Raw genomic sequence first — 57,671 nt, 5'->3', positions numbered from 1 at the left:
CGTGCGGCTAAAAAGCAACTAGAGGCGGCTTATTTAGAAAAGGATCAAGCATTAGCAAAATTAAAGCAAATCCATTTGGCAATTGAGCACAAACAAGAAGAGTTACTATCTATGAATGCCACGCTTGTAGAACTTTCCATTACGGATAAGCTAACAGGTTTGAAAAACAGAAGATTTTTTCAAGAAAAGCTTGAAGAACAGCTTGCTATGTTCAGGAAATCGGCGATCCCTTTCTCACTATTAATTTTGGATATCGATCATTTTAAAAGGGTCAATGATACATTTGGACATCAAGTAGGAGATGAGGTGCTTGCCCAATTGGCACAAATTTTAGATGCACAAGCTCGTCCAAGCGATGTAGTAGCGCGCTATGGTGGGGAAGAATTTGTCATCATTTTACCTGATACCAGTGTCGATGATTGTTGGACTATTGCTGAACAACTTCGTCAAACGGTTGAGCAGGCTCAATGGCAGACAGGAAGAATTACGATAAGTATCGGCATTGCCACAGCAACCGAGAACGATTCCGATGCGACGATTTTGAAAAAGGCGGATCAGGCTTTATATACTTCGAAAGAGAACGGAAGAAACAAAGTGAGTTTGTTTGAGTGACTGGCACGCAAACAATTCTGACAATTTACTGTGTTTTACTGGACTATGTAATTTGCGGTTTTCTACTGTATAATAATGAACAGTAAATAGGATAAAGGCGGTACAAACTACGATGAAAAGAATAGAATCTACGCAAAATGCGTTAGTGAAATATTGGAAAAAGCTAGCAACTACGCGAAAAGAGCGTGAACGTTCGGGTGAGTTTTTAGTGGAAGGCTTCCATTTAGTAGAAGAAGCGTTGAAAAACAAGAATCAAGTGTTACAGCTAATCGTGCGCGAGGGTGTTGATTTACCGTTGCTATGGCCAATCGACAATGTAGCAATGGTGGAAGTAACAGCAGCTGTAGCAAAAGAATTTGCGGAAACAGAGACCTCTCAAGGAGTTTTTGCAGTATGCAAACAGCTAGCGGTAGAAGAAGATGCAATGGCTTCTTGGCGCAAGGTACTTCTCATCGATGCTGTGCAAGACCCAGGTAATATTGGCACAATGATCCGAACAGCGGATGCGGCTGGTCTGGATGCAGTGATTTTAGGCAAAGGTTGTGCAGATTTATATAACCCAAAAACATTGCGTTCTGCCCAAGGGTCACATTTCCATATTCCCGTAATCCGCGGTGATTTGGAAGATTGGATTGATATGCTTCAGGACAATGGTGTACCTGTATTTGGGACAGCTCTTGATGAGGATGCAGTCGTGTATCATGAAATTCAGCATACTGGTGCATTTGCGATTATGATGGGTAATGAAGGCAGTGGCATTAATCCACAACTATTAGCGATGACAGATCAAAACATTATTATTCCCATTTTCGGACAAGCAGAATCGTTAAATGTCGCTGTTGCAACAGGTATTGTGTTATATGGCTTTGTTAAATAAAAATCGGTATATAATGGAAGGGAATAACGATAAACAAGTGTAAATCGTCGGTAAAGTAAACCTTCCAACAACGTCGATAGAACAATGCTAAAGTCAAGCTTGCACAGATGCCCCTTGATTTGAAGTGGTATCATATTGTATAATCACATTTAAAATGTAATTCTGTATAAGGAAATGCTTTGACCAGGAAGTAGTAAAGATTGTGAATGGACGACAGGGAGCGTAGGCCGGAGATTGAGAGCCAGCGCCGAACCAATGCAATTTTGAATTCATCCTGCGAGCAGCTACCGGGACCAGCAAGAAAAGATGCTGTAAAGGTAAGCCGGCTTCAATCGAGTCGTTATGGCAATGAAGTGATTGTGCGCACCAAAAGCGCGCAATAACTAGGGTGGTACCGCGAATATGTCCTCGTCCCTTTTTTGGGGGCGAGGTTTTTTTATGCCATTTGAGCAAGCGGGCATTTATATGATTAAGGAGGTTTTTTACATGGAAGAGCAATTAAAGCAGTTAGAACAAGAAGCGCTAGCAAAAATTGAAGCAGCAGCAAATTTAAAAGAATTAAATGATGTGCGTGTCGCTTATTTAGGGAAAAAGGGACCTATCACAGACTTGCTAAAAGGAATGGGGAAATTATCGGCTGAAGAACGTCCAAAAATGGGTGCTTTAGTAAATACAGTTCGTGAAAATGTTACAGCAGTGTTAGAAACAAAAGCGACTGTATTAGAAGAAGCGGCAATTGCCGAAAAATTAGCAAGTGAGTCGATTGATGTCACATTACCAGGGCGTGCTATTAAAGTAGGTAACCGTCATCCTTTAACACGCGTTATTGAAGAAATTGAAGATTTATTTGTCGGTATGGGTTATGAAATTGCAGAAGGCCCAGAAGTGGAAAAGGATTACTATAACTTTGAAGCGTTAAATTTACCAAAAGGTCACCCTGCACGTGATATGCAGGATTCATTCTATATTTCCGAGGAAATATTATTACGTACACATACGTCTCCAGTTCAGGCACGTACAATGGAAGCGAAAAAAGGCGAGTCAATTCGTATTATTTGTCCAGGGAAAGTATTCCGTCGTGATAATGATGATGCAACACACTCTCACCAATTTATGCAAATTGAAGGTTTAGTTATTGGTGAAAATATTCGTATGAGTGATCTGAAAGGGACATTAGATACACTAGCAAAAAAAATGTTCGGTGCTGACCGTGAAATTCGTTTGCGTCCAAGTTTCTTCCCATTCACAGAGCCGTCTGTTGAGATGGACATTTCTTGCTTCAAATGCGGTGGTGCAGGTTGTAACGTATGTAAAGGCACAGGCTGGATTGAGATTTTAGGTGCAGGTATGGTACATCCAAATGTACTTGAAATGGCTGGTTATGATCCGAAGAAAGTTTCTGGTTTCGCATTTGGTATTGGAGCAGAACGTATCGCTATGTTGAAATATGGCGTCGACGATATTCGTCATTTCTATACAAGTGACACACGTTTCTTATCACAATTCGAGCGAACAGAGGCGTAAGGGGGACTATAAATGTTAGTATCATTAGAATGGTTAAAAGATTATGTAAGTACAAAAGGCTTAGCGCCTGAAGAATTAGCAGAAAAAATTACTCGCTCAGGCATTGAAGTAGACGCAGTAATTGACCGTGCAAGCGGTATGGATAAAATTGTAGTCGGCTATGTTGTATCAAAAGAAAAGCACCCTGAAGCCGATAAATTAAATATTTGCCAAGTAGATGTTGGAGAAGAAGTGCCACAACAAATTATTTGTGGAGCGCCAAACGTGGATGCAGGTCAAAAAGTCATTGTTGCTCGCCCAGGTGCACATTTACCAGGTGGCATTAAAATTAAAAAAGCAAAACTACGTGGGCACGAATCGAACGGTATGATTTGTTCATTACAAGAGCTTGGTATTGAAGGGAAAGTAGTACCGAAAGCTTATGCAGAGGGCATTTATGTGTTACCAGCAGATGCAGAGGTGGGCGCTGATGCGCTAGCGCTTTTAGGTCTTCGTGATACAGTGCTTGAGCTTGGTTTAACACCAAACCGCTCAGATGCGCTTTCGATGTTAGGGGTAGCTTATGAGGTTGGTGCTATTCTATCAGAGGAAGTAAAGTACCCAGAAATCGCTTATAGCACATCTTCTGACAAAGCGGAGGATTTACTAAAGCTTCGTGTAGAAGACTTACAAGCGAACCCAATGTACGTAGCGAAAGTTGTAAAAAACGTTAAAATTGCAGAATCACCAATGTGGTTACAGCACCGTTTGATGGCAGCTGGCGTACGTCCTCACAATAATGTAGTCGATGTGACAAACTATATTTTAATGGAATATGGTCAACCACTTCATGCATTTGACTATGATAGCTTAGCAACAGGTGAAATTGTTGTGCGTAAAGCAACAGAAGGTGAAAAAATCACGACTTTAGATGACCAAGAGCGTACATTAAAGGCATCTGATTTAGTGATTACCAATGGCAAAGAGCCAGTGGCAATTGCAGGCGTAATGGGTGGAGCCAATTCGGAAGTAACAGCATCTACAACGACTGTTGTGATTGAATCTGCTTATTTCGATGGCTTAACAGTACGTCAAACTTCACGCAATTTAGGTCTTCGTTCAGATGCATCAGCTCGCTTTGAAAAAGGTGTTGACCCTAACCGTGTTGTGCCTGCAGCTGAACGTGCAGCAGCATTGCTTGCTGAATTAGCTGGCGGTGAAGTGTTAGAAGGCACTTGTATCGTAGATGAATTAGATAAAACACCAGTACGTGTTGTAGTCTCTCCGGATTTTATTAACGAACGTCTTGGCATGAAAATTTCATTAGAAGATATGCTTTCGATTTTAGAGCGTTTGAAATTCGGTGTAGAAGCAGCAAATGGCTTATTAATCATTGATGCACCAACACGTCGTCAAGATATTAAAATCGAGGAAGATATCGTTGAAGAGATTGCACGTTTATATGGCTACGATGAAATCCCTATGACTTTACCAGAAGGTGCCAACCAAGTTGGACAACTGACAGCGTATCAAGCAAATCGTCGCGTTGTACGTAACTTTATGGAAGGTGCGGGGCTTTATCAAGCAGTTACTTACTCATTAACGTCTGAGGCGTTATCACAACGCTTTGCACTAAAAGCGGAGCCCGTAACACGTTTATTAATGCCAATGAGTGAAGAACGTTCAACACTTCGTCAAAGCTTAATTCCACATTTAATCGAAGCGGCGGCATATAATGTAGCACGTAAAGCGGATAGCGTAGCATTATACGAGGTTGGTTCTGTCTTCCTTGGTCAAACAGCAGAGGGCTTACCGTTTGAGGAAGAGCATGTAGCAGCTGTGTTAACAGGTAAATGGTTAGATCATGCTTGGCAAGGTGAGAAAAAAGAAGTTGATTTCTTCGTCTTGAAAGGTATTATCGAGGGTGTTATTGGCAAGCTTGGTTTAACAGAGCGCATTACATTTGTGAAAGCAGAAGTAGCTGGCTTACATCCTGGTCGTACCGCTAGCATTTTATTAGATGGTGAACAAGTGGGTATTATCGGTGGTTTACATCCAGCGGAGCAAAAAGCATGGGGTGTAAAAGATACGTACGTGATGGAAATGAATCTAGTAGCATTACTACAAGCCAATGCAAGTGAAGCGCCACTTGGCTATAAACCGGTGCCTCGTTTCCCAGCGATGTCTCGTGATATCGCACTTGTTATGAATCGTGCAACAACAGCGGGTGAAGTAGTAACGGTTATTCGTTCGGCAGGAGTGAAACTGTTGAAGGATATTAAAGTGTTCGATGTTTATGAAGGTGAAAAAATGGAGGCAGGTAAAAAATCTGTTGCTTTCTCCCTCACATACTTCGATCCAGAACGCACGTTAACAGATGAAGAAGTTGTTGCTGCGCATAATAAAGTATTGAAAGCCATTGCTACAATTGAAGGAACAGAAGTACGTTAATTTATACTAATTAAAAGCTGTCTCGAATACGGAGACAGCCAGAATGTCGACAAAAGGCATCCAGAGGTTCGCTCTAGATACCTTTTGTCTTTTTTATATTATTGATGAGCATTACATGAAATAGCTTTGCAAATAGATTCACCTGATTGGAGCAAAGGGCTGGAGACTCCTGCGGGACAGCACAGCACATAAGACGCGGGCATTCCGCGCTTTTAGCGAGGGTTGCGGCTTACTGGCTGAGCGGAAAGCTTCCAGTCCGAAGCAGAAATCAACTTGCAGAAACCCCTATAAATCTATTTTAACTTCCGAGCTTTTTCGGTGTTCGCAAAATGCCATTTTGTAATGGAGCGTAAAAATTCCTCACCTTGTCCACGCCAAATACGTGCTGCTAAGGCATCAACCTTGCTAGATGCACCTTTTTGTAACGCCACGCCAGCAAGCTCACTGAGTCGATCCATTTCTTTTAAGAATGCTGCACGCGCCAAAATGGAAGCGGTGGCAACGGCAACATGTAATTGTTCTGCTTTTGTTGAAAATAGGACGCCATCTCGGACAATTTCACGCTCATTTTTTAAATAATTATAATACACCCCGCGTTCTGCAAACTGGTCAATTAAAATATGTGCAGGTTTTTCGGGCGCCATTTTTGCTAATGTATGTCCAAGTGCCTTATTATGCATCATCGCTTTCATTTTGCCTTGTGAATAGCCCTTTGCTTGTAAAGCATTATATTTTTCATTGCGCAATACGAGTACGCTATGAATACATGCCGCACGTAAATCAGGGGCAATTTTTCGCATATAGTCATCCGTCAGCATTTTAGAATCTTTCACGCCAAGTTCATTAATCAATTCTATTTTTGAAGAAGGAACGTAAACGGCTGCCACTGTTATCGGTCCGAAATAATCCCCAGTTCCTGTTTCGTCAGAGCCTAACACAGACATGGCGGCAAAACCTTCAGGAAGTGTATCTCCTTTTGCACCAACAGTTGAAGCCTTTTGCGTAGCTGATGCCCCAGAGGTTCCCCATCGTGCGGCTTCTCGCTCAGCACCGCCTCCTTGAAACATACATTTTCCTGATTTATACATCGTAATGGCTGTATCAGGCAGTTTTGCAGCGAACACAACACCAGGTGCTTTTCGCTCCACATAATAATTTGCGTAGTAGGACATTACCTCTTTTTGTGCAGTTGTTGAAATTAAAAGTACAATATTTGACATTAAACCGTTCCTTTCTATCCTCATTGTTCACAATTTTATACCTTTCATGGTATGATAATATATAGCTTTTTTGTATGGACGTTGCTCATAACGAATAACACCGTGAGCAAAAAGATTTTACTGGAGGGTGCGACTATGGAAAATCAAGAAAAGAATAAAATTTCTGTGGAAATATATGGTCATACATATAAAATGGTCGGCTCCGAATCCATTGGACATATGCGACTTGTCGCTTCTATTGTTGATGACCGTATGCGCGAAATGAATTTACATAATCCCTCACTTGATAGCACAAAGCTTGCCGTCCTTACAGCCGTAAATACGGTGCACGATTATTTACTCTTAAAAGAGCAAATAGAATTACTAGAAGAAGAATTGAAAAAATTAAAGGGTTGAAGTAAATGCTAGATTTAATTATATTAGTAGTTCTATTAGGTGGACTGCTAGTGGGGGCAAAACGTGGCTTCATTGTACAAATGATGCATATAGTTAGCTTTGTTGTTGCCCTAATTGTTGCGTATATTTATTATAAGCCATTAGCACAGAAATTTGTGTTTTGGGTGCCATATCCAGGTGTTACAGATTCGGGAAGCCTTGGAGTTGTCATTGACAGCTTAGATTTAGACCGAACATTTTATCGTGTCATTGCGTTTGCGGTTATTTTCTTTGCAGTAAAGATTGCCTTGCAAATTGTGGCATCCATCTTTGATTTCATTGCTTATTTACCAGTGTTAAGTACGGTCAACCGCTGGCTTGGTGCACTGCTTGGCATGATTGAGAATTATTTAATTTTATTTATTGTATTGTATGTTTTGGCATTAGTACCGATTGATTTTATTCAGAATTTAATGTCGAAGTCGTTCATATCAGGCCTTATTTTGGAACATACGCCGATCATTACAAAGATGTTCCAAAATTGGTGGTATATTTATCTCCATGCTTCCTAATAAAATTTGGCATCTACGCATGGAAAATTGAATGTAGTATTCACTCATTTGTCCGTAGAAATCTGCTAAATGGCGAAATTTCTGTTAAGGGCGTAGCTGTTTTGTGCACAAGCAGATTGTAAATTTTGTTGAATGTTGATTGCCTATCGCAATGTAAGCTAAAACAAAGTTGCGCAAAAGCCGTAATGAATAGGCAATAGTAAATGATGCACTTCTCTCGGACCAGAGGGAAGTGTTTTTACGATAGGGGGAATTCTAAATGAACAAAAAAACAATTATTCGTACGTTAGAAAAAATTGCATTATATATGGAGTTACAAGGTGAAAATCCGTTTAAAGTATCCGCATTCCGCAAAGCTGCAGCAGCATTAGAAGGTGATGAGCGCTCGCTTAGTGAGATGGAGGATGTAACAAAGCTTAAAGGAATCGGTAAAGGTACAGCCGCTGTTATTGAAGACTTAATCGAGACAGGTGAATCGAGTCTGCTTAAAGAATTACAAGATATTGTACCGAAAGGATTACTGCCATTACTGAAGTTACCAGGCTTAGGTGGCAAAAAGATTGCGAAGCTTCACCAAGAGCTAGGCATAGACTCTGCTGAAAGCTTACAAGCTGCATGTGAAGCGGGTAAAGTGCGCGAGCTAGCAGGCTTTGCCGCCAAAACAGAAGAAAAGATTTTAAAGGAACTAGCTAATTTTGCTAATCGTTCAGAACGTTTGCCAATTTGGCAGCTTGAGCCTGTCGTTTTACAAATTGAAGCACTTCTCGGTAGTATGGAGGAAGTGACGCGTTTTTCCGTAGCAGGCAGTTTCCGTCGTGCATCTGAAACAAGTAAAGATATTGATTTCATTGTTGTAACTGAAGCAATAGAGACAGTACGAGAAAAAATATTGAGTGCACTCGCTATTCAAGAGGTAGTGGCAGCAGGAGATACAAAAATTTCCGTTATTTTAGATTTAGATGATGCTGTAAGTGTTGATTTTCGATTAGTAAAGGATGTTGAGTATGCCACAGCCTTGCACCATTTTACAGGTTCAAAAGAACATAACGTTCGCATGCGCCAACTTGCCAAAACACGTGGGGAAAAAATTAGTGAGTATGGTGTAGAGCAAGCAGATGGTTCTGTGCTGACATTTGCAGACGAAGCGGCATTTTTTGCCCATTTTGATTTGCCATTTATCCCCCCTAGCTTACGAACAGGGTCAACAGAGTTTGACCGGCAAAGTGAAGTCAAGGATTTAGTTAAGCTAGAGGACATTGTCGCTGATTTGCATATGCATACAACATGGTCAGATGGCGCGTACTCTGTGGCTGAAATGGGTGAAGCGCTAATTTCCCGTGGTTATCAATATAGTGTTATTACCGATCACTCACAATATTTAAAAGTGGCGAATGGTTTGACACCTGCACGATTAGTGAAGCAACGAGCTGAAATTGACGCTTTTAACGAAGCGCATCCTGACTTTTATTTATATGCAGGCACAGAAATGGATATTTTACCAGATGGTTCGTTAGATTTTGATGATGAAGTACTGCGGAAATTGGATTTCGTGATTGCCTCCATTCATTCGAGTTTTACACAGTCACAGGATAAAATAATGGCGCGATTACATACCGCGATGCAAAATCCGTATGTACATATGATTGCTCATCCAACGGGGCGCATTATTGAAGACCGGGCTGGTTATAATCCAAATATCGCGCAGTTGATTGAATGGGCAAAGGAATATGGTAAAATTTTAGAGTTGAACGCCAATCCCTATCGTTTAGATTTATGCGTTGAGCATTTAGAAATGGCTGTTGCAGCAGGTGTACCAGTAGCGATTAATACCGATGCGCATGATATCGCGCATTTACGTTTTATGGATATTGGTGTGCGCTATGCAAATAGGGCATGGCTGAAAAAAGATATGATTGTCAATACATGGACGCGCGAACAGTTCGAGTCGTTCATTCGACGAAATAAATAGGTTGAGGAGGTGTTCTCAGTGATCGCAGACCGCGCATTGAAAACACTAGAATATGATAAGGTACGTCAACAAGTGGCTACATACTGTACTTCTTCAATCGGCAAATCAGCCATTGATGAACTTGTGCCACAAACAGACTTTGAAAAAGTCGTTCAGTTGTTAGAAGAAATGGATGAAGGGCTTTCCATTTTACGTGTAAAAGGCAATGTGCCAATGGGTGGTATTTTCGATGTACGACCAGCAGCAAGACGTGCCCAAATCGGAGGCATGCTTTCAGCGATGGAATTAATGGAAGTGTCTAGTACGATTCGAGCTAGCCGTATACTGCGTAATTTCTTAGAAGATTTAGAGTCAGATGAAATTATTGAAATCCCTCATTTTATCGCTAAAAAGGAAATGATGCCTGTATTAACAGGTTTACAGCATGAAATTAATAACTGTATTGATGATAATGGGGCTGTTTTAGATTCTGCAAGTCAAACGTTGCGCTCCATTCGCCAGTCTCTACGAGCAGAAGAGGCTAAAGTGCGTTCAAAGCTAGAGAGCTTAACACGAGGAAGTAATGCAGCCAAAATGCTTTCAGATGCAATTGTAACGATTCGTAACGACCGTTATGTGATTCCAGTTAAACAAGAATATCGCTATCACTATGGCGGCATTGTGCATGACCAATCATCGTCTGGTCAAACGTTATTTATCGAACCAGATTCAGTTGTACAAGCGAATAATGAAATACACCGTCTCAAAATGAAAGAGCAAGTTGAAATTGAGCGCATTTTGCTTGCTTTAAGTGCGATGGTTGAAGAAGTGGCACCTGATTTATTTAATTTAGTAAAACTATTAGGCGAGATTGACGTTATTTTGGCAAAGGGTAAATATGGTCAAGCCAATAAATGTACGATGCCTAAAATGAACAAGGATGGTTATATTCGACTTGTGCGCGCACGCCATCCGCTATTACCTATCGAAACGGCGGTTGCCAATGACATCGAATTTGGCAAAGATATTACGGCTATTGTAATTACAGGACCCAACACGGGTGGTAAAACCGTGACGTTAAAAACAGTGGGTCTTTGTACATTAATGGCACAAGCAGGCTTACCGGTGCCGGCATTAGACGGTTCAGAGCTAGCGGTATTTGAGCAACTTTTTGCTGATATTGGTGATGAGCAATCGATTGAACAATCGCTTTCAACATTTTCATCACATATGGTGAACATTGTCGACATTTTACAGCAATTTGATCACAAATCACTTGTGCTATTCGATGAATTAGGCGCCGGAACGGATCCACAAGAAGGGGCTGCCTTAGCGATTTCTATTTTAGATGAAGTACATGGTCGGGGCGCTCGTGTCATGGCTACGACGCACTATCCTGAATTAAAAGCATACGGCTATAATCGCCCTGGTGTTGCCAATGCAAGTGTGGAATTCGATATTGAAACGTTGAGTCCAACTTATCGCTTACTTATTGGTGTACCAGGTCGCTCCAATGCTTTTGAAATTTCTAGTCGTCTCGGTTTACCAGAGTCCATTATTGATCGTGCCAAAAACTTCACAGGAACGGATCGACATGAGGTGGAATCCATGATTGCGTCCTTAGAAGCAACACGACGCCAATCAGAGGACGATGCAGAGCGTTCCCATGATTTACTACTAGAGTCCGAAGCACTTCGTAAAGAGCTTCAGGACAAGCTTCAAGCTTACGAAGAACGCAAAGAAGCTCTTGACAAAAAAGCGAAGGAAAAAGCGCGCAAAATTGTCGAAGAAGCAAAACGAGAAGCAGAAACGATTATTTCAGAGCTTCGAGAAATGCGTAAAAACGCTGATCAAGTAGTGAAAGAGCATGAGCTGATTGAGGCGCGGAAACGATTGGAAGAAGCCACTCCGCTTGAGCATAACAAAGTATTGAAAAAAGCGGCTCAAGTCAAGGCGCGTGCACAAAACTTGGTTGTCGGTGATGAGGTAAAGGTGTTAAGCTATGGTCAACGAGGTACGTTGCTTGAAAAAGTATCTGATGTTGAATGGGTTGTACAAATGGGCATTTTAAAGATGAAAATTGCCGATACCGATCTTGAATACATTAAACCAGAGAAAGCGCCTATACAACGAGTTGCTGGTGTGAAAAATCGAGATAGCCATGTGAAATTAGAGTTAGATTTACGTGGGGAGCGCTATGAGGATGCATTAATACGCACTGAAAAATATATAGATGATGCGCTACTTGCAAACTATGGTCGAGTGTCGATTATCCACGGTGTTGGGACCGGAGCATTACGTCAGGGCATTCAAAGTTACCTGAAAAAACATAAGCGGGTGAAATCCTTCCGTTTTGGAGAAGCAGGCGAAGGTGGATTTGGCGTCACTGTTGTGGAATTGAAATAAGCTGTAAAGGGGACGGAGAAAATGCTAAATTCTAGCTTTTGGCGATATCCAATTATCGAAACGGCAGGATATTTTAGTGTTGTTGTGTTATGTTTAGTCGTCTCGATGGCATTGTTCGAAGTCGTTACGAAATATAAAAACTGGGAAGAAATAAAAAATGGTAATGTAGCTGTGGCGCTTGCAACGGGCGGTAAAATATTAGGGATTTGTAATATTTTTCGTTATTCGATTGCTCGCCATAGCACGCTTAGTGAAATGATTGGTTGGGGACTATTTGGCTTCACGTTACTAATTGTGGCATATTTCTTATTTGAATTTATGACCCCTCGTTTTAACGTAGATCAAGAAATTGCTAACGACAATCGCTCAGTTGGCTTTATTTCCTTTACGATTTCAGTCGGTTTATCGTTTGTTATTGGGGCAAGTATTGCATAGGAGTGTTATAGGATGGAAAAATTAGCGAAAGTTCTAATCGTAGTCTGTATCGCATTTTTGGCAGTCGGTGTCTACTATATGTTGACCGTATAATGATACGAGAGATTTAACTGTAGGTAAACTTGGATTTCTAAGTTTATCTACAGTTTTTTTGTTTAGAAATCTGTAGGGTCTCCATGAAAAGTAGGTCAAATGCCACGAAAAGGGCAGGAATCGTCACGAAATCAGTAGCCATTGCACGCTGATGAAAATTGCCTTTTAAAAAATTTTTCTAATATAGAAATATAATGGCCATCAGTTGCATAAAAAACAAAACAATGAATGAGTATTCATAATGATATCAACGGAAAGAACATTAAGGAGTAGTAATATAAATGTTGTTAAATGCATAATAATTAATCGAAAATGCATTTATTTTCTATTTTGCGTTTGAAAGTACATTCCTTTTTCATTATAATTAAAATAAGAATTTACAAAGTTTGGGACAAAGGGGAGAGGACGTATGACAGCAAAACCATGGCTAGCAAATTATCCTGAAGAAGTACCACCGTCTTTAACGTTTGAGGAAATTCCTGTGCAAGAGTTTTTAACGCGTGCCTATAAAAAGAAGCCATCGAAAGTGGCAATTCATTTCATGGGTAAGGATTTGACGTACACCGAGTTATATGAATCTGCACTTAAGTTTGCAAACTACTTACAAGCACTTGGCGTGGAAAAAGGAGATCGTGTAGCGATTATGCTACCAAACACGCCACAAAGTGTAATCGCTTACTACGGGGCAATGTATGCCGGCGCAGTCGTAGTACAGACAAATCCACTTTACACTGAACGAGAATTGCAGTACCAAATGGCGGACTCTGGTGCGAAGGTAATTTTAGTAATGGATATTTTGTATCCACGTGTTATGAAAATCATGAAAGAAACAGACCTTGAAAATGTCATTGTAACAGCTATTAAAGATTACTTACCATTTCCGAAAAATTTAGTATATCCTTTTATTCAAAAAAAGCAGTACGGTTTTAGTGTGAAAGTGGAGCATAGCGGACAAAATCATTTATTTACAGAAATAATGAAGTCCTCACCTGTAAAAATGATCAATCTGCCATTTGATTTCGAAGAAGATTTAGCATTGCTTCAATATACAGGAGGGACGACAGGGTACCCGAAAGGCGTTATGTTAACGCATAAAAACTTAATTGCCAATACGACAATGTGCGATGCCTGGATGTATAAATGCGTACATGGCGAAGAAACAATTATGGGTATTCTTCCATTTTTCCATGTCTATGGTATGACAACGGTAATGCTACTATCTGTGTTTACCCAAAATAGAATGGTATTGTTGCCGAAGTTTGATGCTGAAACAGCTTTAAAAACAATTGATAAGCAAAAGCCAACATTGTTCCCTGGTGCACCGACATTATATATTGGTTTACTAAATCATCCAGATATTGCGAAGTATGATTTATCGTCTATTAAAGCATGTTTAAGTGGTTCCGCTTCACTGCCTGTAGAAGTACAGGAACAATTTGAGGCCGTAACAGGTGGGAAGCTTGTGGAAGGCTATGGGTTAACTGAAACCTCTCCCGTAACGCACGCAACACCCATTTGGGGTAACCGGGTTATCGGTTCAGTAGGTTTACCGTGGCCGAATACCGACTCTGTCATTTTACGTACGGGGGATACAGAACAACTTGCTGTCGGTGAAGTAGGTGAAATTGCTGTCAAAGGTCCACAGGTTATGAAGGGCTATTGGAATCGTCCAGAAGATACGGCTGCAACTTTTGCAGATGGCTGGTTTTTAACAGGAGACCTTGGCTATATGGATGAGAAAGGTTACTTCTATGTGGTGGACAGGAAAAAGGATTTAATTATTGCGGGTGGCTTTAATATTTATCCTCGTGAAGTCGAAGAAGTTTTGTATGAACGGGAAGAAATTCAAGAATGCGTTGTCGCAGGTATTCCTGATCCGTATCGAGGAGAAACAGTAAAAGCATATATTGTATTAAAAGAAGGATATTCGATTACTGAAGACGAATTAAATAAATACTGTCGTCAGCACTTGGCTGCTTTTAAAGTGCCACGCATTTATGAATTCCGAGATGAACTACCAAAAACAGCTGTTGGAAAAATTTTGCGTCGTTCCTTAGTGGATGAAGAAAAAACAAAATTAGCGAATAAAGAAGCAAAATAACTACGTGTGAAAGTATTGACAAGCGCGAGTGTAAAATATAATATGAAAATATGAATGAATAACCATTCATATTTTCATATTTTTTTGTTTCTATTGACCACGCCGTATTTAGCTAGGATGGACCGCTCAAATTTTTGTATCGGGAACTTCAGCACTTATTAGTACTGATTGGCAAATAAGCAAAGTGCCACAGATGGAAATGGGCGTGCGTATGTTTTTTAGGTGGTGATATAAAGATGAAACGAGATAAGCCAAAATATAAGCAAATTATCGATGCAGCTGTCTTCGTTATTGCAGAAAATGGGTATCACCAAGCGCAAGTATCGAAGATCGCAAAACAAGCTGGGGTGGCTGACGGAACGATCTATTTATATTTTAAAAATAAAGAAGATATATTAATTTCTGTCTTTAATGAAAAAATGGCTGTTTTTGTAGAGTCATTACAAGATATAATAGAAAATGGAAGCACGTCGAAAGACAAACTTTCACGCATGATTGAAAATCATTTTAATGTTCTAGCTACAGATCGATCATTAGCGACTGTGACTCAATTAGAACTTCGTCAATCAAATAAAGATTTACGTCAAAAGATCAATGCAGTATTAAGAGATTACTTGCAATTGCTTGATCAGATTCTAATTGAAGGTATGGTTACTGGTGAGTTCAATCAAACGATGGATGTACGTTTGGCACGGCAAATGGTATTTGGCACAATTGACGAAACGATTACATCGTGGGTGATGAATGACTATCGATATGATTTGATAGAACAGGTTCCGAAAGTTCAGGCATTAATCCTGAACGGCATTAAAGCTTAAAAGGATGTGGAGAAATGGAATTTCTAAGTTGGAAAGTAGAAGATGGAGTAGCAATTATTACGATTGCACGTCCTCCAGCAAACGCATTATCTCGTGGAATCATTGCAGAAGTAGATGCTGTGCTAGATGCTGTAGAAAACGATGACGCTGTACGTGTCCTTGTGCTTCATGGTGAAGGCCGTTTCTTCTCAGCGGGTGCAGACATTAAGGAATTTACTGAAGTAGAGTCTGGAGATGAATTTACGAAGCTTGCAGGCAATGGGCAACAAGTATTTGAACGTGTTGAAACGTTCTCTAAACCTGTTATTGCAGCAATCCACGGTGCGGCACTTGGCGGTGGTCTAGAACTAGCAATGAGTTGCCATATGCGCTTTGTAACAGAATCTGCGAAATTAGGGTTGCCTGAATTACAACTAGGTCTTATTCCAGGCTTTGGTGGCACACAACGTTTACCGCGTTATGTGGGGGTAGCAAAAGCAGCGGAAATGATGTTTACAAGCGAACCTATTTCAGGGGCAGAAGCTGTGCAGTGGGGCTTAGCGAACCGTGCATTTACCGATGAATCATTACTTGAGGAAACACTAAAGGTTGCTAAAAAAATTGCTAAAAAGAGCCCAATCGCTTTGAAAGAAGCAATTCAAGCATTGCAATATGCGAAGCCGGCTTCATTCTATGAAGGTATGGAGGCAGAAGCTAAATCCTTTGGTACGGTTTTTGTATCAGCAGATGCTAAAGAAGGTATTCAAGCATTTATCGAAAAACGCGAGCCTGTGTTTACTGGCAAATAGTTTTCCATCAGTGTAGGTAACGACTGAAAGGGGAGTTTATCTACGTTGAAAATATATAATATTTACAAGTTTACTTGGAAATCAAAAAACGTTGCAGGGGGTATGAATATATGAATATTTTTGCATTAATTAAACGTACGTTTGATACAGAAGAAAAAATCGTTGTGTCAGGTGGTAAAATCCAAGAGGATGGCGCTGAATTCATTATTAATCCTTATGATGAATATGCAATTGAGGAAGCAATCCAAGTTCGTGACGCAGCTGGTGGTAAAGTAACAGTTGTGACAATTGGTGGCGAAGATGCGGAGAAACAATTACGTACAGCGTTAGCAATGGGTGCTGACGAAGCGGTTCTTATTAATACAGAAGATGATCTAGATGAATTAGATCAAAATGCAGCTGCTTACATTTTAGCTGAGTACTTAAAAGATAAAGAGGCGGACTTAATCTTAACAGGCAATGTGGCAATTGACGGCGGTTCTGGTCAAGTAGGTCCACGCGTTGCTGATTTATTGGGCATTAACTATGTAACAACAATTACAAATCTTGAAATCGATGGCACATCTGCAAAAATCGTGCGCGATATCGAAGGGGATTCAGAAGTAATTGAAACATCTTTACCACTTTTAGTAACTGCTCAACAAGGTTTAAATGAGCCGCGTTACCCATCATTACCAGGCATCATGAAAGCGAAGAAGAAACCGCTTGCAGAGCTTGAATTAGATGATTTAGATATCGATGAAGATGATGTTGAAGTAAAAGTAGAAACGGTGGATATTTACTTGCCAGCTCAAAAAGCAGCAGGTCGTATTTTAGAAGGCGAACTTTCTGCTCAAGCAAAAGAGCTAGTCAACTTACTTCATTCAGAAGCGAAAGTAGTTTAAGTCATTTGTTAACGCAAATCGAATCTTAAAGGGTAACGGAGGGAATATACTATGTCAAAAAAAGTATTAGTATTAGGTGAAGTTCGTGAAGGAAGCTTACGTAATGTATCTTTCGAGGCAATTGCAGCAGCAAAACAAATCGCTGATGGCGGCGAAGTTGTAGGGGTACTTTTAGGAGATGCGGTTGCAGGGTTAGCAAGTGCATTATTCGAGCATGGGGCAGATCGTGTTGTGACAGTGGAGCATCCGCATTTAAAACAATATACATCAGATGGCTATGGACAAGCTTTATTAGCTGTTATCGAGCAAGAAAATCCAACAGGCATCGTATTTGGTCATACAGCTAATGGTAAAGATTTATCGCCTAAAATTGCGAGTAAATTACAAGCAGGACTTGTTTCTGACGTCACTTCTATTGAAGGTGCCGGTGACGATGCAGTATTCATCCGTCCAATTTATTCGGGTAAGGCTTTTGAAAAGGTAAAAGTAAAAGATGGCGTAGTGTTAGTTTCAATCCGTCCAAATAATATTGCACCTTTAGAAAAAGCACCAGGTAAAACAGGTGATGTATCATCTATTACAGTTGATATTACAAATTTACGTTCAATCATTAAAGAGGTCGTACGTAAATCTTCAGAAGGCGTAGATCTTTCAGAAGCTAAAGTGGTAGTAGCAGGTGGTCGAGGTGTTAAATCAGAGGAAGGCTTCGAACCGCTAAAAGAATTAGCAGATTTACTTGGTGGTGCAGTTGGTGCATCTCGTGGAGCATGCGATGCTGAGTATTGTGATTATTCATTACAAATCGGTCAAACAGGTAAGGTTGTGACACCAGACCTTTACATCGCAGCAGGTATTTCTGGGGCTATCCAACATTTAGCGGGTATGTCAAACTCAAAAGTCATTGTAGCGATTAATAAAGATCCTGAGGCAAATATCTTTAAAGTAGCAGACTACGGTATCGTAGGCGATTTATTCGAAGTGATTCCATTGCTAATTGAAGAATTTAAAGCGTTAAAAGTGAACGCATAAGCTAGGGGTCTTCCCTAGCTTTTTTAATGCTTGAGAGAAGAAAAAATGGGGAATAGTAAAATAGGGGAACAGGATGCCGATTGTACGTAAAGCCTAAATTAGACATTGCAGGCAGATTGTTCGCTCAACATAAATTAACCATGCTATACTACAAACATAGTAAGTTTAAGGAGGATTTCAAATGGCAATTGTACATGCAACAGATGCGACGTTCCAAGATGATATTAAAGAAGGCTTAGTATTAGTCGACTTTTGGGCTGCTTGGTGTGGACCATGTAAAATGATTGGACCAGTTCTTGAAGAAATGGATGCTGCGGGTAGTGCTGCTAAAATCGTCAAAGTTGACGTAGATAACAACCAAGGTACTGCTGCACAATACCAAATCATGTCTATTCCTTCACTGCTTTTATTCAAAAATGGTGAATTAGTAGACAAAACTGTTGGTTTCCAACCAAAAGAAGCATTAGAAGCTTTCATCGCAAAACATGCTTAATTTGTAAAAAAGAGCTGAGCCATCTTTAGATGTGCTCAGCTTTTTTTCGTTATATAATAAAAGAGAAGCAACCGTTAAATGGTGATATTTGATATCCGTTTAGGCATCGCAAATGGCACTTTTATTTAGCATCAAAAAAAGGGGGGCAGGTAGGCGATGAATGATTTAATTAAACGAAAGCTTGATATTTTACCAGATCAGCCTGGCTGCTATTTGATGAAAGATCGACAAGGGACAATTATTTATGTAGGTAAGGCAAAGGTGCTAAAAAATCGAGTGCGCTCCTATTTTACAGGAACACACGAAGGCAAAACACAACGCCTTGTTGGCGAAATTGAAGATTTTGAGTATATTGTGACTTCATCTAATTTGGAGGCACTTATTTTAGAGTTGAACCTTATAAAGCTACACGATCCTAAATACAATATCATGCTTACGGATGATAAAACATATCCGTATTTAAAAATTACGAACGAGAAACATCCACGACTTATTACAACACGTAAAGTAAAAAAAGATAAGGCAAAATATTTTGGTCCTTATCCAAATGCGTATGCAGCAAGTGAGACGAAAAAGCTGCTGGATAGACTTTATCCGCTGCGAAAATGTGTGCAATTACCAACCAAGGTTTGCTTGTACTATCATATGGGACAGTGCTTAGCTCCATGTGTAAAGGATATTGATGCTCACATCTATCACGATATGATTGAAGATATGACGAAGTTCTTAAATGGCGGCGTTGAGGCAGTAAAAAAAGAACTTGAGGACAAGATGCTAGTCGCGGCAGAGCAACTAGAATTCGAGCGAGCAAAGGAGTTCCGCGATCAAATTGCACATATTGAGACGGTTATGCAAAAACAAAAAATCGTGTCTAGTGATACGACCAATCGCGATGTCTTTGGTTATGCGGTTGAAAAAGGTTGGATGTGTGTGCAAGTGTTTTTCGTTCGTCAAGGCAAGTTAATTGAACGGGATGTCTCCATTTTCCCAATTTATCAGGACGTGGAGGAAGAATTTTTAACGTTTGTCGGACGCTTTTATGAAAAGCTAGAGCATATTAAACCGAAAGAAATTTTCATTCCACAGGCTATTGATGCAGCAATTTTAACCGAATTATTAGAGGTTAAAGTACTGACACCGAAGCGAGGGCAAAAGAAAGAGCTAGTTGATTTGGCTATGAAAAATGCGGAAATTGCTGTGGCTGCTAAATTCCAATTGATTGAGCGACAAGAAGAACGTACAATTGGCGCATGCGAGGCACTAGGCGAAGCAATGGGCATTTCAGCACCATTGCGCATTGAAGCATTCGATAATAGCCATATGCATGGTACGGATGCGGTATCAGCAATGGTTGTTTTTATTGATGGTAAACCGGCAAAGAAAGAATATCGTAAATACAAAACACGAACAGCCGCAAAACATGACGATTACGGGGCAATGCAGGAAGTGATCCGCCGCCGTTACACGAGGGTATTAAAAGAAGGCTTACCATTGCCCGATTTAGTGCTAATAGATGGCGGTAAAGGACAGATGGAAGTGGCACGAGAAGTGTTGGAAGATGAACTTGGTCTTGTTATTCCAATCGCTAGTTTAGCAAAAGATGATAAGCATAATACATCTCAGCTCTTGTTCGGTGATCCGCCTGATGTTATCGCATTAAAACGAACGAGTGATGGCTTTTATTTACTTCAACGTATTCAGGATGAAGTGCACCGTTTTGCTATTACATTCCTACGGCAACAACATGAAAAAAATGCGATTCAATCTGTACTCGATGGCATTGAAGGTGTTGGACCGAAACGAAAGCAACAGCTATTGAAGCATTTTGGCTCAGTTAAAAAGATTCGTGAGGCGAGTGAGCTTGCCCTTCAAGAAGCAGGAATGCCTGCAAACTTAGCGAACATTATTTACACTTATTTTCAGCAGCAGACGTTGTCAAAGGATTAGACATATGCTAATGTTGGAATAGAACATAGCAATGGTAATACCATTATGTTCTAACAATCCTTGTATGAACGATTGTGCAATAAAGCATAATAACGAAGTATTTTCATAAAAGGTAAAATTACATTTCACTATTTTAAGTGATGATAGAGGTGCAAGGTTCAATAGTAGCACATCGAAGGATGGACAAATCCAGTGATGATGTGTGAAAGGGGAGCTTGCCGAAGTGAAGTATCGTTGTTCCGATACTTTGCTGGTTTTGCATTTAACAGATGTAGGACTGTCGAATCTTGACGTTTCGGAGAGCTATCACACATGCGCAAGCTATTTTATTGTACATGTTGCAGGCAGCTTTCACGTTATGTGATGGCTGCCTTTTTGCTGTTCTAGAAACGAATCTAAAAAAGGAGAATGATGAAAATGGCAAGTATTGTATTGAAATTTGGTGGACCTGCAATCGCCTCAACAGAGCGGATTCAGGAGGTCGCTAAAATTGCAATGGCAAAAAAAGAGCGTGGCTATGATGTAGTAGTAGTGACAGCAGCGATGGGCCGTACAGCTAAAGACTTAACGAAAATGGTACGTGCATTATCAGATGATGCCTCTAAGCGTGAGATGGATGTACTGTTATCGACGAGCTCGCAACTATCAAGTGCACTATTTGCGATTGCTTTGCAAGAGGCCGGTTATGATGCAGTGTCATTAACTGGCTGGCAAGCTGGTGTGCAGACAGATGCAAAACATTTTAATGCACGTATTGATCAAATCGATGTTCGTCGCATGCAAGAGCATATGACACAAGGACAAATTGTTGTTATTGCTGGGGAACAAGGGATGAATACTGCCAACAATATTACAACACTTGGAAAGGGTGGAGCAGAAACGACAGCAGTAGCCATTGCAGCAGCATTAGATGCAGAGCGTGTTGAGATTTATACAAATGTCGATGGTGTCTATACAGCTGATCCAAGTCATATTGAAAAAGCGAGAAAGTTACAGGCGATTTCCTATGATGAAATGTTGGAACTTTCGCATTTAGGATCACATATTCTACATCCACGTGCAGTGGAGTTAGCAAAAAAATTTCAAATCCCGGTGATTATTCGTTCAAGTGTAGTGGATACAGTAGGTACTTTATTGAAGGAGGAAGTTGAAATGGAGAAAAATTTAATTGTACGTGGTGTTGCTTTCGAAGCAGATATTATTCGTTTAACAATTGGCTATGATACATATTCAACTGCATCGTTAGCAGATATGTTTGCGATACTGGCAGAAAACCGCATTAATGTTGATATTATTGTTCAAGCTATTATTGAAGGTGTGAAACCATCTGTATCCTTTACCATTTTAAAAGAGGAATTTGCTGAAGCTTTACGAGTGTTAGAAAATAGTAAATTGTCACTTGGTTTTAGCTTTGCCGATTTTGAAATCGGCTTAGCGAAAGTGTCGATTATTGGATCTGGGATGGCATCGAATCCTGGAGTAGCTGCCAGAATGTTTGATCGCTTACGTCGAGAGGATATTCCAGTAAAAATGGTGAGTACGTCGGAAATTAAAGTCTCTGTTGTTGTGCCGCAAGACGAAATGATTCGAGCTGCTAATGCATTACATGAGGAGTTTAATTTAGAAGAAGAAATTCACAAACAGTAACTGCTATATAAAAATGATAAAAGGCATCAAGAGTAACATCTTGTTGCCTTTTGTCCCCACGTATAAGGTTTGTTCTAACAAAAGAATCCTTTAGACGTTTATTCATTTGTTATTGTATTCATAATACGTTCTTTAACATCCCATTTGACTGTAAACGTGACAAGCTGTTGTTTTTCACGCTTCTCATCATAACATTCAGTCAAGTAACCTTTTACTTGCTGAATTTGTTCAGCAATAAAGCCTGCTTCAAGTCTAAAGCTACGATTTTGAATTTGTAAAAGGGTTGGTTCATTCATTAAATGGAAAATGCGCCCATCTTTAGACTCCTTTGTCAATACTAGAGTACCCCAGCACGCATCTGCGAAAAATGCGATAAGTTCATCTTGACTTTTGCAAGGAAACTTCCGCGCAAGCTCCTTGCCAGCCCAATATAGTACGTCATCCTCATGTTTACCAAGTATTGAAGATAGGACATGATCACGAATTAACTCATATCCAAATGATGAGATAGTATTAGATGGATTATTTAACATAGAAATCCTTCTTTCTTAGAATTTTCTTATAATTTAGCACCGATAAAGTAATGATAGATTTTTCGAGAAGAAACGACACGTTATGTACTAGAATACTTCTTTAATAAGGTCTAGCAAAAACTCTATGTTACCTTGACGCTCGTAGCTCTTGAGAGTACAATAAACATGTCATAATATTGTACCATGATGAAATACACAGTCAATGGAGTATCATTTACAAAATGATGACTTCTTTTGTTGTGCTATTTTAAGTACTAAGGGGGGTAACAGTCTTGTCGAAAGATCGAGAGTTTTTATGGCGTCGCTTACATTCTCTACTTGGGATCATTCCAGTAGGTCTGTTTTTAACGATGCACCTATTCATTAACTTTACAGCAACAGGCGGAGCAGAAAGTTACAATGATGCTACCGCAGTAATGGAAAAAATTCCATTTCTTATCCTAGTTGAGTGGATTGTCATCTACATTCCATTAATGTTCCACGCATTTTATGGTGTGTTCATTGCATTCACAGCTACACCAAATACAGGGCGTTTCAGCACATACCGTAACTGGATGTTCTCATTACAACGCTTCACAGGTGTATTTTTAGTAATTTTCATTGCATGGCATATTTTCCAAACTCGTATTCAAAAAGCGCTTGGTACACACGTTGATTACGACATGATGGCAAATATCGTTGCAAATCCATTTATGCTTGGATTCTACATTGTTGGTATTTTATCAGCAACTTTCCACTTAACAAATGGTTTGTGGTCATTCTTAGTAAGCTGGGGTATTACACAATCACCACAGTCTCAAAAGATTGCTACTTATGTAACAAACGTTCTTTTCGTAATTCTAAGTGTAGTTGGTGTGGCTGCTATTTTAGCTTTCGTATAATTCAATAGAAGCTACTATAAGAGTACATGCAATCATTGCAATTTTTTAAGAGGAGTGAGAAATAATCATGGCGAAAAGCAAAATAATTGTTGTCGGCGGCGGTTTAGCTGGTCTGATGGCAACGATTAAAGCAGCTGAAGTTGGTACTGAAGTTGATTTATTCTCATTAGTTCCTGTAAAACGCTCACACTCTGTATGTGCGCAAGGCGGAATTAATGGTGCCGTAAATACAAAAGGTGAAGGGGATTCTCCTTGGATTCACTTTGATGATACAGTATATGGTGGGGATTTCTTAGCGAACCAACCACCAGTTAAAGGTATGTGTGATGCTGCCCCTGGTATTATTCACTTAATGGACCGTATGGGTGTAATGTTCAACCGTACACCAGAAGGTTTACTTGATTTCCGCCGTTTCGGTGGTACGTTAATGCACCGTACAGCATTCTCAGGTGCTACAACTGGTCAGCAATTACTATACGCGTTGGACGAGCAAGTTCGTTCTCACGAAGTAGCTGGTTTAGTTAACAAATATGAACACTGGGAATTCCTTGGTGTTGTTATCGATGATGACGGCGTTTGCCGCGGTATCGTCGCACAAAATATGCGTACAGAAGAAATTCAATCATTCCGTGCAGACGCTGTTATTATGGCGACTGGTGGCCCTGGTATTATCTTCGGTAAAACAACAAACTCTGTTATTAACACAGGTTCTGCTGCTTCTATCGTATACCAACAAGGTGCTTCATACGCGAATGGTGAGTTCATTCAAATCCACCCAACAGCGATTCCTGGGGACGACAAAAACCGTCTAATGTCAGAATCTGCTCGTGGTGAAGGTGGCCGTATTTGGACATATAAAGACGGTAAACCTTGGTACTTCTTAGAAGAAAAATACCCTGCATATGGTAACTTAGTACCACGTGATATCGCAACACGTGAAATTTTCGACGTTTGTGTAAACCAAAAACTTGGTATCAACGGCGAAAACATGGTGTACCTAGATCTTTCTCATAAAGATCCACATGAATTAGATGTAAAACTTGGTGGTATCATTGAAATCTACGAAAAATTCGTAGGTGATGACCCACGTAAATTACCAATGAAAATTTTCCCTGCAGTTCACTACTCAATGGGTGGATTATGGGTTGACTACAACCAAATGACTGAAATTCCTGGTCTATTCGCAGCGGGTGAATGCGATTACTCTCAACATGGTGCAAACCGTCTTGGTGCTAACTCATTATTATCTGCAATTTATGGCGGTATGGTTGCTGGTCCAAATGCAGTAGATTACGTTAAACATCTTAAAAAGCATGCTGAAGATTTATCGCAAGATATTTATGATGCACGTGTTAAAGAAGAGCAAGCGAAATGGGATGCTATCATGAAAATGGACGGCACAGAAAACGCTTACCTTCTTCACAAAGAGCTTGGTGAGTTAATGACGGCTACAATGACAGTTGTACGCTATAACGACCAACTTGAAGAAACATATAAAAAACTTGGTGAATTCCAAAAACGTTGGGAAAACATTAACATCAACGATACACAAAAATGGAGTAACCAAGGTGCTCACTTTACACGTCAGCTGAAAAACATGCTTTACCTAGCGAAAGTAATGACAAAAGGTGCTTTACTTCGTAATGAATCTCGTGGTGCGCACTATAAACCAGACTTCCCGCAACGTGATGATGAAAACTTCTTAAAAACAACGATGGCGAAATTCGACCCAGCTACGGGCGAGCCAGTTATCACATACCAAGAAGTAGACGTTTCATTAATCCCACCACGTAAACGTGACTACTCTGCGAAAGGAGACTAAGAATTATGGAAATCGCAGCTAATACTGGAAGAATGGTAAAAGTTGAAATTTTACGTCAAGATACACAAGGTGGCCAAGGCTACTGGCAGAAATTCGAAGTTCCTTACCGTCATGGTATGAACGTTATTTCTGTGTTAATGGAGATTCAAAAAAATCCAGTGACTGAAAACGGTGAAAAAACTACACCAGTTTCATGGGATATGAACTGTCTTGAAGAAGTTTGTGGCGCATGTTCAATGGTAATCAATGGTCGTCCACGTCAATCATGTTCAACACTGATTGATCAATTGACTGAACCAGTTCGCCTTGAACCAATGAAAACTTTCCCGGTTGTACGTGACTTACAAGTTGACCGTGATCGTATGTTCAACGCACTGAAAAAAGTGAAAGCATGGGTACCAATCGATGGTACTTATGATTTAGGTGAAGGTCCACGTATGCCAGAAGGTAAACGTCAATGGGCTTATGAATTATCTAAATGTATGACTTGTGGTGTATGTATGGAAGCATGTCCAAACGTGTCTGAAAAAGCTTCATTCATTGGACCAGCACCATTATCACAAGTACGTCTATTTAACACTCACCCAACAGGTGCAATGATTAAAGACGAACGTTTAAATGCAATTATGGGTGACGGCGGTCTTGCTAACTGTGGTAACTCTCAAAACTGTGTAGCTGCTTGTCCTAAAGGTATTCCTTTAACAACATCTATCGCATCTTTAAACCGTGCAACAACAGTGCAAATGTTCCGTAACTTCTTCGGTTCTGACCATTACGTTGACTAATTGTACAATGCTACTCCCTTACACAATAGTGTAAGGGAGTTTTTTTATAGACTGTTAGATAGAAGATGAGTGAAATCGTGAATAAAACACTAAAATTTATGATTTTTCTATCATAATTGCCTCTCTTCCTTTATAATGAATTTGTATTCATTTTTTAACGATGGTAATACGAATAGATTAACAGTAGGCAATCACACAAAGGGGTTGGGGATATGAAAGCAAATTATATTGAAGACTTTGAGAAATGGGCAGAGGATTTTTCATTTTATATTGAGGTACGTGTGCGTTTTTCGGAAACGGATATGTATGGGCATATGAATAATACCGTTAGCTTTACATATTTTGAACAGGCTAGAATCGATTATTTTAATCATTTAGGCATATTAATGCCTTCTGCATTGGACGACAAGGTAAAGGGGATTCCGATTGTAGCAGATTTACAATGTGATTATCGAAAGCAAGTTTTCTTTAATGATGTACTTCGTATATATACAAAAGTAGCGAAATTAGGTAACTCATCAATGGATATCCATTACTTAGCGAAAAATCAAAAGGATGAAGTATGCTTTACAGGTCGTGGTACAGTAGTACAAATGGATCCACGAACAGGTAAAAGCGTGCCGATATCACAAGAAGAAAAGGCGCAATTAGCACAGTTAGCGATTATGTAATTTGCTATTCATTGAGTGCTTCATCCTTTTAAGTGAGGCAGAATGGCATATAGGCATGGATGGAGGTCGGCGTGGAATTTCTTGTGGCAGGTAACGCAGATTTTCCCGAGCATGCTCGAAAAAAGAAGCTAGGGCGTCAAGAATTCCATTTTTTATGTCATTTGTCGCGCGAAAAAGAAGAACTTCCGAAATTTTTGTGGAAACTCGGTGTATTCATGAAAATAGCCGTCACCGCTCAACACTCCTTAACATAAGTTACAATACGTGCGGGGGAGGAGGGTGTGACTGAAAATGAATGGCTCTCATCATCGTTCTCTTTTAACAAACCGAGAACGTGAAATATTTGCGCTTTTATTAGCTGAAAAAACAACGAGGGATATTGCAGAGCAGCTTGGTATTAGTGAAAAAACAGTGCGAAATCACATTTCCAATACAATTCAAAAGCTAGGTGTAACAAATCGATCTCAAGCGTTAATTGAGCTGTTACGCTTAGAAGAATTCAAATTAGACTAATGGACACTTGCTATTTCGTGAAAAAAACGACAAAATAGAACTATTCAACGCATGTTTAGGAGTGGAATAGTTATATGTCGGATGAAGTAACAAAGCACTCACCTGAAACCGTTGCAACGGTTGAAAAGGAACTACGCTATATTGCGGCCATTGTGAAGCAAAAAGGAAGAGAAATTGTTTCACAATATACAATTACGCCGCCACAATTTGTTGCATTACAGTGGTTAGAAGAGCTCGGTGATATTACAATTGGCGATTTATCAAACCGTTTATACTTAGCTTTTAGTACGACAACAGATTTAGTGGATCGTATGGAGAAAAATGAATTAGTCAAGCGAGTGCGTGATGAAAATGATCGCCGGGTCGTTGTCGTTCATCTTCTCGAAAAAGGCGAACGAATTATTCAAGAGGTTATTGAAAAAAGACAGCAATATTTGCAAGAAATGCTTGTAGGATTTACCGAACAAGAAGTCGCGCAATTATCGAGCTATTTACAAAAACTACATGTACACATGAAACAGGATTGAGGCGGAAAGTATGAATGCCCCGATAGGCGTTATTGATTCAGGAGTAGGCGGTCTAACCGTAGCAAAGGAAATAATAAAACGATTGCCAAACGAAACGATTTATTATATCGGTGATACAGCAAGGTGTCCGTATGGTCCACGAACTCGACAGGAAGTACGGAATTTTACTTGGCAAATGGCCAAAGCACTCGAAAAAATGAATATTAAGATGCTCGTCATAGCTTGTAATACAGCGACTGCAGTAGCACTCGAAAGTTTACAACGTAATATGCCTTTTCCGGTACTAGGCGTTATTAATGCTGGCGCACGTGCAGCTGTAAAGAAAACGAAGCGACATGAAGTCGTTGTGCTTGCAACAGAAGGTACAATTAAAAGTGGGGCGTATGAAGAAGCCTTATTGTCTTTGAATACGTCTACCCACATTATTCCATTGGCTTGTCCAACGTTCGTACCACTAGTTGAAAGTGGCGAATATAAAGGACAATTTGCAAATAATTTAATTGCAGAAGGCTTAAAACCGTTAAAAAACGAACAATTTGATACGGTCATTTTAGGATGTACGCATTACCCGATTTTGCAAAAACAAATTGAAGCTGTCGTCGGAGAAGATGTTTTCGTGCTATCTTCTGCGGAAGAAACAGCAAAGGATGTCGAGGAAATGCTTGCGTATAATGGTACTTTAGCAGATACAAATGCTAAGCCCGCACATAAATTTTATGCAACGGGTTCTGTGCCAATTTTCCGTTCCATTGCAGAAAATTGGTTAGAACAAGGTACGCTTGACATACACCGTATTACATTAAAATAAAATCAGCTTAGCTTACGAGCTAGGCTGATTTTTTTAGTCGTCATTATATTGAAATAGACAATTTTACATAAACAAATAAATCGCAACGAACATCGCTGCACTTCCTGCCATCACAAAGACATGCCATATTGCGTGGTTGTACTTTATTTTTCTGTTTTTGTAAAAAAATGTGCCAGCAGTATAAAAAATACCGCCGAGTAAAAGTGTCATAAACCCGTTGAATGAGATATAAGCGACCAATGGTTTATAGGCAAAGACAATCAGCCAACCCATGCCAATGTACACAATCAACGAGATTTTTTTGAAACGATGGACGAAAAATTGTTTTAAGACGATGCCGATAAAGGCAAGAACCCATTCGATGATAAATATGCTCATTCCTAATTTTCCACCTACGGCAATAAGCGCTACAGGTGTATATGTTCCTGCAATTAATAAGAAGATGGAGCTATGATCTAATTTTTTCAAAAGCACTTTATGTGTGGGCAGTGCATGATATAAGGTCGATGCTATGTATAAACAAAACATCGAAAAACCAAAAATAATGTAACTAATAAGCTCGGTGCTTGTACCGGTTGTTAGAGCTTTATGCACTAATAGAAGGGTAGCAGGAACTGTTAAAAATGCACCGATTCCATGTGTTAGCGCATTCCAAAATTCTTCCTTTATGGTATAACTACTATGCTCAATTGTTGATTGAGACATGACCATCACCTCTTTCTTTATTATATTACTATAACAGCTTAAGGTTTTTCATTGTAGATGAAAATGTAATGCAATTGATATGATAAATATCATATATTGCATGTAGTAAATCGTCGCATCAGTGGAAAATATGATAAAATAAGGGCGCGAAAGATTTTAGGAGGCACGATGAATGATGACAAGATTTGATGGTAGAGATGCAGATGCATTGCGTCCTGTGAAAATGGATAGCGAGTATTTATTGCATCCAGAAGGCTCAGTATTAATCCAAGTTGGAAATACGAAAGTAATTTGTACAGCAACGGTTGAAGATAAAGTACCAGGTTTTTTACGCGGACAGGGCAAAGGTTGGATTACAGCTGAGTATTCAATGTTACCTCGTGCCACAGCACAACGAACACCACGTGAATCGTCACGCGGGAAAGTGAACGGACGTACAATGGAAATTCAACGTCTGATTGGTCGCGCATTACGTGCTATCGTCGATTTAGAAGCGTTGGGAGAACGTACAGTATGGATTGACTGTGATGTGATTCAAGCAGACGGCGGAACACGAACTGCTTCGATTACAGGGGCATTTGTCGCAATGACACAGGCAATTGCCAAGCTTGCTGAAGAAAAACAACTAGAAAAATTCCCTGTTACTGATTTTTTAGCGGCTACAAGTGTTGGCATTGTTGAAGAGCAAGGTGCCGTTTTAGACTTAAATTATGTAGAAGATGTAGATGCAGCGGTAGATATGAATATCGTCATGACAGGAGCAGGCCGTTTTGTAGAATTACAAGGGACTGGTGAAGAAGCGACCTTTTCACGTGAGGAATTAAATAACTTGCTTGCATTAGGCGAAAAGGGCATTCGTGAGCTTATTGAACTACAAAAACAAGCGCTTGGAGAAATAGCTCATAAAGTAGGAGGAAACTGCTAATATGAAACAAGTTGTAATTGCTACAAAAAACAAAGGCAAAGCAAAAGATTTCGAAGCATTGTTTGGGCCGCTCGGTTATGAAGTGGTGACGATGTTTGATGTCGCACCGGACATGGAAATTGAAGAAACAGGCACAACATTTGAAGAAAATGCCGTGTTAAAAGCAGAGGCTTTAGCAAAAGAGCTTGCAACGATTGTTATTGCGGATGATAGTGGTTTAGCTGTAGATGCGCTTAATGGGGAGCCAGGTGTTTATTCGGCACGCTATGCTGGTGATCATGATGATGAGGCAAATATGGTAAAACTATTGCAAAATTTACAAGGTATAGAAGATAACAAGCGCACAGCTCGCTTTTGCTGCTGTATTGCTATTGCGGGACCTGATTTTGAAACAACAACAGTGTTCGGCACGTGCGAAGGTGTCATTGCACATGAAAAACGTGGAACTAATGGCTTTGGCTATGACCCTGTCTTTTTTGTTCCAAGTTTAAATCGTATGATGGCTGAATTAACACCAGAAGAAAAAGGGGCTATTTCTCACCGAGGAAATGCCATTCGCAAGTTAAAGGAACAATTGCCAAACCTTATTAAGTAAGAGGTGATATCCATGCAAATAGTGGTCATGAGTGATACACATGGAGATAGCCATGTAATTGACCAAGTACGTGGCTTTTATCCGCATGTCGAAACGATGATTCATTGTGGTGATAGCGAACTGCCTTTTTCCCATGCTGCATTAGATGGCATGAAAAAAGTGCGGGGAAATTGTGATCTTGATAAAGCCTTTCCAGAGGAAATAATTGTGCAAGTGGGAGATGCTGCTCTTTTTGTCACACATGGTCATTTATTTAATGTTAAATCATCCATGTTGGCATTATTGTATCGCGCAAAGGAAGTCGATGCACATATTGTGTGCTTTGGTCATTCTCATCTATTAGGTGCCGAAATGATTGATGATATCTTATTTATCAATCCAGGAAGTTTATTAAAGCCAAGAGGTGGCAATGAAAAAAGCTTTGCAGTTATAGACATTCAAGCTAGCTATTATCAGGTGGATTTCTTCACAGAGAACAATGATCGTTTGTCAACGCATACGTTTGTTCGCGCATAACTAAACTTATTAAAAACGCTTAAGATTCTATATAAAAGAGAGTTTAAGCGTTTTTTCTATTTATGGATTACAAAGGCTTTGGAAAATACGTCCACGAATGAATTGCATGTTAGTAGAAAGACTAAATGAAAAGAACAAGGGTGATCAAATGAATAAGGCAAATAATATTGGTTGGAATTTTGATAATAGCTATGCTCGTCTACCAAATTCATTCTATAGCCATCTTCAATTAAATCGCGTGCATGCACCTAAGTTGGCGATTTTAAATGAAGCAGTGGCAAAGTCCCTTGGATTAGATTATAGTGCGCTTCAACAAGAAGATGGGATTGAGGTGCTTGCGGGTAACGAGATACCAAAGGGGTCATTGCCGCTTGCACAGGCATATGCAGGACATCAATTTGGACATTTTAATATGTTAGGGGACGGTAGAGCACTTCTTCTAGGCGAACAAATAACACCTTCTGGGGAGCGCTATGACATCGGACTCAAAGGTTCAGGACGAACGCCTTACTCTAGAGGAGGTGACGGCCGTGCAGCACTTGGCCCGATGCTACGTGAATATATTATTAGCGAAGCAATGTTTGCGTTAGGTATCCCAACTTCCCGTAGTTTGGCAGTAGTGACAACAGGAGAACCAGTACATCGTGAAACAGAACTACCTGGTGCGATTTTGACGCGTGTTGCAAGTAGTCATTTACGTGTAGGGACATTTCAATATGCGGCACAATGGGGTAGCGATGAAGAGCTTCAGAAGTTAGCTGATTATGCAATCCAACGCCATTTCCCAATGATTGAACAGACGGAAAATCGCTATTTGAGCTTGCTTCAAGAAGTTATGGAAAGACAGGCAGCCCTTATTGCCAAATGGCAACTAGTCGGCTTTATTCATGGTGTAATGAACACAGATAATATGACGATTAGTGGTGAAACGATTGATTATGGTCCTTGTGCTTTTATGGATCGTTATAATCCAGCAACAGTTTTTAGCTCCATCGACCGACAAGGACGCTATGCTTATGCCAATCAGCCGCCTATTGGAGGATGGAATATTACGCGTTTTGCTGAAACGCTCCTTCCACTTATCCATGACGACCCAGAAGATGCTATAGCACTAGCTCAGCAAGTGATTGAGCAATATCCGCAGTTGTACTATACAAACTGGTTAGCAGGAATGCGCGCAAAGCTTGGTCTCTTTAATGAAGAACCGCAAGATGCCGCACTAATAGATGAACTTCTAACGTTAATGGAAAAGCATGAAGCAGATTATACAAATACATTCCGTTCACTAACGTTTCAAAGATGTGAAGGAACGGCGCTTTTTGATAGTATGGAATTTAAAAAGTGGTACGAACAGTGGCAAGCAAGAAGACAAAGGCAAGAGCCATCCAAAGCACAATCACAGCAGTTAATGCGAGACACCAACCCTGCTGTTATTCCGCGAAACCATCGGGTAGAGGAAGCGTTAGAAGCGGCTGTTACACGCGGTGATTATCGTGTTATGGATAAGCTATTACAGGTGCTATCTCAGCCGTACGCGCATTTAGCGGAACAAGAAGCATATGCCACACTACCAGCACCATCCAACTGTCCATACCAAACGTTTTGTGGCACATAATTGAATGGACTGTAAACAAAGGATTATTTTTTGTCCTTTGTTTTTATTTTGGCGTAACAAAGGATAGCGGTAACAGCATAAAACCTTTGCGCATACGCTATGGATGACTAACAGAAAAGGAGACGGTGCAACGTGCATCAATATTCAAAAGGTTGGTTTGTCAAAGAGCTACGCGCAAAAGGGATTTTAGTGCATCCTCAATTAAAAACACATCTAGGCAAGTTTAAAGAATCTGAATTACGGAATTTATATTACCGCTATGTGGAGCAACAACAACCCGATACGGAGCAATCATAGCTTTTTCTCCAAGACGAAAAACCAGATTGATGGACAAATGCTGATTGTCGATGAATCTGGTTTTTTATTTATTATGAATAAAAGCGGTAGCAAAACTGCATGACAATGGCATTTGCTATCATGTCTGACATGGCAAGTGCCTCTGCCTCTATATCATCAAACACTTGCACGTCTGATTGATAGTCTTTTTGAATCATCGTCACGGCTTCTTTTTTCGTTAAAGCTAAATGGCGATAAAACATTTGCTGCACAGCTTCTTTAGTTAAATATGGATTAATGGAACTTAAAAATATGGCAATGTCATCGGCATTACGATACCATTCTTGTTCTTTAGCCGCTGCTGTTGCCGCATCTCCTTTATTCGCCGCTGTAACAAGCTGCGCTGCAATAAGTAAATGCTCTTTTATTAGCTCTGCATAGCGATCTGCTATTTGATCGCCGTAAAAGGGGCGCAGACAATTACCTAAATCCGTCGCATTACGTAAAAGACGTGCTTGCACAAATGGTAAATCCGGCAAATTAAAGACAATACTTATAATGGTCATCCTCGTCCAATTAACATGCTCCATCCACAACAGTCGATTCATCGCCATAAAATCAGCCTCTGCTTTACTAATGCATCTGCGATGATCCTGTTGCGGCTGTAAAAAGTGCCGAATAGGCGCTGTATACTGGTTGGATGGAGCCGTATAGATGGCGCTTAAAGAATTCCCGGAATAGCTGTTTGAATATGGAAACAATGCACATTCACTCCCTTAAAAAATTCATTCTAGTGTAGAATACTCTACACGATCCTTGAATGTGCAAGAATCCAGATGCGTCCATTATTCCTCATAGATCATTTTCTTTGTCATGCCTCCATCGACCGTAATATTAATCCCTGTGACAAATCGATTCGCAGGATTTGTTAAGTACAGACATGCTTGTGCAATATCTTCCGGCACACCAACACGCCCTACTAGATGTTGTTCATGATCGATAGCACGTAGCTGTTCATAATCACCGGTTTCGATCCAACCAGGTGATATACAATTGACCGTAATGTTATCTGGACCGAAAGAGCGGGCTAATGCATGCGTTAACGCTACAATACCGCCCTTGGAAGCGGCATACGCTTCACTATAAGGCTCAGACATAAAAGCCCGTGTAGAGGCTAAAGAAACAATCGAACCTCCAAGCTCATTTGTCCGCATGATTTTAGCCGCTTCTCTAGAACAGAATAAAACACTCGTTAAATTCGTTTGTAAAAGATTATGCCACTGCGCAACCGTAATATCATAAGGTGACACATGCTCAAACTTACCCGCATTATTAATTAAAATCGTAATCGTCCCAAAATGTTGGACCGTTTGCTGCATTAACGCAACAATATCTTGTTCCTTTGACACATCCGCCTCCACAAACAATGCCGAATACCCTTGTTCATTACACTCTTGCGCTAATTGATGCCCCAGCTCTACATTCACATCTGCAATTACAACCTTGGACCCACGCTGTGCATATGCACGCACAATCCCTTCTCCAATTCCTTGCGCACCACCAGTCACCACAACCACCGACTTTTCAAACATACACATACCTCCATTTTTGCTTATTATTTTAACAAAAAATAAGACAATGTAATGCAGTGAAATAACATAAAGAAAGCTATAGCATCATACAATAAATAGGTATATAATATTTTCAAGGCAAACCTTGCCTCCATAGTAAAATTCATGTTGACATTATGTAATAAAGGACATATAATAAATATTGTCTTTCCTAAGAGGTTTTTAGGAACACACACACCATGTCTCAGTAGCTCAGCAGGATAGAGCAACGGCCTTCTAAGCCGTCGGTCGGGGGTTCGAATCCCTCCTGGGACGTCAATAAATTAGTCACAAACCATTGATACGATTGGATTTGTGAGAAACTAGGGATTCGGTCAGGGCTTCGGTCATTGGTGCAGAATCCCTTTTTTGTACCCTATAAATTTACGTTTATATCGACTTGAAATTATCTTCCAATTCAATTGAAATGGAGGGTTTTTTTTATTATGACAAAGAAATCGGGGTTGTTTGACGTTGATTTTGGTATTGAGGAAATCGAAATCATATCAAAACAGACTAAGGAAAATGTAATTCATTCTAAGTGTGTAGAGGATGCACTTAGGATAGTTCTTCAACAAATGCTAACTAGTGGATATAGAACACGTACCATGAAAGATTATGGAACGATTGTTTTCGGGTTCTTAAAATGCACGAATATCAGGTATTTGGACGAAATAAAAACAGAGACAATCTATTTATGGTTGGATTCAATGGATGTATCAAATCAGACGAAGCTAACACGTTTAAAAGCTCTAAAATCATTTCTAAGCAAATGTTTTAACAATGGTTGGTATCATGTGAAGTTTTGGCAATCCATTAATGTAAAGGTTGATAAGAAGGTCAAAAAGGGAGCAAAACCAAGCGACATTCAAGTTTTACTATCATTGATTGATATGAGTACATTTACAGGGCTTAGAGATGCTACAGCGATTATGACTTTGTATAAGACGGGGATAAGAATTAACACTTTGGGACAGTTAGAGGAACGACATATTGACTTTAACAGTAAACTACTTGTTCTAGATGGCTCGATATTAAAGAACCATCAAGTGCTTAAATTACCTATTGATGACCAATTAATTAATCTATATAAGGTTCTGATAAAACAGAATCGTAAAATCAGAGCGCATTATAAGACATCGAATGCAGATATCTTCATTTCTTGTAAAGGAACTTCCCTAAATACCAAATCAACCAATAATGCTATCTCGAAGCAATTGACCAAATATGCGAAGCGGTTCAAATTAGAAAATATCAATGCACATGCAATTCGCAGAGCCTATGCTAAGAACTTGCATGATAAGGGAGCAAGCATAGCTCTAATCAGTAAAGCCCTTGGACATTCTGATTTAGCGGTAACAACGCAGTATTTAGATTTAGATGTGGAGGAAGTAGCTGTAAGTTTAAGGGAGTACTTATAACTTAATGTTATTGAGTACATGATTATAGATAAGCCCATTAAAAAGAAGCCCTAATAACGAGGGCTTCTTTAAGATTTCTTCCAATTAACAATTTGTTTTATTATCTCGTATAACTGTTTTTGCTCGTTTATATTTACATCCTGTAATAGTTCTATGATAAGTTGATATGGTAAATTTTCTTTAGAATCGTGATTAGGTTCGATAACTGAGAAGAAATCATCAAGACTAATTTCTAAAGCGATAGTAATTTGATGGAGACTAGAAATAGTTAAGTTTTTTTCTCCACGTTCAACTTGTCCTATATATGTTGGGTGTACCCCTGCTTTAAATGCAAGCTCTTCTTGACTCAAATTTTTACTTTTTCTTAATATACGAATTTGTAATCCTATTGAACTGATTAAACTATCCATTAAGTTTACACCCCCTATAAACAACCCTAGTTGGAATGTATAATTCGTTCTATATACTATTGATATCAATTAGATTAAAATATATACTACTAATATCATTTATTAGATATGGAAATTACTATAAGAAAAAGGAGCATTAGGGATGCTAAAAAAATGTTTTGTGTTTTCGTTGTGCATAATCCTGATGGGGTGTTCTGCTAAAATGGATGAAAAAAGCGAAGAAAAAGAAATAAATGTAGAGGCGGAAGCTTTAAAAGAGGAAGAAGTAAAAGAAGTTTCAACTGCTGATAAGGATATAGAGTATCAGGAAAAGTTAGAGAAAGGCTTTGAACTAGATATGGAAGACCTTGGCGACCATTTAAATTTAGTTCAATCTTCTATACAAACTATTGTTTCCGCAATATCTACGGGTGGAAGTTTATCAGAACGTGACTATCCATTACTTATTACAAATTTAGAAACTACATTATCCTTTTTAGAAAATATGCAAGACTACTCTGAATTAGAAAAATATAAAAATTCATATTCATATTTAGAAGAAGGCTCTCAATATTTGAGTAAAGCTTATACAACATTTAATAGTTTTTTTGAATCGCAAAATCAAGATGTAGATACGTTTATAGATATATTCTTTAAAGGTCTTGAAACTTATAATCAAGCTTTAAAAAAATTTGAATTGCTTGGCGAAACCTATAAGCAAGAATATATTGGTAATTCTGTAGACGCAAATATATCAGATAAAATTTCAATAACTAAGTCCGAGAAAGATGGGATTCATTACTGGAAAGGAGAAAAAGAAATTGTAGATGGTGAGGATTGGAATATGTTGAATGAAGATGAAAAAATTCAACTAATTATGCTAGATATTGAACAAACTGAGGCTTCTGGTATTGTTGAAACTAAAAAATTAAGTGCAGAGTATGTAGAGTTATTGAATAATTATTTCAATGAACAGACCAACCAAAAGGATAGTATTAAGGACGTTATTACAGAAGATCTAATAGACGAAATCAAAAATAAATAAAGATAATAGTCAGTATGGTAACTGAGAGAATTAAGAAAGTCGATTCATCAAAAATTTGATGAGTCGGCTTTTAACTTTGCTATAAGTGAGATGAACTATTAAAAAAGGGTTCAATTAGTGAAAAGAGTCTGTTATCCATGCAATCGGATTAAAAATAAGCTACGTGTGATTTTACTTAAAATAATGTTAATAGAGATGCTTTCTACGTGAGAATGGTACGGGGGGTATTTTTGACCGATTAGATTATAAGAATACATATTATACCTAACAGCACTACTATCCTCACACTCCTTTGAAGTTTATCAACATTATTACAGCAGATAAGTGGAGGCAAACACAAAAGGATAAGAAGAAATTAGATGAAGGCTCTAAAGCTCTATACAAAAAAGTAAACAGTAAAAGGGATAGAGGAAATGACAAGCGTTTCAAAAGCTACTTTGAATAAAGAGCTAATTGGAGCGAAAAATAAGAAAAGAACTTGTGTAGGCACAACCAAACAAGGTTGGTATCTTTTTTAGTGAGAGAATAACGTAATCGTTGCCTTTTCTATATGTAAAGGGAATACATTCACTGCTTAATTTTATATTGAAATCGAACCGACTAACCTTGAAATTATTGGTATAAATGGGTAAAGTATTCTTAGGGGAATAATACATACAATTAAATTTTTATAAGGTTGGTGAAATGTAATGCGTTATAATCTTCCAGAATCTGCTGACGAACATGAACAAGAAGAAAATAGTATTTTAGCTTTAAAGAACATTTTAAAAAATAAAAATTTTATTATTAGAGATATAAGGGAAAATGATTATGGTGTAGATTTAAATATAGAAGTTAAAATTGTTGGTAATAATAAAAAGTATGCAAGTAATTTTATATCGCAAGTTCAAATTAAAGATAAGATTAATAGTGAAAATATTAAAAATAAAGATGGTACATACAGTTTCCCAGTAAAGACTAAAACTATCAATTATTTATCAAATCAACCTGCTTCTTTATTTTTAATATATTTAGAAGATGAAGACCAAATTATATGGGAATGGGTTAATGAAATAGAGAAGTATGCAATAAATAAAATTGGGAATATTAACTCTCAGGATAATATTACATATAGATTTAGTAAGTTTTTAAATAGCGAAGCGGTAAATGAAATATATGGACAGATTATTCGCATAGGGGAAAAAATAAAAGATTACAAAGACCTTATATTGGACAAACATTCGGTTGATATAATTAAGCATAAAAATTTAATTAAGTCATTTAATAAATCGAATGAAATGATTAAAGAATATATTAATAGTAAAAACTATAAAAAAGCTTTAAAGTTATCTACTAATTTAGCAGATTTGTTAAAGGATGAAGATTCATATAATAGCTGTGCAGGATTAAGTTATTGCGTAGGGGATTATAAAAAAGCATTGAAATTCTGTAACAAATCAATAAGTATTAATTCTAATAATAGTGTTACTCATTTGATAAAAGGTTCTTCATTAATAAGGTTAAAAGATTATGAGGAAGCAAAAGCATCAATACAAGCCTCCCTTTCAATCTGCGAATCAACAGATGCATATAATGAATATGGGTTGTTAGAATTTTTATTAAATAATTTCAATGATTCGATAAAATACTTAGAAAAATCAATAAAACTTAATGTGAATAATGAAACAGCTTACTTATATCTTGGGAAAATCTATTCATCTATTTTAAATTTCAATAAAGCTGAATATAATTTACAAAAGGTAATAGAGATAAATCCTGAAAATGCCGATGCTTTAGCATTATTAGGAGAAAACTATTTCAATCAAGACAAATATGAGAATGCAATAGAATATTTTAATAAAAGTCTAGATTATGATAGTAAAAATAATAAAAGCTTACTAGGAATGGGACTAGCGTTAATTTCTATAAATAGGTTAGAAAAAGGTATAATTTATATTAGTGAATGGTGCGTTATACATCAAAAAAAAATATTAAACAAAGAAAAAGGTATTCTAATAGTTAATATAGGGTGGAATAAAACAATTTGCTTTGCGGTTACACCAACTAATAAAGAAGAAATAAAATTGGTATTTAGTGATGGAACCGAAATTCCTGTTAAACTACCTAATAAAAAGGACTTTATTCATATAGGGATATTAAGTAATAACATCGAAGACTGGGTAATACCTTTAGTTGGAAAAGTATTTGCAAAAAAGAAAACATTCAATTATATAATGAAAGAGTTAGAAAATAATCTTGAACTAATTAATTTTCCAAAATCTAATGGTCAAGATAATTATTTCGAATTTTCAAATAGTACGAAGTTACTAATTGAAGAAGAAAAAGATAGAGTATATATAGAATTGAATTTTAAAGAATTTGCAATATATGGATACACTGATCGGGAATATAATAAGAAAGGGTTTTATGAGTTTATTAAATACTATAATAAGTATGATTTCTTTCAAGTTACTTTGTGTTGTATCGAAGATAAAAAAGAAATAAGCTTTACTGTTAATGGAAATGTAACAATAAAAAAATTAGAAAACTGATAGGGAATTACTTATTTATGAAGATGACTACTATTTTAAACAGATGACACAATTATTATAGTTAACCATACCACAAGTAAGTACACAGTTATTGTTTTTGGAGCGTCAAAGTCTAATTCTATGTCTTTGATGCTTCTTTAATTTGGATAATTTTATTAGATAAATAGTTAATAAAATTGTGATTTTATCAAAGAAGAGAAAAATTCTTTTTAAAAAGATTGAGTGGTAAAGGTCATTGAAAAAACTCCTTAAATAAAGGAGTTTTTTATTAGTTTATATTAAGATATTTACACTTGATTTAAAATGTATGTAGCATACTAAACTGGAATAAAGTACAAAAACGTGGTATACTAATATAGTAATTAAGATATTGATTACATGCTAAAAACACCAAACACCAAACACCAAACACCAAACACCAAACACCAAACATCAAACATCAAACATCAAACATCAAACACCAAACACCAAACACCAAACACCAAACATCAAACATCAAACACCAAACATCAATTTCAATTACGCCGTTTTGGTACTTTTTCGGCGAGGCTTTAACAAGCTGTTTTTGCTTGTTAAAGGGTGGTGATAAAAAGTACATAACAACTGTTTGAACGAACATTAAAATGATACATAATCGCCTTATATATGATTTTTTATAATAACTCGATTTTGTATCAAAAATTAAAATTAAAAGGAGAAAAGACTATGTTAACAGAATTTAGCCAGAAAGAAATTGTAGAGCTTGTAGGTGATGAAGTGCTTAAAGAGCATCTTAATAAAAACGGGAGATTAATGCAAAATATGTTTAATCGTTTTATCAGGGACTTAGACCAAATTTTCGAGCAATTCAAAGTTGATGGCAAAGGTGGTAAAAGGACAAAATATTTTGTGGGTGAAAAGAGAGAGTATCTGATAGAGCGAAACGATAAAAGAAAATTTAATGGTGAGGGACAACTTCCACAGAATTATGAAGAAGGTTTGCCAATAATGATTTTAGAGTATTTGATTCGTACAAGTGTCATTTAACCAAAAACAACAAACAACTTACTAAAAGATATGGGAATTATTACCGAAGACTTTTTTGATGCAAGTAGAAGTAAATTTAGTCAAAGCGTATTAAATAATCAAATTGCAAAATTGAAAGTAGATAATATTATTGAAAGTAGTACAGAAAGTATTGTTTATGATTATGTTGACCGAGAAATAAATAGATTAACTCAACATTTTATGGGGTGTATACAGAAATTGGAGGTTGCAAAACTTATAGTACATAACAAACATACAATGGGGATAATTTCTGTAACTGAACCAATTGATAAATACGATAAGTTTAGTGGAAGAATGAAAACAATATTAGATGAACAAGAGATATTAATTGAATTATCACCATTTGTAATTGAAGAAGTTGCGAAAATGAGAAGAGGCTTACACAATAAGCAAAAGTATAAACACCTAACCTTAAGAGATATTTACCGTTATCGCAATAAAAAGGACGTTATTAAATATTGGGAAGAACACGATACATTACTTTATAAGATTGTTGACGAAACGGGTATTCAACTAAAACTATTAAGAACGTTTGAAGCACACTCATTATATTTACAGGCAGGAGATAATCCGATAAAAAAATGGTTAGAGAAAAAGCAGAATCGAGGAGCGATAGACTTATACAGTAACAATGAACTGCAATATTATCTGAAAAATCGTGAACAGTTTCATGAAGCAAGAGAGAAATATATTGTTAAATTGGCTACTGATAGACAAGATGAAGCACAAAAAGAAAACATTAAATTAACAAATGAGTTTGGTGGAAAGCAAAAAAGAGTTGAAATTAATATAGATGATTCTGAATGGATTAAAAATAAGAAATTAATGTTTCTAGGTTTATATGTAGAAGCATATGAGAAGTTACAAAAACACTATGGGTATAATTTTGAATAAATGAGAATATAGCTATAAATTCAGGTGTAAGGAATGTGGAATATTTGATTAACCTTATATAAAACATTAAAACACAAATAGAATGTAAATAAAGCATTTCAAACATAAAGTAAGAAGACTGAAACCCCATTTTAATGGGGTTTCTTTAAATTGAAGGTCTACTATCCACACGATCAGGTTAAATAGTTAGCAGCGTGTGAATTTGCTGAAAATGATGTGTATAGACATGATTTTTACGTGTGTTTTGCACGGCTACTGGAGGTGCTTTTTGACAGGGGGTATAAATTAATGTTTTGAAAAGGGCAAAGTAGGTCAATTCTATCATAATGGATGATTTAAGGAATGTTGAAACTGCATAGATATTTTAGAGATAAAATCGAATTGAACCAAAAATTTAAGCGAAAGAGATTTGAAAGTCAGTAATAATACAAAGAATAAAAATATATATAATTTTCCCAAATAATCGACAATTATTTCGTGTAATTGGTAAAATGAAATTAAATAGATTAAAAAGGGGATTTTGTATTTGACTAAAGTTTTGAAAGAAGTTAATGAAGAAACGAAAATAATAAAAAGTACGGTAAGTATAGTCAAAAGTGATGAAGAAACAAAATGGATTGCAAGTGAAAATGAGTTAACTACTTTAAGGCATGCTTTTAATATCCTAAATCAGATAGAAGTTTTAGACTTAATAGAGCAAAATGGATACAGTCTAAATAAAAATGTAAAAAAAGCTAGTGAACTAGAGAAAATATTGGTAAACGATTTTAAAAATGGACTTTTGAATCAAAAATTGTATGAGGATATAAGAGAAAAAGCTTTTAATCCAGAATTAAATGTATCTGATGGATTTTTCCTTTCATTTAAAAATGATGAAATAAAGGTAACTGATAATTTACTTATTAAACAGATTACAGAGTGGAATACAACACTTTCAGAAGAAAATGGTTTCGATAGTAGTATAGATTACATGAATTTTAGAAATAATGTGTGTAAAATATCGGTAACTAGAAATAGTGAAAAGTTTGCTTATGATAAAAGAAGTATGTTTAGTACAACATTCGTGGATGAACATAAATTATTAGTTGAAATAGACTTTAAGACAAATATAATATATTTTCAAACTTCTAATTCAACAAAGTATAGGTCAATAAAAACAGTTGTTAAGTTGTTTCTATCAATATTATTGGAAAAAGAAGGTAAATTTAAGCTATTACCTCCAAAAATGTCTCAAAAGTTAAACTTTACTTTTTCTAAAAATAATAGTACTGCTATTGCCCATAATAATATCAGTCCTAATACAATAAAACTGCTAGACCTTTTATTAGGTTTAGAGGATAGTGGGTCAAATTTTAATGAATTAATTTGCGTCGACATAACTTTTGACCATGAAGATACTAAAGCAGAGAATTTAAAGGCAAAGATAGATAGACAAGGTTTTGGTGGAGAAGATTTATTAAGAAAAAGCGATATAAAACAACATATTTTAAATAATAGAGGAATATTACAAATAGTCTTTAAATTAACTTATACTGAAGAATTAGCTGATGATAGAGAAAGAAAACATGTTATATTGGCAGGAATAGACAACGATACTAAGAATCATGTAAGAATATATATTCAAAACAATAATCCAGATTTAAAACGAGTTGTAAACAAAGCACATAAGGATTTAAAAAATATTTTTATTGAGCATTCCTCTAGTAGTTCACTTAGAAATGAAGATAAAATAAAACAATTGTTAGGATTATGATATGTGGAAATATTAAATAATTTTAATGTTTGCCTTGTTTTCTATTATAAGGGGTCGGATAATTTAAATACGTTTTTTTATGAAGAACATTTTAAGAAGAATTTTAAAAATCTTAAAAATACAGAGCTCATATTTCATCCTAAAATTTTCAAAAATGATAAAGAAGATAAGTATAAAGCTTTAAAAATCAACCACTTTAGCATTTATTATAATGAAGAAGTGCAGTTAGTTGTTGGAAAAAATATTTTTTGTGTTTTTTTATTAAACTTTGAGCAAATTAAGTCCTTTAGTTTTTTTGGGAATAGTGGGTTGGAGTTTATTGATAAAATTAATCTAACCCAAAAATGTGTAATTAATGATATTATTAATGTTATAACAGATAATATTTTAGAAATAACTCTGTCAAAAGAAAATTATTTCGATTATTTTGATAATTATTTTTTCTACGGAAGTAGTTTACAGATAACTCGCGAATTTGAAATTATAATGGAAAATGCAGACCTGTTTATAAATCAATTCAAGTTTCAATTTTTTGGTAATTCAACTATCGATATAAGAGATAAAAATTTAGTTGAGTTTGGAAAGGAAGTAACAGTTAATGAGAAGATGCACTTTATTTGGTATTTATCAAAACTGTTACAAGAAATAGATATTTAATTTGGGGGTAATAAAATGAGAAAGATATCTTTAACTATAGTAAATAATCAATTACACATTAAGACAATTCCTACCGAGACATGGCATCCAGAAGATGGATTTAGTGTTGATTTTTTCGTAAATCAAGACCATGAAATATTAACTCAAAAAGAACTTCTACCGATAATTAAAAAGTATTCAGGAGATTTAAATTGGATAAAATTCCATGGTAATAAGTGTGTAGTTAATCTAAATGATTTAAAAAATAGTTTCTCAGACCTCTTTAAAAATTGTGAATGGATGAATGGAGAGTATGAAGTACATCCAGAATTTGACCAAGAGATTGGAAGCAAAGTACCCATTGTATCGTTTAGTCTTTCTAAGGATGTTATTGAATTAAATAGTCCTAAAAAAATTTTTTTGAGTCACAGAGGTAGCAATAAGGAGTTTGTAAGACGGTTTTATGATGTATTAAAGACGATGGGATTTGAGCCATGGTTAGATGATGAGGATATGCCTGCAGGTAGTAACCTAGATAGGAGTATTTTAAAGGGGTTAAAAGATTCATGTGCGTGTGTCTTTTTTATTACTCCAGAGTTTACTGATGAGCAATATCTAGCAGATGAAGTTGATTATGCACATATTCAAAGAAGGAAGAAACAAGAAAAGTTTAGTATTATTACGCTTCAATTTGAAAATGAAGATGGTGTTAAAGGTACTATCCCTGAATTATTAGAAAGATTCGTATGGAAAAGTCCAAAAAATGAATTGGAAGCCCTAAATCAGATTTTGAAAGCATTACCTATAAAGGCTAATGTTATTGATTGGATTTAATTAATATAGTTCTATTAATTAGGAGAATCTCATCTTTTGAGGTTCTTCTACTCTGCTTTTAAGGGGATATTTTAATTGTAGAGACTAATTGGAATAAGCTGAAATCTTAGCGTGTGCCGCATTATAGGAATTTACCGTAATATTGGAAATATCCTTCTTATATGTCTCATACCAGCTTTTAAAATACTTCTCTAATGGATAATCTTTTTGTGGATCGAGTACGCCATTCATTAAATCCAATTCAATTTGTAACGCTGCCTCTACGGCTTCTTTCTTTGTTTTGAATCCCCCTTTCCTTATTGGTTTAGACTTTCCATCCACAACGCGGCTGATTGCGTATTGCCACGTACTCCCTCGCTTAGTATAGCTCGCCATATTTTAACCTCCTTGATGATAGTACATCTATAGATTAATAGAGGAATGTACGTTTGTGAAATGAGAGTTTGATTCACGTTTATTTTATCATTGATCAGCTCAAAATTATCTGATGTGTAGATACTTCAATTGTTGATATATTTTGCTATTATTTAGATTTTAATGAAGGCTTCTCATAAGTTGACCGAACTTATTTGGAGCTTCTTTTTTATATTTTACTTTGAGATGTGCAGATTTTGTAAATAATTTAAAGAGACAAGCTATCCAATATTCTGTTTAAATATATTAATCTATTATAGTAAATTGAATTTTTATACTGATAGGTATAACATTAATTGTAAGATTAGAACAAACGAGGAAATCGAAATTAATTTAAGTGTTATCTTAGAAGGAGGAGGGGATTACTGATGTTAAAAAGATTAACATGGCTTGAATTTGCAATTGCCTTAGAGAACGAAAATTTTGAAAATTATATTGAGTTTATGGAGGAAACTATTCTTAATGAACAGTCACAATTAGAACAATCTTATGGCGAATATATAAAAAATTATCCACCTGAGGATCATGATCAAATCTTTGAATATATGTATGAGGATAAATTTTATAATATCCGACAGGTTTACCCAAAGATAATGAGAACGTCAGCTTTAATATCGCAATATTCATATTTGGAAAAAACACTTAATACGATTTCTAAAGAATGTGAACGGAACTATAATTTATCAATAAGTCCTGAAGATATTAGACATAATGGTGTAAAAAAATATTTATTTTACTTACACAGAGTGGTGGGATTAAATATCAATGATACCGAAATATTATGGCAAAAGATATATGCTTATAATCAGATAAGAAATCGTTTTGTGCATTCACCAGAAGAAAACTATACGGTGAAAGAAAAGGCTACTTTTGAACAAAAAGTTAGGGGATTGTCATTCGAACAAAATCAGATTAACACAAATATATATAAGCTAAAAAGTGTAGAAAAAGAAATTAATATAGATTTTTTAGAATTACTTACACAATCACTAGAAATTGTTAGTGATGAAATCAAAAAGAAGGATAAAGAACTTGGACAATAAGATCTTATCTAATTGAATTTAAGCTAAGGTAAGTTTTATGTAAATGCTACTGAAGATGAAAGAAATGACTTTATTGCAGATTTACTTGAAATAAGTGGATATCGATTGAAAGATCAAACTAGAAGGGGGAGTTCTGCAGCTGGAAAATCATCCGGTGAGGTTGATATATTTGTCGAAAAAAATGGTTTCCCGTTTACGATTATAGAATCTTTAAATTTAGACAGTTTAAATACAAGTTATCTTAATGCGCATCTAGATAAAATATATTCCTATGATACAACAGGTAATAATTTTAATGTATGTTTATCATATGTTAAGGTAAGAGATTTTGGAGCTTTTTGGGAGAAATATTGTACACATGTAAAAAAACATAAATATCCTGTTATGTTTATTTCATCAGATGAAGATATTGATAAAAATTATCCATACACAGATAAAAGGTTTATGATAACAACTCATAGTCGTTCGGGAAAATGACATATCTTTATCATCTATGTGTAAAGATACATGATTTATAATTGGGATAAGGTGATTCTACTACATCATTTTAATATTTTGTTCGTATTAAGCATTCACCATTGTGTACTGTGCGTGGCTTGATATAGCTGACTAAACCTAAATTAAGCATGCTTTTTTACGTATACTTTATTAGGGTGTGTCTTTGGAATTTCTAACTTAATATTTGTTGAAATATAAAAAGAAGACGGTTTAGAAGTGCGATAATGCACTTCTAATTGGACGTCTACTTTTACTGTTATAAAATAAATATTTTGGGGGGCATATTATGGGTGGTATCTGGATAAAAAGAGGTCAGTTAATTGGAAGTACTAGTGAGATAATAGGATACAAATCTGGATTAGGATTAACTAAAGAAGAATTTGAAGAAATAATTCCTGAAAAATTTCAACAAGTATGGATTGGAAATAACCAAGAGTTGTTAAGAATTAGATCAGAAGAATTTGAAAACCTTATCAGTGTTTTATTATATAGGGTAGGTAATATAGAAAGTCCATCTAATGTCCCTTCGACTATAAGATTATTTAAAAAATATAAAAATAATCCTCGGTTTTTAGCGATATATAATGATTTAATGGAATCATTTATTCTATTTCTTAAAAGGGTTCTAAAAGGTAATCTTCAGACTAAAACAATAGACCCAACACCTTTTATACTTGAAGCTAATAAAAAATATTGAACTATGGGAGTTTCAATATCTATTGAAATTTTAGAAGGTAATAATTTAGATTTACATAAGAGTCCATGGGGAAGTATGAGACAAATTGAATGGCAAGATATTGCAGAGTTAAAGGAGTTATTTCAAAGTGAATCTTTAGAAACGTTATATGGGAAATTTATAGATCAACGATATATAGATTTTTTAAGTCATAATTTTGACTCTATAGGAAATATTAATTGGAGAAAATTTGAGGCATTGACATGTGAATTCTTCGAGAAACAAGGGTATTATGTAGAGATTGGTGAAGGCCGTAATGATGATGGAATTGATGCTAGAGTTTGGTTAAAGGAAGAAGAAGTTTCAGGTCCGCCAACAATTCTTGTTCAATGCAAGAGATACAAGACAACTATTGAAAAGATGGTCGTAAAATCACTGTGGGCAGATATTCAAGAATATGGAGCAGAATCTGGGTTGATTGTTACTACAAGCTCACTTTCTCCTGGTGCAGAAAAGGTATGTACAGCAAGAAATTATCCTATTACCCAAGCTAATCGAGATACATTAAAAACGTGGTTAAATGTTATGAGAACTCCATACAAGGGTGTTTTTATGGCTGAGTAACTTTCTTAAGGTGGAATATGGAAAAGGTCTAGAAACACTTATTTAAAATAGTTTCTTGGCTTTTTAAAGTTTAATAAGGCATTTTATTGTTTTCTAAGTTCTAAAACCTCTGCGGATAAAAATATTGATAATGCGAAAGAATTCATGTATGAAATATTAGACAGAACTAAAATAAACTAGTATATATGAAAGTTTGTTTTTAATAAGGTAGTGAATTTACTATATCATTTTAAAATTTTGTACAATGAAAAAATGGGGAGAACATTAAAAACTATCTCAAATAGATTGGGAAGTGTAGAAGAATCGTAAACAAAATTTTAAAATTAAATAAGCTTAAAGAAAGCAGGGGGAAATATCATGATAGAAATTGAATATCAAATATCTCGTGAAGTTAAGCAAAAAGTTAATAAAGTGATTGGTGAAATAACAACATTTTTTATACAACTTTGTGAAGATAGTGATGATTTTGATGTACATATGCAATATATCTTTCCTTCTCATCTACTAAGGGAAGATTTCGATAAATGTAAAGATATTATCTACGATATAAATGAATATGCAAATGATAAACATTTACATAACTTGAAGCCAATATATGAATATGCATTATATCATTTAATTCAATGGTACATTGATGTGACAGATGATGAAGATCAAATTATATTAGACATTTCTAGTTTAAATATTAAACATGAAGATGACAAATATATTATTAAAAATCTAAATAACTTAGAGTCGTATAAAGAATTTTTATTTAGTGATTGGGACTTTTTGGATCTTGAAGACTTTTTAAATATTTATTTTAAAGCACCAGAAGCGATAAAACCATTTAATATTAATCTTCATGAATATACTGATTTAATGCCAAAAGATATTAGATTAAAATTTCTACAAACAGTGGAAAAAGAAGATATAACATTAGATATTAAAGATTTAATAGTAAGAATAATTCATACGGCAATTAAACAAAAAGAAAACGATCCTAGAAGATTAAAGGAAACAACTGAAACCCAACTTAGTGATGATATTTCATATATATTACAGGCTGCTCTAACCACTAAGGGGATAATTACCGCAAGAGAGCAACCACGAGGGTTTGCCTTAAAGAATATTGGGGAACTAGACTTTTTCATTTATTCTAATTCGAACTATACATTTAGACCAATTGCTATTGGAGAAAATAAAGAATGGAGTAATTTCGAAAGGCAACTTAAGCAATTAATCGGATATATGACAGAAGATATAGAATTTGGTTTTACTATTCTATTTAATAAATCAACAAAGTTAGAAACAATTTTAAATAGAAGAAAAAATCTTTTGCAAAATTTTTATGTTGAGTTAAATGGCGAGAAGCATTTTGAAACCATTGAAATGAAAGAAGGCTACAACGAAATTAATGATATTGTAATTACAAAACATAAAAATCCTGAAAATAACACTAATTTTGAGATTTATCACTTTATTGTGAACGCTTATAGACCCGAAAGAGAAGAAGCTGCAAAACAAGCAAGAAAAAGAAAGTAACACTTATTATTTCTTCTATTTAATTATTTTGCGATTTGAAAAAATCATAAATATAGAGGACAATAAATGAATCAATAAGGGGAATACACATCTAAAGTGTTAAATGTCCACCATCAACACTTACTACATTATGTATACTGTGCGTTTTTAACCCTAGTCTTTGGTAAGGCGAGATATAGGAATCTCTAATTTAATATTCGTTGAAACATAAAAAGTAGATGGTTTAGAAGTGCGATAATCCACTTCTAAACCGTTTGTTTTTACTATAATTTTATGAATGAAGCGGGCTTAAATTGTTGGGGTTAATTCCGTAAGTGGTTGTTTTGGATTTAGTTAATGTATGATTTAAGATTTAAGCTCATATGCACCGACTTTGATATATTTTCTCAGTTTATCAACTAATTGATCGATTTTCGGATTTGATTTTATAATAAGTCTGTCATAAGCGTCTTGATCAATTTTTTCATCATTCATTTTGGTTGTAGATTTTGTATTAGATAATGCATTAATTTACACGAACATCAATTGATTGCCCTTTTATTAATACTCCAGTCCGTCCAATGCCTCTTTCATCTCATTGGCATTCTTTTCAAACATTTCCTCGTGTAAATGAACATAATATTTATCTGTTGTACGGTAATCTGTATGACCCATTAAATATTGTAGGTATGATCTATCAATTTTCTTATGAACCTGATATGTTGCAAAGCTATGACGCAGTCCATGAGCTGTAATCGATTCAATATTTAAAGAGGTAAGGACCTTATTTAAAGTATTATTAAATGTATTATTACTCACGACTTGAGCTTTACAATTCGCTTTATAAAATAAGCGACCGTGTTCGTTTTCAATGTAGCTATCGGATTTTTGAAAGGTTTTTAATAATGTAATTGTTTGATTAGATAATGGTATTGTTCGTTCCTTAATGTCTGTATCGTCTTTTTGGTATATATTTGGATTTTTTAAGTCTGTAAATCCGCTTCCTTTTGTGTATAACCATTGTTGATGGATATGAATGCATTGACGTTCAAAGTCTATATCTTTCCAACGAACCGCGCATAATTCTCCGTAACGAATTCCAGTAGTAGCAGCTAATAAAATCATCATTCTATCTAAAATAGGAAGATTGTCAGTACTTAAGTAGTTCAAGAGCATCTCATATTCATATGTAGAGATAAATAGTTTCTTTTTATTAGACTGCGCACCATAAATGCTCACGCCGTTTGTAAAATTAGCATGGATTTTATTGTGCTCAAATGCGTATTTAACGAAAGTACGAATTTTTTTATTAAGTTTTTCATTTGTGCTTTTTGTATTATTTTGCTGTGCATCCATAAAATCTTGATACATATCATGAGTAACATTAATTAGTAACTCATCACCAAAGAAATGCTTTACTTTATTGCTAGCGTTCAAATAGCCATCAATTGTTTTTTGATTTAAATTCGATTTTTTCTTTTTAATCCAATATTCAAATTCAAAATTGAACGGAAGGAGATCGTATTTAGAATGTATTTTCTTGCGATTTTTCTTTTCCTCCGCTAATTTTTCTTCTACATATTTTGCTGCATTTTCAGCTTCTCTCCTAGTTTTAAATTTACCTTTTCTAATGTTACCGAATGGATAATTACTTACAGAATAGTACCATGATGTAGTTTTACCATTTTTGTTTGTCCTTTTATTAATATAAGCCATGTTAATTTCTCCTTATTTAAAAATCTGATTGAAATTATCGTCTAAGAAAGGTGCCATCTTTTTTGCATGGAAAGTCCATGTTTCTCCTTTTACTTTTGGATAGTAGACAAACCCACCATTCGCAATATCAAGTGTTTTTCGAAGATAAGGCGGATAAAGGATTTTATCTTTAATCCATTCACTTTTTTTACCTACTATCTTTTCTAAATCGCTCATTGACCAATAAACACCACTAAGCTTTGAGTCGTTTAATTCTTCATATTCAATTTTTGAAATCAATACCGTATCCTCGGGTAGAGGAATTGTTAAATTCACTGATAGTTGTTGCATATAATCCACTCCAATATTTTTATCTATTACATGAGTTACATTTGTTATATTAAGTTTTCAAACTTGTAACTCAATTTATTTCAAAACATAATACCTTCATAGATTTGATAATTTAATAGCTGTAAGCAATTTTTTTTAATTTTTTTAAAAATATTTTTTTATAATATGAAAAGTGATTTTTAGATTAAAATAACCCTAGGTTTTCCACCAGTTTTCATTAAAATATACCCTCGTCCTTCAAAATTTTTAAAAGCTAAATCTAATTGAGAAGCGGTTGTATAGTTTTTTGCCGGATTTTATAGTGAAAAAACGTATAGAGAATTTATTCTCCATACGCTTCGAGAATTGGAACTGCTAATAATGGCTGGAAATATGTAATTAAGCATACAAATATATTGCCACTTGATTACGAGGAAGAGGGCGAAATCATTGATAATATTGAAGAATATTTGTTTGATCAAATTTCGGACTACATTACCAAGAAATTTAAAGAGCATCGTTTGGAAAAATTGATTGAAGAAATTTTTAAAAGCAAGAGGCTATATGATATACCATAGTCCAGAAGGGGTTGACGTTGGCATTGATATTTTAGATGCTTCTTGTGAGCTAGGTAATACGGGAAGTAATTTTTTAAGTTAAGCTTATGGAATGTTAATGATGTTATTAGAGAAATCTTCAGTTATTATGAGCAACTGTCATTAAAGATTCGATTAGAAATTCCGTTAAAGCAAATTTGGGTATTTAATTTTGAAGAGTAGAAAACTGACAGTTTATTATTTTTACTAGAGCAGCAATACTGTCATCTTGATGCATCAATCAAGATAACAGTGTTGCTGCTTTTGTTTTACAAAATATCCTTTGTTGTTTTAAATAGAATATGTTATGCAAAAGTAAATTATAGACTTAAAAATGAAAGTGCCTTTGGATTTAAGAGAACTAATTGCATTCGTCCAGATACGCCACCCGAAGTTAAATAGATATAACCAAGCTCACATAGATAAGCAAGTACCTTATTTAATTGATCAACTGAAGAAAACACGGCTTTTGCTTTTTTATAAATTACTTGTTTAGACAATGTGATGTTATCAGTTAGTTGTGCCACTTTAATTATTTTATCCAACAATAACCGGCTAAAATGCTAATTTTGTCACTAGAATCAATTGAGCAACACTTTTTAAAATCAATTGGATCTATCCAATCAGTTTCAGTTATACATAATTTGTTATTGCAATTAATATAAAAAAAGATGGGTGAGAAGCATTAATTAGTGTAGATACTGAGATGTTTTTTTTGTTGTTCATATATAAAGATCTCCTAAAGTTTTAAATATAATAGTCCAAAAAATCCTATATTTTAATAGGGATTCGAAATAAAATTTAGGAGGAAATATTAGAGAGACTAGTATATGCCTAGATTATTTATCAACCACCACAAAAACCTACGGAAAAACTGACATATCGGCTTTTCTATGGAACTCTCTTTATAAGCACTGTATTCAGCCTATGAAATTCGAGATGTGCAGATGACAGAAAGCTATGTAGAAGAATCGATTAATAAAGTAGCTTCTTGGTCGAAGCCTTGTCGTATTATTCTGTCCATTTGTCCAGCTGGTGAGCTGTTCATATGTTTTTTTCCGGTGAAAGCTTTTCGACTCACGCGCTTGTCACGTCCTATAAGCAACGAGGCACTCTGGGGAATTTCATCAAAGAAGTGGAAGATGATTTTGGCTTTGATTAAATAAAATTTTAAGGGATTCAAATCCAAACGATTCCTACACGTCTGATCAAAGTAGAGAGAATGTTGATATATATTTACACGCTTATGACAAGACTGTGTGCTACTAGAGAAAAATAGAATGCCCTTAATTCTTAGCTATTTAAAGTCATAAAAGACCCCGATTGACAGCTATAAATATTACAAAATAGTCCCCAAAAATGGGATGTGAATTAGATATGTTTTTTTGATCATTTTAGGGGTTGCACAGAGTAATTTGTCGGCTCGGAAGCCTTGGAATTACACGTGTGAAATATAGACATATCAAGGCTTCATATAGGTTGGGGTTATGAACTGGTGGTTGAATAGATTGGGAGCTTAATTAATGAAAGAAATCATTCTCAATAAAGTACGTTGCAAAAAGTGTAATGACATAATTGAATCTAAGCATAATTATGATTTTAGGTCCTGTAAATGAGGTTCGATTTTTGTGGATGGAGGCAAAGAGTATCAGAAGTTTGGCTGGGCGGATTATATAGATTTTAGTTATTCAATTTATGATGAAAATTGAGGAATTATTTTTAGAGCATCATTAAAACTATAGTTTGTCTTTTTTTCTTGCCATTAAAAATGAAAAGAAAATATAGGTAAGACCATTTATATTAAAACAAATACATAAAGCCTTAAATATTAGGTAAACCGCTTCAAATTGAAATCCTAAATTGTACTGTATAGATACTATTATAGTATTCATTCGTCTATGGTAACCAATAATAGTTACTAAATATACTACTATAGTAACCATTATTGGTGACTATTCAGAATCTCTACTGTAACAGGGAAAGACAGTTGAGTATCAATAATCATAAATTTTATTAATGAAAACTAATATTAAAGACTAATAAACAACAAGGCAGTTTTCTCAAGGATTGGATTGTTATTCAACTAACGACGCAGTTTAGTTGAACAAGAAAATATAATATAGTTTGTAAGAGTACAAACCGATGATTTAGGGGGATTTTTTATTACTATGTCGCATCCATATAAACAATTTGAAAATACACCTTTATGGGCAGCAATAAATAAAGGAATAGGTGACCTTGTAAAAAATAAGGATATTTAAGAAAGTACACAAAGAGAATACATCGTTGGATATCTTTGTAAGTTAGAACAGAATTTCATTTTTTAAGTGAAATAGAGAATAGCACTGAAAAGCCAAAAAGTCAGCCTTTCAGTGCTATTCTGTATTGGTTGGTGAATTATCTAGTATTTATTTTAATTTGGTATAATTAGCATAAAGAAGATTATTAGAATTATTATTCTCATCTATTAAGAAAAGAGGGATAGAAAGATGGTTATATTTTCAATTAATTCCTATTTTAAGTTAAATTTCATAAAAGAGGTTAATAAAATTCTCTTTCATGATCTATATGTTTGCCTTACTGAAACAGATTTTCAAAGAAGATTTTCTACTGGATTTGTATGAAGAGAAGTTCGCAGAATTTAGCGTGCTTGGTGGGAAAGTCAATGTTATTGATGAATATTCCTTTGATTTTATACAGAAGCAGTTTGAATTTTTAAGAACTGATATTTACTTAGACATGTTCTTTAACAAATCTATATTGTGGTTTAATAATCTTAATTATGATGAAAGAATATTTAAAATTAATGAATTCTTTAATAAAGCGACATCATTTGTTGTGGAAAGAGAACTAACAGAAAATGAATTAATATACATAAAAGAATTGATTGATTTAAACAAAATAGAGCATGATTTGAATAATTATAGAGATATTCTAGATATTATCCTAAACATTGTTCGGAATATACAACGTGATAAAGATGATTCTTTTAAATTTCTAATTAATTTTCATCAAGAAAAATTAATAATAGAATTTTTTACTACAGTTACAGAAATTCATAGCTTAAATCTTAATGACGAGATTAAAAATTATTTTTTAAATAAAAACAGTTTTAAAGGGTTTGGAGTACTAATAAAAAATTTACTTTCCAACAGTTATAAACTTGAATGGTTTATACCATGTCATTTAGCATATATAGAATCTTCATTAATAATAGACAAGCTAGGAATTTTAAGACAAAATGATCTATTGGATTTAATAAAGAGTCTACCAGAAAAACTTTCTACTCAAATAAAATTAGACAAAAAGAATAATTATTATTTTTATTGTAAAATTGATAACACTAATATAGATATTGAGCACTCTATTTTTAAGGTAAAAACTAAGTCTTCGGAACTGTTAGACATAATGTATTTTGGAGAAACATGGCCATTCAAAACTAATTTTAATTGGAATGAAGCATTTTGTATTGTTTCGAATGAAAATGAGAATCGTAGTATTATATACAATGGTTTGAAAGCAAAATATTCTCCATCCCTAGATAATGACCAAGCACTAAAAAAATTGATTTTTATAGAGACCTTCAGGAATTAAAGGTGCGTTCTAAAGACAATGATTTAGCGAATAGATTTTTTCATTCATTAAGTTTATATAAGAGCTTTTTATTGTTGGAAAATTAAGAAGATAAAATATTGAAATTATGGAATATACTTGAGGTTATTACGAAACAGGATAAAATAGATAGCATTGTTAAATATTCTGCTTACTTTCCAGCTGTTTTTCCAAATAATATATACACGAAGGACAAGATTCTAAGGCTATCCAATGACCAACAGTCTAAATTCTTTAACACTCAGTACTTAAATTATAAAGAAATTATTAATGATATTGGTAGTTTAAGAAATGAATTTATTGCCCATAAAAATAGAGGAGTCTTAGTTCAAGAACACAGGTTTGAAAGAAGTTTAATCCTATTGAACGACATTGTTATAAAACTTCAAAATGTAATATTAAATTACATATATAATGATTCAGGGATAAAGAATATAAAGGAAATTATAAAAGATCTTAAAACAAAATATTCCTTTTATTAGTGTTTGAATTATTTTGTTTTTTGTATCCCTAATCAAGCCAAATAGCATGAAAGACTTGACTGGTTTTTTTAAAACTTTAGATATTAATTATTCACATATATCGAACGACGCTACCTAGTTGTAATACTTTACAGCTACGCGACTAATATGGTCAATGTTGTGTATTGAGATCATTTCGATATTACATAAACTGGGGAGTTTAACTGGATATGTACTTATGATCTTCCACAATTGGGCGCTTTTCTAAAATAAGGTGAGTGTCTTCATGTATAGGACTAGATTGTTGAGGAGGTAATTTAGCATTAAAAGAGGGGTAACGTATCATAAGTAAGTGCGGTTTTTTGAATTAATAATGAAGAAACCATCTGAGATTATCCTCCCTTTCATTAATCAAAAATAAAGGAAGGTATTACAATGAATAAATCAGTTAAGTGTAAAAACGAAGAAATAAAAAATTGTGATTGTGCCAATTTAGTGAAAGAGTTTATAAATGATGAACTCAACGGTGAGATTTCTGATTTGGCTTCCTATGACTTTAGTAAATTAGAAGGTGATTTGAAGTTAGGTAACCAATGCGGCTATTTTGATTGCGATGATACATTACTAGCAAGGGCAATATATTGCGTGCTTTGGAAGGAGATTGATTGTGTATCAAAACTAATAAAAG

57 protein-coding genes, 1 tRNA gene and 1 riboswitch (2 of these 59 only partly in view) are annotated in these 57,671 nt (G+C 35.7%); of the genes, 48 read left to right on the top strand and 10 right to left on the bottom strand.

What is annotated here, in order from left to right; all coding sequences use genetic code 11:
* The 4 genes from T479_RS16445 to pheT all read left to right on the top strand — a co-directional run.
* A protein-coding gene (locus tag T479_RS16445; protein WP_038509874.1) for a sensor domain-containing diguanylate cyclase crosses the window boundary here: on the top strand, positions 1 to 612 show its 3' portion. Its footprint begins 357 nt before the window's first position; 612 of the gene's 969 nt are visible here — the last part of the coding sequence; its start codon lies off the left edge, out of view; its stop codon occupies positions 610 to 612.
* A 112-nt stretch (positions 613 to 724) separates the two neighbouring features.
* Positions 725 to 1,489: a TrmH family RNA methyltransferase gene (locus T479_RS16440; protein ID WP_025220275.1), complete on the top strand. Its 765-nt coding sequence runs from the start codon at positions 725 to 727 to the stop codon at positions 1,487 to 1,489.
* A gap of 486 nt (positions 1,490 to 1,975) precedes the next feature.
* The gene (gene pheS / locus T479_RS16435; RefSeq protein WP_024363852.1) at positions 1,976 to 3,013 is read left to right on the top strand and encodes a phenylalanine--tRNA ligase subunit alpha; all 1,038 of its coding nucleotides are present in this window, start codon (positions 1,976 to 1,978) and stop codon (positions 3,011 to 3,013) included.
* Between the two features lie 12 nt (positions 3,014 to 3,025).
* Positions 3,026 to 5,443 (top strand): phenylalanine--tRNA ligase subunit beta, encoded by a 2,418-nt coding sequence (gene pheT / locus T479_RS16430; RefSeq protein ID WP_025220274.1) that lies wholly within the window; start codon positions 3,026 to 3,028, stop codon positions 5,441 to 5,443.
* A 293-nt stretch (positions 5,444 to 5,736) separates the two neighbouring features.
* On the opposite strand, the gene rnhC is transcribed toward pheT, so the two are convergent.
* Positions 5,737 to 6,663 (bottom strand): ribonuclease HIII, encoded by a 927-nt coding sequence (rnhC, locus tag T479_RS16425; RefSeq protein WP_024363854.1) that lies wholly within the window; start codon positions 6,661 to 6,663, stop codon positions 5,737 to 5,739.
* Between the two features lie 135 nt (positions 6,664 to 6,798).
* Between rnhC and zapA the strand changes: the two genes are divergently transcribed.
* From zapA to T479_RS16360, 13 genes are all read left to right on the top strand, one after another.
* Positions 6,799 to 7,059, top strand: coding sequence for a cell division protein ZapA (gene zapA, locus T479_RS16420; protein WP_024363855.1), 261 nt, complete (start codon positions 6,799 to 6,801; stop codon positions 7,057 to 7,059).
* Between the two features lie 5 nt (positions 7,060 to 7,064).
* Positions 7,065 to 7,610 (top strand): CvpA family protein, encoded by a 546-nt coding sequence (locus tag T479_RS16415; protein WP_024363856.1) that lies wholly within the window; start codon positions 7,065 to 7,067, stop codon positions 7,608 to 7,610.
* Between the two features lie 259 nt (positions 7,611 to 7,869).
* Positions 7,870 to 9,579, top strand: coding sequence for a DNA polymerase/3'-5' exonuclease PolX (polX, locus tag T479_RS16410; RefSeq protein ID WP_025220273.1), 1,710 nt, complete (start codon positions 7,870 to 7,872; stop codon positions 9,577 to 9,579).
* A gap of 18 nt (positions 9,580 to 9,597) precedes the next feature.
* Positions 9,598 to 11,964 carry an endonuclease MutS2 gene (locus tag T479_RS16405; RefSeq protein ID WP_025220272.1) on the top strand — a complete coding sequence of 789 codons (2,367 nt, stop codon included), beginning with the start codon at positions 9,598 to 9,600 and terminating at the stop codon, positions 11,962 to 11,964.
* A gap of 21 nt (positions 11,965 to 11,985) precedes the next feature.
* Positions 11,986 to 12,399 (top strand): DUF350 domain-containing protein, encoded by a 414-nt coding sequence (locus tag T479_RS16400; RefSeq protein ID WP_010860124.1) that lies wholly within the window; start codon positions 11,986 to 11,988, stop codon positions 12,397 to 12,399.
* A gap of 502 nt (positions 12,400 to 12,901) precedes the next feature.
* A complete protein-coding gene (locus tag T479_RS16395; protein ID WP_024363859.1) occupies positions 12,902 to 14,593 on the top strand; it encodes an AMP-binding protein in 1,692 nt (563 codons plus the stop codon).
* Positions 14,594 to 14,829: 236 nt separating this feature from the next.
* Positions 14,830 to 15,411, top strand: a complete 582-nt coding sequence (locus tag T479_RS16390; RefSeq protein WP_024363860.1) for a fatty acid metabolism transcriptional regulator FadR — start codon at positions 14,830 to 14,832, stop codon at positions 15,409 to 15,411.
* Positions 15,412 to 15,425: 14 nt separating this feature from the next.
* Positions 15,426 to 16,199, top strand: a complete 774-nt coding sequence (locus tag T479_RS16385) for an enoyl-CoA hydratase (RefSeq protein WP_024363861.1) — start codon at positions 15,426 to 15,428, stop codon at positions 16,197 to 16,199.
* A 110-nt stretch (positions 16,200 to 16,309) separates the two neighbouring features.
* On the top strand, positions 16,310 to 17,083 hold the full coding sequence (locus T479_RS16380; RefSeq protein WP_024363862.1) for an electron transfer flavoprotein subunit beta/FixA family protein: 774 nt from the start codon (positions 16,310 to 16,312) through the stop codon (positions 17,081 to 17,083).
* A gap of 51 nt (positions 17,084 to 17,134) precedes the next feature.
* Positions 17,135 to 18,112, top strand: a complete 978-nt coding sequence (locus T479_RS16375) for an electron transfer flavoprotein subunit alpha/FixB family protein (protein ID WP_025220271.1) — start codon at positions 17,135 to 17,137, stop codon at positions 18,110 to 18,112.
* 181 nt (positions 18,113 to 18,293) lie between these two features.
* Positions 18,294 to 18,605, top strand: coding sequence for a thioredoxin (gene trxA / locus T479_RS16370; protein WP_024363864.1), 312 nt, complete (start codon positions 18,294 to 18,296; stop codon positions 18,603 to 18,605).
* Positions 18,606 to 18,761: 156 nt separating this feature from the next.
* The gene (uvrC, locus tag T479_RS16365; RefSeq protein ID WP_025220270.1) at positions 18,762 to 20,552 is read left to right on the top strand and encodes an excinuclease ABC subunit UvrC; all 1,791 of its coding nucleotides are present in this window, start codon (positions 18,762 to 18,764) and stop codon (positions 20,550 to 20,552) included.
* Between the two features lie 136 nt (positions 20,553 to 20,688).
* Positions 20,689 to 20,866, top strand: a riboswitch (Lysine riboswitch).
* A gap of 103 nt (positions 20,867 to 20,969) precedes the next feature.
* Positions 20,970 to 22,199, top strand: coding sequence for an aspartate kinase (locus T479_RS16360; RefSeq protein ID WP_024363276.1), 1,230 nt, complete (start codon positions 20,970 to 20,972; stop codon positions 22,197 to 22,199).
* 98 nt (positions 22,200 to 22,297) lie between these two features.
* On the opposite strand, the gene T479_RS16355 is transcribed toward T479_RS16360, so the two are convergent.
* Complete coding sequence (locus T479_RS16355; protein WP_024363275.1) at positions 22,298 to 22,732, bottom strand: YslB family protein; 435 nt, start codon at positions 22,730 to 22,732, stop codon at positions 22,298 to 22,300.
* Positions 22,733 to 23,004: 272 nt separating this feature from the next.
* Here T479_RS16355 and T479_RS16350 point away from each other — a divergent pair, with 272 nt between their 5' ends.
* From T479_RS16350 to racE, 8 genes are all read left to right on the top strand, one after another.
* Positions 23,005 to 23,613 (top strand): succinate dehydrogenase cytochrome b558 subunit, encoded by a 609-nt coding sequence (locus T479_RS16350; protein ID WP_024363274.1) that lies wholly within the window; start codon positions 23,005 to 23,007, stop codon positions 23,611 to 23,613.
* Positions 23,614 to 23,680: 67 nt separating this feature from the next.
* Complete coding sequence (sdhA, locus tag T479_RS16345; RefSeq protein WP_024363273.1) at positions 23,681 to 25,435, top strand: succinate dehydrogenase flavoprotein subunit; 1,755 nt, start codon at positions 23,681 to 23,683, stop codon at positions 25,433 to 25,435.
* 5 nt (positions 25,436 to 25,440) lie between these two features.
* Complete coding sequence (gene sdhB, locus T479_RS16340) at positions 25,441 to 26,220, top strand: succinate dehydrogenase iron-sulfur subunit (RefSeq protein WP_025220269.1); 780 nt, start codon at positions 25,441 to 25,443, stop codon at positions 26,218 to 26,220.
* A gap of 212 nt (positions 26,221 to 26,432) precedes the next feature.
* Positions 26,433 to 26,891 (top strand): acyl-CoA thioesterase, encoded by a 459-nt coding sequence (locus T479_RS16335; protein WP_024363271.1) that lies wholly within the window; start codon positions 26,433 to 26,435, stop codon positions 26,889 to 26,891.
* Positions 26,892 to 26,962: 71 nt separating this feature from the next.
* Positions 26,963 to 27,145 (top strand): hypothetical protein, encoded by a 183-nt coding sequence (locus tag T479_RS16330; RefSeq protein WP_025220268.1) that lies wholly within the window; start codon positions 26,963 to 26,965, stop codon positions 27,143 to 27,145.
* A 37-nt stretch (positions 27,146 to 27,182) separates the two neighbouring features.
* Positions 27,183 to 27,404 carry a helix-turn-helix domain-containing protein gene (locus tag T479_RS16325; RefSeq protein WP_004226437.1) on the top strand — a complete coding sequence of 74 codons (222 nt, stop codon included), beginning with the start codon at positions 27,183 to 27,185 and terminating at the stop codon, positions 27,402 to 27,404.
* Positions 27,405 to 27,478: 74 nt separating this feature from the next.
* Complete coding sequence (locus T479_RS16320; protein ID WP_025220267.1) at positions 27,479 to 27,931, top strand: MarR family winged helix-turn-helix transcriptional regulator; 453 nt, start codon at positions 27,479 to 27,481, stop codon at positions 27,929 to 27,931.
* Between the two features lie 10 nt (positions 27,932 to 27,941).
* Positions 27,942 to 28,739: a glutamate racemase gene (racE, locus tag T479_RS16315; RefSeq protein WP_024363268.1), complete on the top strand. Its 798-nt coding sequence runs from the start codon at positions 27,942 to 27,944 to the stop codon at positions 28,737 to 28,739.
* A 63-nt stretch (positions 28,740 to 28,802) separates the two neighbouring features.
* On the opposite strand, the gene trhA is transcribed toward racE, so the two are convergent.
* Positions 28,803 to 29,444 (bottom strand): PAQR family membrane homeostasis protein TrhA, encoded by a 642-nt coding sequence (gene trhA / locus T479_RS16310; RefSeq protein WP_025220266.1) that lies wholly within the window; start codon positions 29,442 to 29,444, stop codon positions 28,803 to 28,805.
* A gap of 175 nt (positions 29,445 to 29,619) precedes the next feature.
* On the opposite strand from trhA, the gene rph reads away from it, so the two are divergent.
* The 5 genes from rph to T479_RS23340 all read left to right on the top strand — a co-directional run bounded on the left by rph (position 29,620) and on the right by T479_RS23340 (position 33,392).
* A complete protein-coding gene (gene rph / locus T479_RS16305; RefSeq protein ID WP_024363266.1) occupies positions 29,620 to 30,369 on the top strand; it encodes a ribonuclease PH in 750 nt (249 codons plus the stop codon).
* Between the two features lies 1 nt (position 30,370).
* Positions 30,371 to 30,964 carry an XTP/dITP diphosphatase gene (locus T479_RS16300; protein ID WP_024363265.1) on the top strand — a complete coding sequence of 198 codons (594 nt, stop codon included), beginning with the start codon at positions 30,371 to 30,373 and terminating at the stop codon, positions 30,962 to 30,964.
* A 12-nt stretch (positions 30,965 to 30,976) separates the two neighbouring features.
* Entirely contained in the window at positions 30,977 to 31,480 is a 504-nt protein-coding gene (locus T479_RS16295; protein ID WP_025220265.1) for a metallophosphoesterase, read from the top strand.
* 148 nt (positions 31,481 to 31,628) lie between these two features.
* Positions 31,629 to 33,095: a protein adenylyltransferase SelO gene (locus T479_RS16290; protein ID WP_052599521.1), complete on the top strand. Its 1,467-nt coding sequence runs from the start codon at positions 31,629 to 31,631 to the stop codon at positions 33,093 to 33,095.
* 132 nt (positions 33,096 to 33,227) lie between these two features.
* Positions 33,228 to 33,392, top strand: a complete 165-nt coding sequence (locus tag T479_RS23340; RefSeq protein ID WP_081769923.1) for a DUF2639 domain-containing protein — start codon at positions 33,228 to 33,230, stop codon at positions 33,390 to 33,392.
* A 71-nt stretch (positions 33,393 to 33,463) separates the two neighbouring features.
* Here the strand turns inward: T479_RS23340 and T479_RS16285 are convergent, their stop codons facing one another.
* Positions 33,464 to 34,132 carry a hypothetical protein gene (locus tag T479_RS16285; protein WP_025220263.1) on the bottom strand — a complete coding sequence of 223 codons (669 nt, stop codon included), beginning with the start codon at positions 34,130 to 34,132 and terminating at the stop codon, positions 33,464 to 33,466.
* A gap of 84 nt (positions 34,133 to 34,216) precedes the next feature.
* A complete protein-coding gene (locus T479_RS16280; protein WP_025220262.1) occupies positions 34,217 to 34,963 on the bottom strand; it encodes an SDR family NAD(P)-dependent oxidoreductase in 747 nt (248 codons plus the stop codon).
* A 220-nt stretch (positions 34,964 to 35,183) separates the two neighbouring features.
* Here T479_RS16280 and T479_RS16275 point away from each other — a divergent pair.
* Together T479_RS16275 and T479_RS16270 are read left to right on the top strand one after the other, a co-directional pair.
* A tRNA-Arg gene (locus T479_RS16275) sits at positions 35,184 to 35,257 on the top strand.
* 170 nt (positions 35,258 to 35,427) lie between these two features.
* The gene (locus tag T479_RS16270) at positions 35,428 to 36,402 is read left to right on the top strand and encodes a tyrosine-type recombinase/integrase (protein ID WP_025220260.1); all 975 of its coding nucleotides are present in this window, start codon (positions 35,428 to 35,430) and stop codon (positions 36,400 to 36,402) included.
* 68 nt (positions 36,403 to 36,470) lie between these two features.
* Here the strand turns inward: T479_RS16270 and T479_RS16265 are convergent, their stop codons facing one another.
* Positions 36,471 to 36,812, bottom strand: coding sequence for a helix-turn-helix domain-containing protein (locus T479_RS16265; protein WP_025220259.1), 342 nt, complete (start codon positions 36,810 to 36,812; stop codon positions 36,471 to 36,473).
* A 202-nt stretch (positions 36,813 to 37,014) separates the two neighbouring features.
* Between T479_RS16265 and T479_RS16260 the strand changes: the two genes are divergently transcribed.
* The 7 genes from T479_RS16260 (at position 37,015) to T479_RS16225 (ending at position 45,531) form a co-directional block, all read left to right on the top strand.
* On the top strand, positions 37,015 to 37,836 hold the full coding sequence (locus tag T479_RS16260; RefSeq protein ID WP_025220258.1) for a hypothetical protein: 822 nt from the start codon (positions 37,015 to 37,017) through the stop codon (positions 37,834 to 37,836).
* 689 nt (positions 37,837 to 38,525) lie between these two features.
* Positions 38,526 to 40,367 (top strand): DUF4365 domain-containing protein, encoded by a 1,842-nt coding sequence (locus T479_RS16255; RefSeq protein ID WP_025220257.1) that lies wholly within the window; start codon positions 38,526 to 38,528, stop codon positions 40,365 to 40,367.
* A 705-nt stretch (positions 40,368 to 41,072) separates the two neighbouring features.
* Positions 41,073 to 41,393, top strand: a complete 321-nt coding sequence (locus tag T479_RS16245) for a hypothetical protein (protein ID WP_025220256.1) — start codon at positions 41,073 to 41,075, stop codon at positions 41,391 to 41,393.
* A gap of 30 nt (positions 41,394 to 41,423) precedes the next feature.
* Entirely contained in the window at positions 41,424 to 42,308 is an 885-nt protein-coding gene (locus T479_RS16240; RefSeq protein ID WP_025220255.1) for a hypothetical protein, read from the top strand.
* 526 nt (positions 42,309 to 42,834) lie between these two features.
* Positions 42,835 to 44,061 (top strand): hypothetical protein, encoded by a 1,227-nt coding sequence (locus tag T479_RS16235; protein ID WP_025220254.1) that lies wholly within the window; start codon positions 42,835 to 42,837, stop codon positions 44,059 to 44,061.
* Positions 44,062 to 44,064: 3 nt separating this feature from the next.
* A complete protein-coding gene (locus tag T479_RS16230; protein WP_025220253.1) occupies positions 44,065 to 44,718 on the top strand; it encodes a hypothetical protein in 654 nt (217 codons plus the stop codon).
* Positions 44,719 to 44,733: 15 nt separating this feature from the next.
* The gene (locus tag T479_RS16225) at positions 44,734 to 45,531 is read left to right on the top strand and encodes a toll/interleukin-1 receptor domain-containing protein (RefSeq protein ID WP_025220252.1); all 798 of its coding nucleotides are present in this window, start codon (positions 44,734 to 44,736) and stop codon (positions 45,529 to 45,531) included.
* Between the two features lie 84 nt (positions 45,532 to 45,615).
* Here T479_RS16225 and T479_RS16220 read toward each other — a convergent pair whose 3' ends face one another.
* Positions 45,616 to 45,906, bottom strand: a complete 291-nt coding sequence (locus tag T479_RS16220; protein ID WP_025220251.1) for an Arm DNA-binding domain-containing protein — start codon at positions 45,904 to 45,906, stop codon at positions 45,616 to 45,618.
* Between the two features lie 407 nt (positions 45,907 to 46,313).
* Here T479_RS16220 and T479_RS22965 point away from each other — a divergent pair, with 407 nt between their 5' ends.
* The 5 genes from T479_RS22965 (at position 46,314) to T479_RS16200 (ending at position 50,310) form a co-directional block, all read left to right on the top strand.
* Positions 46,314 to 46,988, top strand: coding sequence for a hypothetical protein (locus T479_RS22965; protein ID WP_052599519.1), 675 nt, complete (start codon positions 46,314 to 46,316; stop codon positions 46,986 to 46,988).
* Positions 46,989 to 47,093: 105 nt separating this feature from the next.
* Positions 47,094 to 47,465, top strand: a complete 372-nt coding sequence (locus tag T479_RS22960) for a hypothetical protein (RefSeq protein ID WP_052599517.1) — start codon at positions 47,094 to 47,096, stop codon at positions 47,463 to 47,465.
* 307 nt (positions 47,466 to 47,772) lie between these two features.
* The gene (locus tag T479_RS16210; protein ID WP_025220250.1) at positions 47,773 to 48,183 is read left to right on the top strand and encodes a hypothetical protein; all 411 of its coding nucleotides are present in this window, start codon (positions 47,773 to 47,775) and stop codon (positions 48,181 to 48,183) included.
* 75 nt (positions 48,184 to 48,258) lie between these two features.
* Entirely contained in the window at positions 48,259 to 48,786 is a 528-nt protein-coding gene (locus T479_RS16205) for a restriction endonuclease (RefSeq protein ID WP_025220249.1), read from the top strand.
* A gap of 357 nt (positions 48,787 to 49,143) precedes the next feature.
* A complete protein-coding gene (locus T479_RS16200) occupies positions 49,144 to 50,310 on the top strand; it encodes a hypothetical protein (protein ID WP_025220248.1) in 1,167 nt (388 codons plus the stop codon).
* Between the two features lie 540 nt (positions 50,311 to 50,850).
* Here T479_RS16200 and T479_RS16195 read toward each other — a convergent pair.
* The 3 genes from T479_RS16195 to T479_RS16185 all read right to left on the bottom strand — a co-directional run bounded on the left by T479_RS16195 (position 50,851) and on the right by T479_RS16185 (position 53,455).
* The gene (locus T479_RS16195; protein WP_025220247.1) at positions 50,851 to 52,005 is read right to left on the bottom strand and encodes a tyrosine-type recombinase/integrase; all 1,155 of its coding nucleotides are present in this window, start codon (positions 52,003 to 52,005) and stop codon (positions 50,851 to 50,853) included.
* Between the two features lie 12 nt (positions 52,006 to 52,017).
* A complete protein-coding gene (locus tag T479_RS16190) occupies positions 52,018 to 52,335 on the bottom strand; it encodes a DUF771 domain-containing protein (protein ID WP_025220246.1) in 318 nt (105 codons plus the stop codon).
* Positions 52,336 to 53,230: 895 nt separating this feature from the next.
* Positions 53,231 to 53,455: a hypothetical protein gene (locus T479_RS16185; RefSeq protein ID WP_137037019.1), complete on the bottom strand. Its 225-nt coding sequence runs from the start codon at positions 53,453 to 53,455 to the stop codon at positions 53,231 to 53,233.
* 978 nt (positions 53,456 to 54,433) lie between these two features.
* Here T479_RS16185 and T479_RS24380 point away from each other — a divergent pair.
* From T479_RS24380 to T479_RS16165, 4 genes are all read left to right on the top strand, one after another.
* A complete protein-coding gene (locus tag T479_RS24380) occupies positions 54,434 to 54,526 on the top strand; it encodes a DUF7695 domain-containing protein (RefSeq protein ID WP_428842424.1) in 93 nt (30 codons plus the stop codon).
* Between the two features lie 943 nt (positions 54,527 to 55,469).
* The gene (locus T479_RS16175; RefSeq protein ID WP_144340675.1) at positions 55,470 to 56,504 is read left to right on the top strand and encodes a hypothetical protein; all 1,035 of its coding nucleotides are present in this window, start codon (positions 55,470 to 55,472) and stop codon (positions 56,502 to 56,504) included.
* Between the two features lie 98 nt (positions 56,505 to 56,602).
* Positions 56,603 to 57,004, top strand: a complete 402-nt coding sequence (locus tag T479_RS16170; RefSeq protein WP_025220242.1) for a hypothetical protein — start codon at positions 56,603 to 56,605, stop codon at positions 57,002 to 57,004.
* A gap of 414 nt (positions 57,005 to 57,418) precedes the next feature.
* On the top strand, positions 57,419 to 57,671 hold the 5' portion of the coding sequence (locus tag T479_RS16165) for a DUF6994 family protein (protein ID WP_025220241.1). Its footprint extends 608 nt past the window's final position; 253 of the gene's 861 nt are visible here — the first part of the coding sequence; its start codon is at positions 57,419 to 57,421; its stop codon lies beyond the right edge, outside the window.

Origin of the sequence: Lysinibacillus sphaericus (genome assembly GCF_000600105.1) — a bacterium.
GTDB lineage: Bacteria > Bacillota > Bacilli > Bacillales_A > Planococcaceae > Lysinibacillus > Lysinibacillus sphaericus.
The sequence above is the reverse complement of the archived record's forward strand: the minus strand, read 5'-3'. Positions and strand labels throughout refer to the sequence as shown.

Excerpts from the sequence above, each read along its gene's own strand:
- T479_RS16440 (WP_025220275.1), top strand. The coding sequence starts at position 725 with ATGAAAAGAATAGAATCTACGCAAAATGCGTTAGTGAAATATTGGAAA.
- pheS (WP_024363852.1), top strand. The coding sequence starts at position 1,976 with ATGGAAGAGCAATTAAAGCAGTTAGAACAAGAAGCGCTAGCAAAAATT.
- pheT (WP_025220274.1), top strand. The coding sequence starts at position 3,026 with ATGTTAGTATCATTAGAATGGTTAAAAGATTATGTAAGTACAAAAGGC.
- rnhC (WP_024363854.1), bottom strand. The coding sequence starts at position 6,663 with ATGTCAAATATTGTACTTTTAATTTCAACAACTGCACAAAAAGAGGTA.
- zapA (WP_024363855.1), top strand. The coding sequence starts at position 6,799 with ATGGAAAATCAAGAAAAGAATAAAATTTCTGTGGAAATATATGGTCAT.
- T479_RS16415 (WP_024363856.1), top strand. The coding sequence starts at position 7,065 with ATGCTAGATTTAATTATATTAGTAGTTCTATTAGGTGGACTGCTAGTG.
- polX (WP_025220273.1), top strand. The coding sequence starts at position 7,870 with ATGAACAAAAAAACAATTATTCGTACGTTAGAAAAAATTGCATTATAT.
- T479_RS16400 (WP_010860124.1), top strand. The coding sequence starts at position 11,986 with ATGCTAAATTCTAGCTTTTGGCGATATCCAATTATCGAAACGGCAGGA.
- T479_RS16395 (WP_024363859.1), top strand. The coding sequence starts at position 12,902 with ATGACAGCAAAACCATGGCTAGCAAATTATCCTGAAGAAGTACCACCG.
- T479_RS16390 (WP_024363860.1), top strand. The coding sequence starts at position 14,830 with ATGAAACGAGATAAGCCAAAATATAAGCAAATTATCGATGCAGCTGTC.
- T479_RS16385 (WP_024363861.1), top strand. The coding sequence starts at position 15,426 with ATGGAATTTCTAAGTTGGAAAGTAGAAGATGGAGTAGCAATTATTACG.
- T479_RS16380 (WP_024363862.1), top strand. The coding sequence starts at position 16,310 with ATGAATATTTTTGCATTAATTAAACGTACGTTTGATACAGAAGAAAAA.
- T479_RS16375 (WP_025220271.1), top strand. The coding sequence starts at position 17,135 with ATGTCAAAAAAAGTATTAGTATTAGGTGAAGTTCGTGAAGGAAGCTTA.
- trxA (WP_024363864.1), top strand. The coding sequence starts at position 18,294 with ATGGCAATTGTACATGCAACAGATGCGACGTTCCAAGATGATATTAAA.
- uvrC (WP_025220270.1), top strand. The coding sequence starts at position 18,762 with ATGAATGATTTAATTAAACGAAAGCTTGATATTTTACCAGATCAGCCT.
- T479_RS16360 (WP_024363276.1), top strand. The coding sequence starts at position 20,970 with ATGGCAAGTATTGTATTGAAATTTGGTGGACCTGCAATCGCCTCAACA.
- T479_RS16355 (WP_024363275.1), bottom strand. The coding sequence starts at position 22,732 with ATGTTAAATAATCCATCTAATACTATCTCATCATTTGGATATGAGTTA.
- sdhA (WP_024363273.1), top strand. The coding sequence starts at position 23,681 with ATGGCGAAAAGCAAAATAATTGTTGTCGGCGGCGGTTTAGCTGGTCTG.
- sdhB (WP_025220269.1), top strand. The coding sequence starts at position 25,441 with ATGGAAATCGCAGCTAATACTGGAAGAATGGTAAAAGTTGAAATTTTA.
- T479_RS16335 (WP_024363271.1), top strand. The coding sequence starts at position 26,433 with ATGAAAGCAAATTATATTGAAGACTTTGAGAAATGGGCAGAGGATTTT.
- T479_RS16325 (WP_004226437.1), top strand. The coding sequence starts at position 27,183 with ATGAATGGCTCTCATCATCGTTCTCTTTTAACAAACCGAGAACGTGAA.
- T479_RS16320 (WP_025220267.1), top strand. The coding sequence starts at position 27,479 with ATGTCGGATGAAGTAACAAAGCACTCACCTGAAACCGTTGCAACGGTT.
- racE (WP_024363268.1), top strand. The coding sequence starts at position 27,942 with ATGAATGCCCCGATAGGCGTTATTGATTCAGGAGTAGGCGGTCTAACC.
- trhA (WP_025220266.1), bottom strand. The coding sequence starts at position 29,444 with ATGTCTCAATCAACAATTGAGCATAGTAGTTATACCATAAAGGAAGAA.
- rph (WP_024363266.1), top strand. The coding sequence starts at position 29,620 with ATGACAAGATTTGATGGTAGAGATGCAGATGCATTGCGTCCTGTGAAA.
- T479_RS16300 (WP_024363265.1), top strand. The coding sequence starts at position 30,371 with ATGAAACAAGTTGTAATTGCTACAAAAAACAAAGGCAAAGCAAAAGAT.
- T479_RS16295 (WP_025220265.1), top strand. The coding sequence starts at position 30,977 with ATGCAAATAGTGGTCATGAGTGATACACATGGAGATAGCCATGTAATT.
- T479_RS16290 (WP_052599521.1), top strand. The coding sequence starts at position 31,629 with ATGAATAAGGCAAATAATATTGGTTGGAATTTTGATAATAGCTATGCT.
- T479_RS16280 (WP_025220262.1), bottom strand. The coding sequence starts at position 34,963 with ATGTTTGAAAAGTCGGTGGTTGTGGTGACTGGTGGTGCGCAAGGAATT.
- T479_RS16270 (WP_025220260.1), top strand. The coding sequence starts at position 35,428 with ATGACAAAGAAATCGGGGTTGTTTGACGTTGATTTTGGTATTGAGGAA.
- T479_RS16265 (WP_025220259.1), bottom strand. The coding sequence starts at position 36,812 with ATGGATAGTTTAATCAGTTCAATAGGATTACAAATTCGTATATTAAGA.
- T479_RS16260 (WP_025220258.1), top strand. The coding sequence starts at position 37,015 with ATGGATGAAAAAAGCGAAGAAAAAGAAATAAATGTAGAGGCGGAAGCT.
- T479_RS16255 (WP_025220257.1), top strand. The coding sequence starts at position 38,526 with ATGCGTTATAATCTTCCAGAATCTGCTGACGAACATGAACAAGAAGAA.
- T479_RS16245 (WP_025220256.1), top strand. The coding sequence starts at position 41,073 with ATGTTAACAGAATTTAGCCAGAAAGAAATTGTAGAGCTTGTAGGTGAT.
- T479_RS16240 (WP_025220255.1), top strand. The coding sequence starts at position 41,424 with ATGGGAATTATTACCGAAGACTTTTTTGATGCAAGTAGAAGTAAATTT.
- T479_RS16225 (WP_025220252.1), top strand. The coding sequence starts at position 44,734 with ATGAGAAAGATATCTTTAACTATAGTAAATAATCAATTACACATTAAG.
- T479_RS16220 (WP_025220251.1), bottom strand. The coding sequence starts at position 45,906 with ATGGCGAGCTATACTAAGCGAGGGAGTACGTGGCAATACGCAATCAGC.
- T479_RS22965 (WP_052599519.1), top strand. The coding sequence starts at position 46,314 with ATGTTAAAAAGATTAACATGGCTTGAATTTGCAATTGCCTTAGAGAAC.
- T479_RS16210 (WP_025220250.1), top strand. The coding sequence starts at position 47,773 with ATGGGTGGTATCTGGATAAAAAGAGGTCAGTTAATTGGAAGTACTAGT.
- T479_RS16205 (WP_025220249.1), top strand. The coding sequence starts at position 48,259 with ATGAGACAAATTGAATGGCAAGATATTGCAGAGTTAAAGGAGTTATTT.
- T479_RS16200 (WP_025220248.1), top strand. The coding sequence starts at position 49,144 with ATGATAGAAATTGAATATCAAATATCTCGTGAAGTTAAGCAAAAAGTT.
- T479_RS16195 (WP_025220247.1), bottom strand. The coding sequence starts at position 52,005 with ATGGCTTATATTAATAAAAGGACAAACAAAAATGGTAAAACTACATCA.
- T479_RS16190 (WP_025220246.1), bottom strand. The coding sequence starts at position 52,335 with ATGCAACAACTATCAGTGAATTTAACAATTCCTCTACCCGAGGATACG.
- T479_RS24380 (WP_428842424.1), top strand. The coding sequence starts at position 54,434 with ATGAAAGAAATCATTCTCAATAAAGTACGTTGCAAAAAGTGTAATGAC.
- T479_RS16175 (WP_144340675.1), top strand. The coding sequence starts at position 55,470 with ATGATCTATATGTTTGCCTTACTGAAACAGATTTTCAAAGAAGATTTT.